Source organism: Dawidia cretensis, from assembly GCF_018598175.1.
GTDB classification, from domain to species: domain Bacteria; phylum Bacteroidota; class Bacteroidia; order Cytophagales; family Cyclobacteriaceae; genus Ohtaekwangia; species Ohtaekwangia cretensis.
Genome location: NZ_JAHESE010000010.1, coordinates 115,344 through 173,014 on the forward strand (window position 1 = coordinate 115,344; position 57,671 = coordinate 173,014).

Genomic DNA, 57,671 nt, shown 5'->3' on the forward strand with positions numbered 1-57,671 from the left:
CCCAATATTCCAAAGGGCAAAAAGATGCATCCCGCAATTTGTTGCTCTACCTCGATACCCACGACACACTTTACTTTAACCGTTTCCGCAAGGAGTTAAGTGTGAACATCGGCGACAGCATTGTGCGCGTGGGTCTCAGCACCGGCGCCGATGAGTCGATTGTGCGTGCAGGACTTACCGCAGGCCGCAATCACGTCGACGACCATAGCGACATGATCTGGCTTTTTAAGAACTTCGGAAATGTCTCGTTTATGAAGCGCGCCATTAAGTTATGGAAAGAAGCCGATTACATCATTTTACAAGAATACCGGCTCGCAGAAGAGGCGCACCTCAAGATTTTACAGGGACAACTGACGGCCGCCGACAAAGCAGAGTATGTAAGCAAGATCACCGAATTTACGACGGGGCTCACGATTCGCGAGCGCGAATTCTCGGGGGTCCTGGGCGCCGCCGCGCGTACGGTCAACTATTGGCTCTTTATTACCAATGTGGTCATGACCCTGTTAATCATCGGCAGTGCCAGCGGTTATGCCATGGTGATGATTCACCGACTGCGTGAAAACAACGCCGACCTCTCCCGCACCAACCATGAGCTGGACAAGTTTGTTTACAGCGCTTCACACGACTTGCGCGCACCGATCTCGTCGTTGAGCGGCCTGATCGAGATCGCAATGGCCGAAGGCGACGTAAACCAAATCAAGTCCTACCTCGCGCTCATGAAAACCACCCTGGGCAAACAGGACGAGTTTATCCGAGAGATCATCGACTTTTCGCGCAATAAGCGCACCACTGTCCACCGTAAAGAAGTAAACCTCGATACCCTGTTCGACCAGGTAATTGCCCGCCACCAATACATGCCTGGCGCGCACGATATTGCCATTCACAAGGAAATAACCGATCCGGTCCTCTGGATCGACGGCCTGCGACTGGAAATTGTCATGAACAATATCATTTCCAATGCCATCAAGTACCACGACAAATCCAAAGAAGAAAAATACATTCTTATTAAAAGCTATCGCAAGAATGGCGCGCGCGTGATCGAAATCGCCGACAACGGCCAGGGCATCCTGAAGGAATACCATGAAAAGATCTTCGATATGTTCTTCGTAACACCCAACAGCCAAAAGGGATCAGGACTGGGGCTGTACATCACGAAGGAAACCATTACCCGGTTAAAGGGCACTATACGGGTCGAGTCCGAATCACGGACCGGCAGCAACTTTATTATCAACATTCCTGCATGAAAACCGATTGCCAGTTCCTCATCATCGACGACAACGAGGTAGACCAACTTGTCACACAGCAGTTGCTAAAAAAAGATTTCGGCGCGGTGGAGGTTGCCCAGGCGGGGAACGGCATCGAAGCCATGCAATGGATACAGGACCTGAAGTCGGACCTGCCGAATAGCCTGGTAATTTTATTGGACGTACGCATGCCCCTGATGGACGGTTTCCAATTCCTCGACGCCTTTGAGTCACTGAACGAAGAGGTAAAGAAAATGACCAAGATCATTATGCTCTCCTCTACGCTTGATCCACGCGACATCGAACAAGCCGAAGCGCACAAGAACGTCATCCAGCTGTTTAGCAAACCTCTGCCTGTAAAACAGTTGCACGCGCTCATCTAGCCGACACCACCGGGCTATGCATTATCGGCCGGCGACGGTGTCGGCTTGTCCGCCTCCTCGCCCTGTCTGCTTATCCCGTAAGCAGAAGGCGTAACCCCAAACAATTTCTTAAAACACTCCCGAAAGTACGGAAGGTCGTTAAACCCAACCTCATAGGTAATCTGCGCAATGGTCAGCTCGCCCAGAGCGAGCAATTGCGCCGCCCGCTTCAGCCGGATGGTACGAATAAATTCATTGGCCGACTGGCCCGACACCGCTTTGAGCTTACGGTATAATTGCGTGCGACTCATCGCCACATCGCGCCCCAGGTCTTCTACACCATATGCCGGATTGCCCATGTTGCGTTCGATGCTTTCGAGCACTTGCTGTACAAACCGGGCATCGGTAGATGTATGCGTTACCTGCTTCGGCGACAGGCGGAGCGTAGACCGATCCTGGAAAGCTGCGTGCAACTGCTCCCGCCTGCGCAACATGTTACGCACCTTCAATTGTAACACCTGTGGATGGAAAGGCTTCGTAACATAATCGTCCGCACCGGTCTCAAGCCCTTCTACTTTAAAGAGCAGCGAGGTACGGGCCGTGAGCAATATGACGGGAATATGTGCCGTGCGGGCGGAAGTTTTCAGCGTGCGACAAAGGGTTATTCCGTCCATCACGGGCATCATCACGTCGCTGATAATAATATCGGGTATTTCGTCCTGGGCAATCGCCAACCCCTCCTGCCCATCGGCCGCCTCGCGAATGCTATATTCTGCCTGAAAAATCGAACGTATATAGTCGCGCACGCCAGCATTATCTTCGACAATCAATAGTTTTTGCACGTCTTCCGGATGCTCCGGTGGTTCCGTACAAACCGGTGCCGTATCGCCGACCGGCGGAACAGTATAAATAAACGCATCGGTCTCTTCTATACCGCTGGCGCGCTGCGACGCATCAAAGTGCGTACTCCCCTTGCGGAGCCGGATGATAAAACGCGTAAAGACGTGCTCCTCGCTCTCTACTGTAATAGTGCCCTGGTGCATATCTATCAGGCTTTTTGTCAGTGCGAGGCCTATACCGGTGCCGGCATGATGCCGGTCTTCATCATAGCTAAAAAAACTTTGAAAGATATGTTCGACATGCTCGCGGCGTATACCCTTTCCGCTGTCCTCCACAATTACAGCTACAGCATCTTCCAATTCTTGTACCCACAGCACAACCCGGCCACCCGCCGGTGTATTCTTGAATGCATTCGACAGCAGGTTAAACAAGATCTTCTCAAAATGATCCCGGTCAAACCATACGTGGACCACCGGTGACGATGCCTGCAAGGTGAAACTTAGTTGTAATTCCGCGGCCAATGCGTCAAATGACAATTTTACTTCTTGCACAAATTGCACCATGTTGCCTTCGCTTACCGCCAGCGACAGATTACCCGACTCGGCCTTACGAAAATCCAACAACTGGTTTACCAGGTGCAGCAGGCGCTGCCCGTTGTTTTGCACCACCAGCAGTTGGTCGCGCACCGGCTTGCCCACACCGGCGGAATCCAGCAGACTGTGCAATGGACCGAGGATCAGCGTCAGCGGTGTACGAAACTCGTGGGAGATATTAGTAAAGAACTGCAATTTGGCCTGGTTGAGCTTCTCCAGGTTCTCGCGTTGCAGCCGTTCTACTTTCAAGTCATGTCTGAAATTGGCGCGCATCAGGATCAACTTGCGGAAGAAGTGCAGGATCAACAAGCTGGCCAGCACATAACCCACGGCGGCCCAGGTTGTTTTCCACCAAGGCGGCAGAATGACCAGCGACGCCTCACTTTCTGCTTCACTCCAGACGCCGTCGCTGGTGGTGGCCTTTACTTTAAACTGGTAGTGACCGGGGTTCAGGTTGGTATAGTTAGCGTAACGGCGAGTGGCCTGTGTGTAATTCCAATCCTTGTCAAATCCTTCGAGCTTATAAGCATAGCGTGTCTTCTCGGGCGCCGCATACATCAGGGCCGTAAACTCGAACGAGATGGAGTTCTCAAAATGTTTGAGCGTTACCTCGGATGTCTCCGCAAGCGGTTTTTCCAACACCACACGTCCGCCAAACGCCGCCCCTACCGGCACAGGTTTGTTAAACACCTGAAAGTCGCTGATTACCACATTGGGCACGACAGGATTGGGCACGGCTGCTGCCGGATCAATAATATTAAACCCTTCCGATCCCCCGAAGAGCAATAGCCCCTTCGGGTCCTTATAACAAACATGGTTATAGAAAAAGCCCCCCTGTATACGGTCGTGGCTGTCGTAGCTCTTGACGAAGTGTGGGTTTCCGGGATCGATCACGGTCAGGCCATCCCAGTGGGCCAACCACAGCTTGCCGCTGTCATCTTCAAGTATGCTGACGAGCACATTATTACTCGGCCCCGCCTCGAAGGCGTGCGGCCGGAACGTTTCCGTGCGGCGGTCAAAAGTATTCAACCCACCCTCGGTGCCGATCCAAAGCCCGCCGGCATGGTCCTCATACATGGCATTGATAAAATTGTTAGTCAGCTCACTGTGCAGGCTATCGCCCCGGTAATAGTGGCGTACGTCCAGTCCCTGGGTTGTCCGGCGCACGCGGTAAAGACCATTGCCCCGGCTGCCAATCCAAAGCGCGCCCGCGTGGTCGGCGTGCATCACCACCATCGGCACCCGTTCCAACAATGGCGCTTGGTATTGCACTACCCGGCCTTCGGGCGTAATCATATTCAGGCCACCACTCCACGTGCCCAGCCAGATATTGCCCCGCACGTCTTCGGCAAAAGACATGACGTAGTCGTCACTGATGGGGGCCGCCGACCGCAGCCCATAATGTTTGAACTGTGTAATCTGCGGGTTATTTCCCACAACTTTCTCCGAAAATGTATAGACACCGTCTCCCGCCGTACTGACCCACACGTTGCCGCGCGAGTCGGTAAACAACACCTGTATAAAATCCGTAAAGTCGTTCGCCTCCCGGTGCCGGATGGTATAGCGCCGGAATGTACCATTGGTAAACCGGAACAAGCCCCCGCCGAGTGTCGAGATCCAATACCCACCGTCGCGTGCACTGCGCAGGCCCGTGATGATGCTGCGCGTCGGATCAAATGCCGAGGTCTTGTGTGCCGCAAAGCCTTTAGCGTAGCTGTCGTATTTGTTTAATCCTTTTTTTGTACCAACCCACAATACGCCGCCACGATCCAGGAAGAGCGACGTAACCGTATTGTGGCTCAGGTTCACCGTGCGATCATCACCTCCCAGGAAACGCATGAACCTGCCGGCTTCGGGATCAAAGAAGTTTAACCCCATTTCCGATCCGGCCAGTATATAGGGATGCTCGCCGTCCACCACCATAAAGGCACGAAAGAGATTATAACCCGACGATTTACCCTCTACGATGTAGTTCACCGTACCCGTCTCGTCCACACGCTTGATTCCTTTTTTGGTACTATACCAAATCACAGGTGGCCGGCCACGGTGCCGGGTTTCTTCAATGTGGTATATATGATGATGGAGGCTGGCGTCGGCGGGGTCGGCATCATTGTAGAGGTACCGTACAAACATATAATCCTTCCCGCCATTGGCTCGGGGTGGTATCATTCTGTTGAGACCGTATTCGGTGCCCACCCACAAGTCGCCGGTGGATGAAAGAAATATATCCGTAACGAACGGCTGGCTGAGGGTGGTTGTATCGTTCACATCCAATACAAACGCGCGGAAAGAGCCGGTAGCCTCGTTCAATAGATTCAGCCCGTACTCCGTCCCTACCCACAATTGCCCCTGGTCGTCTTCTTGCAATGCCCAGACGTTGTCATTGCTCAAACTGGCCGGGTTGCCGGGCTGATGCTGGAAGTGCGTAAACTTATCCGTGCCATGATCGTAGCGGAACAATCCACCGCGATGGGTACCGATCCAGATCGATCCTTTCCGGTCTTCATAGATCGTGGTGATTTTATTGCTTCTGATCTTATCCGGGGCGTTGTCGGAGTGAAAGACCGTGGCGGTATACCCGTCGTAGCGAATCAGTCCGGACCAGGTGCCGATCCATAAATATCCCGTACGATCTTGTAAGATACAGTTGATGGAGCTCTGAGAAAGCCCAAGCTTTTCAGGCAGTGCATGAAAGATGATATTCTTCTGCGGAAGCTCGGCAGGTTGGGCCGCCAGCCTGACCGTGCCTAACCCGGCTACGACCAGCAGATATGCCCACAGGAACCTCCATACAGACATGAACAGATGTTTTAAAGTTTATAAGACCGACCTTCCAAAATCGTCTTGCACCCGCACGATATCATCTTCGTCAGAAGGGTGCAAGGCATCCGTATGTTGCCATATCTCGGCAACCATGCCCCAGTTCTCCAGGCCCACCAGCCGGTGACGCTGGCCGCGATCTAACCGGATAACATCTCCGGGCATCATCGGCTGTACAAGGCCTTCATCGTCCGTCGGACTTATGGCCACACCGGCCTCGCCGGCGACAAGCTTCCAAATCTCCGCGCGTCGGTGGTGATATTGCCACGACAGACGCCGGCTGCCTTGTACAATCAGTATCTTCGGACTCAGCCGCCCGCCGATGCGGAGATCCGCTACGGAAATACCAAAAAAAAACTGTTGTGCAAATTGTTGCGCTTGCGTTTCGTCGATGACAAAAAAACCGCCCCAGGGCCGGGCCAGGTCGCGGGAGGTTACTAAAAGACCGTTGGCTTCCAGGTACTGTTGCACTTTTTCAAAGATCGCAAGCTTTGAGTCGGTAGGGTAAAAGGTTAAGGGCATGTCGATGGGTTTGGTAACTGAAATATCGTGAATCATACAGATATTTCCTTCACCCAGACACTTATTCTAACGTATAGCATACAGGGCGGAGGCTCCTTCCTACCTATATACCGCCTCCAAATCATTTTCAAACACGGTATACGGATCCTGGTAAAACACCTGAAAGTCGGCTGCCGCCGGATGTCCCGGATACGGCGCATAATGATGCTTGTCATTTCCATTGCGCCACACCATGATGTAAGCCATTTGAATAGAACGATCCGATTTCAATGGTTTCAGGATTATATCGGTATACCACGATGGATTTGTGACACCCTCTAACCCCGTTTCCGTGAATGCCGCAACTTTCTTTTTTTCCCGCGCGAGTGCCGATACTGCAGACAACCCCGTCCGTAAATCATCCGCCTGCTCCTCCGGTGACTTTTTATTCCAGGTGATGCCGACGTCCATATAATTGTCATAGCCCAAAATATCTACATAGTCATCGCCAGGGTATCCATATAGATAGGAAGAGCGTGCGTCCTTTAAATTCATGCGACTACGATCGGGGGAAAATGCGTAGAGAATGTGATGCAGCCCTTTGGTATTTTTAAGATAGTCTATCGTAAAGCGCCACAATTGAATATACTCTTCTTCGGTACACAAGCCTTTGCCCCACCAGAACCAGTTTCCATTATGTTCGTGAAACGGCCGGAAAATGATGGGGATCGGCGAATGGCCATGCCTACAGGCTGCGAGGAACGCCGCCACACGATCGAGACGCTGAACAAAGTCGGCGTGCTGTTTGCCCCCCGGCAGAATGGATTGTACCGCGCGCGTCGTGTCCCACGAGCCCCCACCGGTTACGGGATTGTCCACGTGCCAGGAGATAGTATTGATCCCACCGCGCGTGTAGACATCGCGTATCCAGCGGTGCATGGATTCGAAGGGGACACCGTCGATGTTGTTGCGTTGACCTTCTTTGCCGAGGTCCCAGCCGTGGACGGCGGGATAGGCGCCACAAACGTCCTTTATATCCGACCGGCCTTCTGTACCGGTCCAGCCAACGCCGTAGGCATCGGTTTCGTGGTGGCCGAAAAGGATGCCTTTGGTGGAGAGGGATTGCAGGTTGCGATATAGGGATGCCGTGCCAGCGGTAGCCTGGGGGTCGAGCGGGTGCTGGGCGAACGTCGGTATAGTGACAATGCTTGCGACGAGTATATATAATAGCGATCGAATCATGGTATCTAAATTTTATGATGAATCGGGAGCGTGCACGCTCCCGGTCTCACCGCACGCTGTTTTTAGGGTTTGGGAACGACGCGAACGTTGTCGAAGGCTATGTCGGCGTCGAGGGTGCCATCGCCGTGAAAAAGAAAGCGGATAAAATAGCCGTCGGGATTTGCCTTCGGGTCTTTTACGATCTCATTCAGCGGGATGGACACCGTGCGCCACGCGCCATGGGTGTCATAGTGTGGCCATAGATACGTGCTCGCGTCGTTGTCCTCGCCCAGGGTTATTTTGATTTGGTTGGAACTATAGGGCTTTAACGTGTTTACTTCAAACTTGAACAGGTAGTTGGCAGGGTTTTGCATGGCGTCGGCCGGGATATTTTTGGTAGTACTGCCATCGACGTTGTTAGGGCCGCCGACTACTTCCGTCCACGCCCACGAGCCGATCTCGCGCTTCACGTGAATATAATTGCCCGAGATATCCGGCGGCGTATCGCCCGACGCAACATAGTCTCCGCCCCACCATCCCCACCAGGGGTCGCTGCTGATCAGAAGCGTACGGTTGTCGCGGTAAGGAAATATAGCCGTACCGCCGCCATAGACGCCGGATACGACAATATCCGCCGGGCCGTCAGGTATACCGGGTGGCACGACGGTTACGACGGAATCATAGCTGGAATATAGCACATCGGCTACTACACCGCCGAACGTAACTTTCCCTGCTTCCGGTGTGACGGCGTATAAGTCGAAGTTCGCCCCCTTTACGACAACCGTCTCGCCGGCTAATGCGTATTCGTTCGCGGCCAGGCCGTATACAACAAGTGGGGGCACCGATACCTCCAGGGGCGCTGTTACCGAGCCACCGCCTGTAGTCAGTGTGATCCGGTTGCTTACCTCCTGCGGTACCACACGGGGTATTTGGAGCGTGATCTCGGCTGGCGTAATAAACGCCTGCCGCAGATCAACCTCCACATCGTTTATCAGCAGGCTTTGAACACCACAAAGGTCGTGGCCTTGAATGATAATGAAGTCGCCCATGTTGCCGCCCGCGATGGTCTCTGTGCGGTTCTGTGCCGTCGACACCCGTGTGATTTCCGGCGTGCCGCAGCCACTCTCGTCGTCGCTACACGACACAGACAACACTGTGCCCAGCAATACGACAAGGAAAAGTCTTATTGATGAATAGATGATTTTCATACTGTCATTTCTTTTTTTGATGAAAACATGCCCCCGCTTACCAGCCGGGATTCTGTCCGTTGTTTGGTCCGCCCAGGTTCTTATTGGCATTTAGCTCGCCCAGCGGTAATGGGAACAACAGGTGCTTCTCCTCACGGCGTTTAATGACGTTGTTTTCGTCAACATCCACGGCATTCATAACCTGTAAGTATATACCCCACCGCAGCAGGTCCCAGCGACGGCCACCTTCCAGCGCCAGCTCGCGGGCGCGTTCTTCCAGAACAAACGAGCGAAACTGCTGCTTCGTCATGGACAGCGCCGCCGTGGCGCTACTGCGCGTACGCACGCGGTCCAATGCACCGTAGGCCTCGGTCGTCGGGCCGTTCACTTCGTTCTCTGCTTCGGCATATACCAGCAGTACGTCGGCAAAGCGCAGGAAGGGATAGGCAAAGTCGCTATTCTCGGTGTTGCGGTCGCTTACACCTTCGAACTTGCGCAAGATGGCCCGCATGGCACCGGTATTGGTCAGCGCCTCGTCATCGGGCGTCCAGCCATAAGGCGGGTCAACCTCGTGCCGGCGGGCAGTATCTTTCAGCGGATACATGCGCCACGCGCCCCATTGATACCAGCGATGGTTCACACCTTCCGTAATACGCTGATCGTTGTCTTCAAAAAGCTCGTACCAGTGTATGCGCATGCCATACACGGCGCCTTGTAGCTCGTCGCCTGTTGTAGTTTTATAGGAGCCCGCAAATTCGTGCGACACAACATTACGAAATACAGCATCGTTGGCAATGGAATGCAGTGACCAGATATGCTCTACCTGGAAGCGATTTTCTTTCTTCCACACGTCGGCATACGTCGGAAACAGGTCATACTCTTCACTATCGATCAGCTCACGGGCCTTTACGCGCGCAGAATCGAAATATGCCAGTGCATCCATAGACTCGTGGCCCGCAACGACGTTCTTGGTAAACGTAACCGTCGCGGGTTCCGCTATTACTTCATCCGGGTCATTGGGGCCACCCACGGGTATAACGGCCGGGCCACCCTTCACGGTAACCTCCGCTCCTGTCAGAGCCCCCGAAGCCATCGTCAAATATACCTTGGCCAGCAAGGCCTGCGCGGCGCCGCGGGCCAACGTATTAGCCTCCGCATCGGCTTTGGAGAACATCAGGGACTCGGCGCGCTTTAAGTCGCTGACAATAAAATCGTAGGTTTCTTGTACGGACGCTCGCGGCTGTTGCGGCTCGGCGCCTTGCACCACCGTCTGCCGGAAGATGGGCACACCGCCATACCCTTGCACCAGGTTAAAATATGCCCACGCCCGCAGGAAGTATGCCTGCCCCATGTAGTGGTTCTGCTTTGCGCGATCGAAGCTCATGCCATCGATCGTACTGATCGCCGACGTAGCCCGCTCGGCTAGCAAATACGGTCCTTGCCACAGACGGTACATATCACCATACGACTGCCAGTTGCCGGTACCGAGCTCCTTCATGCCCCAATCGGGACCGGTTTCATAGTCACCGTCGAAGTTCGTCACGCGGTGCCAGATGCCCCACTGAAAGTATAGGTCGCCTCCGATGGTGCTCAGCGCACCGTCTATCATCATTTTAGCACTCGACTCGTTGTCTTCGATACTGTCCGGGCGCAAGATGGAGTATGCTTTCTCCTCCAAAAAATCACTGCATGCTACAAACTGTAAGAGCAGGCAGAGCACAAATATTTTCTTGAGTGATTTCATCGTTGTGTGCGTAGAAGTTATAAGGTTACCTTAAGTCCCAGCGAGTACGTACGGCTGCTGGGATACGATGCCAGGTCAACACCGCGGCGGGCGTCAGACCCAAACCCGTTTACATCCGGATCGTACCAGCTGTAATCGGTAATGGTAAAGAGGTTGGTGATGTTACCATACACGTAGATCGACTGAATATACTTGAACCGGGGCACCCAATTATACCCCAGCGAGATGTTCTTCATACGAACATACGAGCCGTCTTCAATCTCACGATCGGAGAAGCGCCAGATGCGGGCCTCCGACCAGTTAGGCTTGGGCTGGGTGGCCCGCTCGGGATTCTCCGCCGTCCAGCGGCCGTCATACATAAACTGGGGAATGTTCTGATATTTACCCATGCGCATGTTGGCCAGGTTGTAGTTTACGATGTCGTTGCCCATCACGCCCTGCAAAAAGACATTGAGTGTAAATCGTTTGTAGTTGAAGGTATTGGTCAGTCCGAAAGTATAGTCGGGGTTGGTGTTACCGATGATCGTGCGGTCACCATCACCAATGCCCGGCACACCGTCGAGATCTTTATACTTCTGCTCGCCGATTTTAGAACGCACCGTCTTCTCACGGCTCTCGACCGGCAGGCTGGCATAGTGAGGATCGGCCATCACCTCCGCCTCGTTGTCATAAAAGCCATCCGTCACACTGCCATACACCGCCCCAACAGGTTGACCGTTGCGGAAGATAAAGATGTTGTCGATGGCATACCCCAGGCGGGTAGCGAACTGGTCGTCCAGCAAATCCTGAATCTCATTGCGATTAAAAGCGATGTTACCGCTTATATCCCATTGCAGGTTGTTACGCGCAATGGCCTTGCCGGTAAGCGACAATTCCAATCCACGGTTCTCCACGGTACCGAAGTTGGCCTGAATGTTGGCAAAGCCCGTACTCATCGGTATTTGCAACTGCTGCAACAGGTCACGGGTCTTCTTTTGATAGACGTCCACTGTCAGACTCACACGCCCGTTCAGCAAGCCAATGTCCAAACCAGCGTCTACTTGCTTCGTTGTCTCCCATACGAGGTTTTCATTACCCGGCGTGCCGTCTACCAGCGCGCTGACGATGGCGCCGTTAAAAGCAGCTTGCCCGAGCGTGAGCTTGGTAATCGTAGAATAAGCGCCGATGGACTGGTTGCCCGTCTCGCCATAGCTCCCGCGCAGTTTCAGGTCGCTGAATATACCCAGCTGTTGAACAAATTGTTCTTCCGAAAGCTTCCACGCCACGGCAAACGACTTGAAGGTAGCCCACTTGTTGTTCTCCGTAAACTTGCTCGAACCATCGCGACGGAACGAAGCGGTCAACAGGTACTTGTCTTTATACGCATAATTCACACGCGCCAGCGTCGACAGCAACGTATTGCGGCCTTTGAAGTTACGCGGCTGCTGACGGTCCGAGCCCGCGTTCAGGTCGTTGTAGCCATTTACATCCAGCTTAAAGTTACGCACCTCCACCGACTCGTCTTCGTAGTTCTCGATCTCCGACGTCAGACCTGCCACGGCATTGATGGTGTGGTCGGTGGCAAACGTCTTGTCAAATATCATCAGCGACTCATACGTATTCTTGGCCCAGGTATTGGAGCTTGTCTGTGCCACGCCGCCGAACGCCTGGCCTTCCCAGGTATACTTGCCGTAAAACGCCTTGCGGTCCCACGACGAGAAGTTATACCCAATGTTCTGGCGGAACTTCAGAAACGGCAGCAACTTCAGCTCGATATAGTTAGCATTAAAGAACGTCATGTTCCGGAAGTCGTTCTTTGTCGAGTTGATCGATAGCCACGGGTTTGGTGCAAGCCAGCTGATGGTGCTATACCCCGACGCCCCATTAGAATATATTGGCTGCGAAGGCGGAAACACCAGCGACGACCAGATCAAACCACGGTCGTCCGCATTGGTCTTGGCCATATTATAATCGCCCAGACCAAACTGCAAGCTGGTACCAATGGTCAACCAGTCCTTCAGGTTACGGTTGACGTTGGCCCGCACCGCCAGGCGGTCATAGCCCGAGCCCAGGATGGTACCCTCCTGCTTGAAGTAATTACCGGAAATCATATAATTACCCTTCTCGGTACCACCCGACGCCGACAAAGTATAGTCCGCCGTGGAACCGTTCTGGAAGATCATATCCTGCCAGTTCGTCCCACCACCGAGGTAGCCATCAAGAAAATCTTGTGGCGTAGGTTGGTACGTAGAGTCACCCGCGGAGTTCACATTCCACTCGCCGTTAAAGTCGGGTACATATTGCACACCTTCATACGCGCTATAGTTACGATTGCCTTCCAGCTGGTAATTCGCATAATCATACCCATTCAGCATGTCAATCTGCTTGACCACTTGCGAAATACCATAGTTCACGTTGAACTCGATCTTATCTTCGCCCGCGCGTCCTTTCTTCGTCGTAATGAGCACCACGCCATTGGCGCCACGGGAGCCATAAATGGCGGTAGCCGAAGCATCCTTCAACACCTGGATAGACTCAATATCCTGTGGGTTGATAAAACCCATGGGGTTGAGCATCTGCTGCTCGCCGCGCTCGGTGTTACTGGTAGGCGAATTGCCCGTGGTAAACGGAATACCATCGATGACGTACAGCGGCTCCGTGCTACTGGAAAACGAGTTGGCCCCGCGCACCTGAATACTGATGCCCGCCCCGGGGGCGCCATCGCTCTGGTTTACCTGTACCCCGGCAATGCGGCCTTGCAACGCCTGGGTAATATTCGAGATGCCGGTGAGGTTGAGATCTTTTGCCGTCACACCACCTACGGCGCCGGTCAGGTCACTCTTTCGCACTTCGCCGTAACCAATCACCACAACCTCGTTGAGCGTCGAGACATCTTCGGCCAGGGTAACGTTCACGGTTGTCTGATTGTTTACCGCTACATCTTGCGTGGTGTAGCCGATGAACCGGATTTGTAGAATAGCGTCGGGCGCTACGTCGATACGGTAGGCGCCGTCGGCGTTGGTAATGGTGCCGGTGTTGGTATCTTTCACCAACACGTTGGCACCCGGAATGGCATTGCCGGCGGGGTCTTTCACCACGCCGCTGACAGTGGCGAGCTGCGCGTGGGCCAGGGGCCCCAGGAGCAACAGCCACACGAGCAGCCCGATGAGGCGCCTGCAAGGATTTGGTAGAGGTTTACACGTCATACTGTTTAGGTTTAGTTTGATTGAGGTACTTAGTCCAGGAATATCTTCACCATCAGCAGAAAGAAGATCAGTAGGAATGCCCCGACGCTCACTTCGAGAAAAAACAGCCAGGCAGCCCTGCGGTAATCTTTTTGAGCGGCCAGGCGGCGCGTTTGCTTGAAGCGGGTAACCCAGGAAAACATTCTTTACGCAATCGATTTAGGCAGGAAAGTTTCGATTTTAGCGCAGAAACCAGGGTTGGCAAATGTTCCAAAAACGGGGGACAAACGTTTCCGATACAGAATTAAGCGCGTTTATAGCAACCCGACTTTGCCGGTTACCCAAGGTTGCGGTACGATTTTTTTCTACCTTTAGGCATGCAAATCACAAAAAACAAGGTTGCCGCGATCCACTATACGCTTCGCGACAACGCAGGTACGGTCATCGACACCAGCGACGGACGTGAACCTTTGTATTATATCCACGGCATCGGAAACCTGATTCCGGGCATGGAAGAAGGCTTAGAAGGAAAAAAGAAGGGTGATAAGCTCGAGCTGAAGATCTCACCAGATAAAGGATACGGTCATAAAGACCCGTCGATGGTACAGGAAGTACCCAAGTCGGCGTTCGGCGATCAGCCCGTGCGTGCCGGCATGAAGTTCTCTACCGGCCAGGGCGGCGTGGTAACGGTAACAGAAGTAGGCCAGGATTCCGTTACGGTGGATGCCAACCATGAGCTGGCAGGTGTCGAGCTAAACTTCGACGTAGAAGTAATCGATGTGCGCGAAGCTTCTTCCGAAGAGCTGGCACATGGCCACGTACACGGCGAAGGTGGCCATCATCACTAATCAACCCCAACGATCATAAAAAAAGCCCGGTGTCATCACCGGGCTTTTTCTTTATTTATAGTACGTTACTTCGACTCTGAAGCGCGCATCGATCGCGCCCAGCCGGTCGTACGCCGACTTGGATATTTTGATGATGAGCTTGTCGGTCATCGCCGTATCGGGCAGCTTGCCCATCACACGCACAAACACCTCGCGGTTGTTCATTTCGTTTTTGATCTTGAGGATCGTGCCCACTGGCGCCGTGCGGTGCAACGCCAGATATTTACGATTACCTTCGGTACCTTCGATCAGCTCCGCCAGCCCCGACTCCATTACTTCGTCACTGTTCTTCACGCCTTCATACACGCGAATTGTTGTGGTCTTGGGTTCAACAGGTTGTTGTTTTACAGCCACGGGCTCCGTCTTCTCGCGCGGCGTTTCCGTTACCACCGGCGGATCATGTTTTACCGGTGTAGGAGTTGGCGTAGTAGGAGTCGTGTTGGTCGTAGGCGTGGTGCGCGGCTCTTCGGCCGGCGTGGTTTGTCCCGACGGTTGTTTGACTGCCAGCGTTTGACCAATGCTGATCTCGTTGTTGGCAAGATGGTTCCAATCCTTCAGCTGTTGTACGCTGATACCATGCTTCGTGGCAATCGAAAAAAGTGTCTCTTTTGCCTGCACCGTATGCACACCTTTACCCGATGTTGTGGGTGCTACCGTAGTCGCATTTTCCGACGGGGTGGTGCCCGTCGTCGTATTGCGACGTTTGACAACAAGCTCCTGTCCGAGCGAAAGCGTGTTATCGGTCAGGTTGTTCCATTGCTTCAGCTCATCTACTGTCACGCCGTAGGCTTTCGAAATCGAAAACATCGTCTCGCGCGCCGCCACCACGTGAATGAAGCCACCACGACCAGCAACAGGTGTAGCGGTCGTCGTCGTACGATTTGTCGTCGGCTTCGTGTAGGGCACTTTTAATATCTGACCCGTGCCCAGCCCGGAAGCTGCATCGGGGTTGTATTGCACAATGGCATCGACGGTAGTGCCGTATCGTTTTGAAATGCCATACAGCGTTTCTTTTTCTTCTACCCGGTGTACGACAAAGATTTTGCCGTTCACAGTCTCGATACCCAGTGAATCATAAGCCTGCGGCTGAAAAAATAAAGCACCCGCGTAGATCAATACATTTATCATAAAAAATAGCTTATAAGCTCATGTTTATTCTTCACGAAAAATAAGCATCCCGAGAGGATGAAAAAAGTATCCTGACCGATTCCTTTCAGGTGCTCACCTGTTTTTTCCTGCAGTAACAATTCACCCGTATCGCTCCACACCGTAAGGTGACTGACAAGGCCTTGCTCCTGCGTATAATATGCTATAAAAATCTTGCCATTATACTCCACGTATTCCAACGACAGAACGACCGATAAATTTAACTTTTCACGTAAAAATTTTGCTACCGTCCGAAAATACTCCGTGCCATCGCCATATTGTTGCGGCCGCAGCACAACATCGGGTGCAGTGGGTACAACCGCAGACGGGGCCGGTATCTCCTTGCCGGAATGCAACGCCAGCACGAGCGGTTTAGAGCCCACACCCGACGAAAATCCATAGAGGCAATCGTCCTGTCGCCTGGCGAGCGTAAAATCATTGTGCCACCACTGCAACTGCAGGTCGGCCAGTGTATAGGCCAGCATGCCTTTGCGGTCGGGATTATTAGTATCGATGTAGAGCGTCATCAGCACCATACCATCGGCGGCATCGGCCAGCGCTACCCACCACGGCTCTTCCAGGACCTTGCCGTGCCACAAGAAGCGGTCATCCTCGTAGTGCAGCGCAGAAAATGTCACCTGCTTGCGCGCGTGGTCGCGCACTTCCAAAAGAAGCACGTTCTCGTCGGGCAACACCACCGTGTTCCAAACAACGCCGTCGAATACATGAGAAAACTTCCGCTGCAGCATGCTCCCCAACTCTGTCTTAATTTGGCTATTTTTATGCAAGGTATTGAAGATTGAAAGATTGGAAAATTCTAACCCTAAAAGATTGGTAGCCCGTATTGCCGGGCTTGTCGCTTGCCTCGCCCTGCTGGTGTCCGGCACCGTCAGCGCCCAGGAAAAGCATGTGCTGGTGCTCAGCATCCGCGATGAGATCGACACACGCATGGCGCGTTATGTAGAGCTCGCCCTGCGGGAAGCGGAAGACACAAAGGCCGACATCGTCCTGGTCGACATGGACACCTACGGCGGCATGCTGACCGACGCCAAAGATATTGTCGACAAGCTCATGCAGATAAAAAAGCCTGTATGGGTATTTATCAACACAGATGCCGCCTCGGCCGGCGCGCTGATCTCCATCGCCTGCGATAGCATTTACATGGCCCCCGGCGCCAGCATCGGCGCGGCCACGGTCGTCACGGGCAACGGCGAGCGCGCACCCGACAAATATCAATCCTATATGCGCTCGATCATGCGCTCCACCGCCCAGGAGAACGGCCGCAATCCCACCATCGCCGAAGCCATGGTAGACGAGAACGTCGAGCTCGACAGCATCAAGAAGCCCGGCCAGGTCATTACCTTCTCCACCGACGAAGCCATACGCCATGGCTACTGCGAAGGAAAAGTAACCTCCATCGACTCCCTGCTGCGCCAGAACCATATTACCCACTATACCCTGCATCGCTTCGAGCTCTCGGGGGTTGACAGTACTGTAGACTTTTTCATGAACCCGTTCATCAGCGGGCTACTGATCCTTTTCATCCTCGGAGGTATATATTTCGAGCTGCAAGCGCCTGGCCTGGGATTGGCCGGATTGCTGGCCCTGATCGCACTGGTGCTATACCTGGTGCCCTATTACCTCAACGGCCTGGCGGAAAACTGGGAGATCCTCACCTTGCTGGCGGGCATTGCCCTGATCGGCGTCGAATTGTTTTTGATACCCGGCTTTGGCGTAGCAGGCATTGCCGGCATCACCCTTACACTCGGCTCCCTGGTATTGATCATGATCAACAACGATGCGTTTGATTTTTCCTTTGTCCCTGCCAACGACATGCTGCTGGCGCTTATCGCCGCCCTCGGCGGCATGGTGGGCAGTATGGTACTGTTGTTTGCGGGCAGCGCGCGCATCATGAACAGCCGCGCCTTCCAGCGCGTGGCCCTGACCGACACGCAAGACAGTACACAAGGTTACACCGCCAACTTTAATCAAACATCCATGACCGGTAAACAAGGCGTCGCCCACACCGTACTGCGCCCGAGTGGCAAAGTAACCATTGACGGTCAGGTATACGATGCCTTTACACGCGGCGAATACATCGAGCCCGGAGAAGCCATTGAAGTGATCGACAACGAAACCACCACGCTAAAAGTCAGAAAACGACAACCATGAATATACTCGGCATTATACCCGCCCGGTACGCCTCCTCCAGATTTCCGGGTAAACCCTTAGTAGACATTGCAGGAAAATCGATGATCCGCCGCGTATACGAGCAGGCCAATAAATCAAAGAGCCTGTCAGCCGTTGTGGTAGCGACCGACAATGCAGAAATCTTCGACCACGTAAAATCCTTTGGCGGCCAGGTCAGCATGACCCGCGAAGACCACGCCAGTGGCACCGACCGCTGCTACGAAACCCTCTTGCAACAACCCGGTACATTTGACTACGTCATCAACATCCAGGGCGACGAGCCCTTTATACAACCGACACAAATCGACCTCCTCGCCTCACGCCTCGATGGACAGACCGAGATTGCCACACTGGTAAAAGCCATTCACGAGCAAGAGACTTTGTTTAACCCCAACGTGGTAAAAGCCGTTGTGAGCGCGCGCCGCGAAGCATTATACTTCAGCCGGGCCACCTTGCCGCACATTCGTCTGACACCCGAAGAGCAGTGGCTTCAACGCCACACGTTCTATAAACACATCGGCATGTATGCCTACCGTGCCGACATCCTGAAACAAATCACGCAGCTGCCCATCTCGACACTCGAGAAAGCGGAGTCACTCGAACAACTACGCTGGCTGGAAAACGGTTACCGCATTGCCATAGCCGAAACAACCGAAGAGACCATTGGTGTCGACACCCCCGAAGACATTGCACGCGCACAGACCCTGTTAACCAAAGCCTAAACCTTATAGCTATATATGACCTGCAAGAATTGCCAAGCGCCCGCGCCGGGCGCATACTGTGCCGCCTGTGGCCAGCAAACGCATATACACCGCGTCACCATGGGACACCTCGGCCACGAAGTGACCCACGCACTTACCCATGCGGATAAAGGCTTCCTCTTGCTGATGAAAGAGCTTATTACCCGCCCGGGCATTGTCGCCCGCGAGTACTTGGATGGCAAACGCAAAAAGTATTTTAACCCGTTTACATTCCTGGTTATCACGTCCGCGCTCTATGCGTTTATCAGTTATAAATCCGGTTATTCCACTGCCATGGTCGCCCCGGATTCGCCAGCGTCAAACCGCAGCCCGTATTACCAGGAGGTGATAGACATCGCCGCCCAGAACGGTAAGTTGCTCATGCTTATTCTCATCGTACCCCTGTTCGCATTTTTGTCGTGGCTGTGCTCGCTCCGCTCACGTTTTAACCTGGCAGAGAACTTCGTACTGCAAGCCTTCGTCGTAGGGCAGCTCAACGTCGTGCTTGTATTGATCTCCATACCGGCCTTTCTGATTGCACCGGCCACCATTCACTGGAATATATTTGTACGCGAAGTGCTCTTCGTGCTATACCTCACGGTGACCTATCACCAATTCTTTCAAAACAAATGGATCTTTGCAATCCTGAAAGCGATCGTGATATACTTCCTGTCCATTACACTCTACTGGGTCATGATCATTGCCTTCGTGGCCCTTCGCCACGTAGTCATGCATTAACCTGATCGGAATGCCATAAAAAAAGGTCGCCCCAATGGAGCGACCTTTTTTATATACATTCGTGACGATCTTAACCGATCGATACGCGCTTGAACTCTGCTACTGTCAGACCTTTGGTGATGCTGTCCAGGTATTGGGCAACAGTCTTCGAGTTGTCTTTTACGAAGATCTGGTGCAGCAGGGTAGTGTCTTTGTAGAACTTCTGCAGCTTGCCTTGTGCGATCTTCTCAACCATGTTTTCAGGTTTGCCTTCGGCCAGGATTTGCGCCTTGGCAATTTCAAGCTCTTTCGCGATGAGCGTAGGATCAACGCTCTTCTCGTCAACCGCTACCGGGTTCATCGCAGCGATCTGCATGCCCACGTCTTTACCTGCTTCTACTACATCTTTGCCGTTAACGCCTTTCAGCGATACGAGCACGCCCAGCTTCGAGCCAGCGTGGATGTATGGAACAATCGCTTCACCCGTCATGCGGATGTACTCGCTTATTTCAATCTTCTCACCGATCTTACCGACCAGCTCTACGATCTTGTCGTTGATGGTCAGGTCACCGGCTTTCTGGCTAAGGAGAGCTTCTTTATCAGCAGGCTTGTTGGTGAAAGCAGTCTCTACGATCAGCTTACCCAGGCTCAGAAACTCTTCGTTCTTTCCTACGAAGTCAGTTTCGCAGTTCAGAGCGATGAGGACAGCCTCTTTGTTGTCGTCGCTAACTTTTACAAATACAGAGCCTTCTTTGGCATCCCGGTCAGAACGGGAAGCAGAAACTTTCTGGCCTTTCTTTCTTAATATCTCGATCGCTTTGTCAAAATCTCCTTCGGCTTCGGCAAGGGCCTTTTTGCAATCCATCATACCGGCGCCCGTCATTTGACGGAGCTTGTTTACATCTTGTGCTGAAATCGCTGACATATGTTTTTATTTACGAATTTGAATGATCTCTAAAAAACTAAACATCGGCGTAGGGCCGATGTTCAGTGCATTATCAGTATAAGAATTGTTGATGAAGACGTGTACCTGATAGTACAGGTTGAATCGACAATTGATTACTTCGATTCTTCTACGGTTTCGTCAACCTTTCTTTTCTCTTCTTCTTCTTTCCGCAGCGCTGCATCGTCCTTGTCTCTCTTACGCTCTTGCAAAGCTTCTTCGATTGACCTACCAATGTTTCTGGTCAGGATCGAGATTGACTTGAATGCGTCGTCGTTCGCAGGAATCGGGAAATCAACACCACCCGGATCAGAGTTGGTATCCACCAGGGCAAATACCGGAATGTTGAGTTTTTGCGCTTCGGTTACAGCGATGTGCTCGCGTTTTACGTCGATCACAAAAAGAGCTGCCGGCAGTCTGTTCAGGTCGGCAATACCGCCCAACAGTTTTTCCAGCTTCGCCTTTTCGCGGGTAACCATGAGGCGTTCGCGTTTCGCCAGGTTGGCGAAAGCTTCGTCCTTCATCAACTTTTCGATTTGCGAAAGTTTCTTAAGCGACTTGCGGATCGTTGCGAAGTTCGTCAGCATACCACCCAGCCAGCGTTCTGTCACGAACGGCATGTTGAGGCGCTTTGCTTCTTCGGTTACGATGTCCTTAGCTTGCTTTTTTGTCGCTACGAACATGATCTTACGACCAGAGCGTACGATATTCTTCAGGGCGAATGTTGCTTCGTCCAGGCGAGCCAGGGTTTTGTTCAGGTCGATGATGTGGATACCGTTGTTCTCCATGAAGATGTACTCGGCCATCTTCGGGTTCCACTTGCGGGTAAGGTGACCAAAATGTACACCTGCGTCCAGCAATTCCTGATATGTTAATTTGTCAGCCATTCTCTTATTATTAACGCTTGCTAAACTGGAACTTTCTTCTCGCTTTTCTTCTACCTGGCTTCTTCCGTTCCACCATTCTGGAGTCACGTGTCAGGAGGCCTTCTTTTCTCAAAGTAGGCTTGTTCTCAGCGTTGAATTCCACCAACGCACGGGCGATACCCAAACGAACCGCTTCGGCCTGGCCTTTAATGCCACCACCTTCTACGTTGATCGTTACGTCGTACTGGCCTTCGGCCTTCACGGCAGCAAGGGGTTGCTTTACGGTAGTCTGGTGAATTTCTGAAATGAAGTATTCTTTCAGCTCACGTGCATTTATCTTGATATCTCCTTTGCCGGGCTGTACATATACCCGGGCGATGGAGGTCTTTCTTCTGCCGATTGTATTAATGATCTGCATTGTATCAGAACTTTATTTCTTTGGGTTGTTGTGCTACGTGCGGATGTTCAGTGCCGGCATAAACGTGCAGGCTTCTGTACAGTTCACGACCGAGTCTGTTTTTGGGAAGCATGCCGCGTACAGCGTGCTCGATCAGACGCTCAGGGTGCTTTTCACGAATCATGGTAGGCGTGTGCTCACGCTGACCACCCGGATAGCCGGAGTGTGTGAAGAGCACGCGAGCGGTCCATTTCTTGCCCGTCATGCGCACTTTCTCAGCGTTGATAACAATAACGTTATCACCGCAATCCACGTTTGGTGTGTAGCTCGGCTTATGCTTGCCGCGGATAATGCGCGCCACTTCACTGGCCACACGACCCAACACCTGCGCATTGGCATCAACCACTACCCAGCTTTTTTCAACTGTAGCCTTGTTGGCGTTCAGTGTCTTATAGCTATTATGATCCATTGTATTGTTAAAAATTCAAGTAAATACACTACCCCTTTCAAAAAGGGACACAAAAGTAAATCGCCCTTATCGTAAATGCAAGTAAGAATTCAAAATTGCCTAAAAATGCTTTTTACAGCTCAATTTTAAGGTTTTTGAAGCTTGAAAATGCTCGAAAAGACCTGGAAACGCCTGCCCAGACAGTCGGCAAACACGTGGCGAAGATCAGAAACATCAAATTTTCCCCCATTTCGCACACTTACACCGCAAAGGTAGAAATTCGAAGAGTCTGCGCAAAAGATGTGGTGGATATCAGGCGTCGCATCGAGTGAAAGACATGAGCCCGGTTCGGCTTTGATTTGGATCTATTTTGAAATAGGTTTTTTATAGTCCTATAAGGGCTATTAGAATTCTATTTCAATGCTATCTCAATACTATTTCAATACTATTATATATCCGAAGTAACCCCACCGACAAATCCCTACTTATTTTCTCCTAATTGCTTGATCAACACCCGCATATCCTTCGGATACGGTGCCTCCACCGTCTTCTCCTCCCCTGCCAGATTCTTAAACGTCAACGAAAAAGCGTGTAGCGCCATGCGTTTGATGATCGGCTGCTCTTCAGTCTGCTTTTTCAGGTTAAAACCACGTTTTAACGTCGACAGGAAAAATGGCTTCCCGCCATATTGCTCATCACCCGTGATGGAGGCGTTGAGCGTGGACAGGTGAATGCGAATCTGGTGCATCCGGCCCGTGATGGGGCGGCATTCCACCAGCGTGTGCAGGCGGTACGGTTCCAGCGTCGTGAAATACGTCTGCGCGGCCTTGCCCTCGCGTCTGCTGATCTTCACAATGCCGTCGTCCTGCTTCAGGATGGGCAGATCGACCAGGGTATCCTGGAAGCCGTGGTTGCCGTCCACGACGGCGTGATATCGTTTCACTACCTCCCGTTTTTCAAACTGCAGGCTCATGTGGCGGTACGCTTCGGGGTTCTTGGCGATGGCCAGCACACCAGAGGTATCCTTGTCCAGGCGATGGCACACCTGCGCGTCGTCGGTGTAGTCACGGGCCAGCGCCAGGAGGTTTACCTTCTCGCGGCGGTCCTCGAGCGTGGACAGGAAGGGCGGTTTATTGACAAGTACATAATCCTGGTCCTCAAAGAGGATCATGTCTTCGAATGTCTGCTTGGAATGCTTCAAAAGCGTGTTAATGGTCGTTCTTGTGATGATCGTTCTTGTCGCCTGAATCTGCCGAGTCCGGCTTAATACGCGGCAATTTAAAACTAAAAGTAGAACCTTTAGCAGGAACGCTGACGACATCGGCCCGGGTATTGTGGCCGTCCAGGATATGTTTCACAATGGCCAGGCCCAGGCCCGTGCCGCCTTTCTCGCGGCTGCGGCTCTTATCGACACGGTAGAAACGTTCGAAAATACGCGCCTGGTGCTCGGTCGGAATGCCTTCGCCAAAGTCGCGTACATGGGTCACCACATTTTTTTTGCTGACATCGAAGCTCACGACCACATCGGAGTCGTCGAAAGAATGTTTGATGGCGTTAGAGATCAGGTTTGTCATTACCTGGCTGATGCGCTGCCAGTCGGCGTAGACAATGGCCTTGTGCTCGGCACCCTCCAGGCGCAGGCGGATGCTGCGCTTTTCGCCTTTCTCCTCAAACTGCTCGAAAACCTCCTCGGTGAGCTTATACATATCGATACTTTCGAAGTGCATTTTGATCTGCCCCGTCTCGATGTGCGACAGGGTGAGCAGATCTTGTACCAGTATATCCAGCCCGTCCAGGCTTTTGGCGGCCTTCTTGAGGAACTTGGTGCGTACCGTCTTATCGTTTACGGCGCCATCGAGCAGCGTGTGCACAAAGCCCTGTGCCGCAAAGATGGGCGTTTTTAATTCGTGTGATACATCGGCGATAAACTCGCGCCGGAAGGCCTCGATTTTTTTCAGCTCGTCAATCTCTTTTTGCTTTAGCTCGGCAAACGAGAAGATATCTTCGTTGATGGTCTTGAGCGGGTTGAGCGACGACGGCTTTTGTTTGTCGAGCTTGGACAGCTCCTTTTTCTTCAGCTTGGTAACGAGCTTGTATACCTTGTTGATCTCGCGGAAAATGAGAAACTCCAGCACGACGAAGATCAGCAGGTACGACACGGAAAAGCTGATCACAAACGCCACCAACAGGGCGCTGACGTCAATGCTGCGGAACAGCGACAGGAAAAGAGTAGTGATGAACGCAATACAAAACGCTAGCAAAAGGGCCAGACCACGCGAGCTGTAAACCATGCCCCAAGATAGTCGTTATCCGTTACTGCGGGATTAATTCAAGCTGAATTTATACCCCACACCTTTCACGGTCGTGATGTAATCGTCGCCGATTTTTTCACGCACCTTGCGGATGTGCACGTCTACCGTACGCGCCAGGACGTATACATCCGAGCCCCAGATGTTCTGCAGCAAATCTTCGCGGCTGAACACTTTATTGGGGTTCTGTGCCAGGAAATACAACAGCTCGAACTCTTTCTTGGGAAGGTTGACTTCCTTATCGTTGATCTTGATGGTATAGCTGGTGCGGTCGATCGTCAGGTCACCGATGGTGATGAGGCTGGACGGTGATGTTTTCTTCGAATCGCGGCGGAAGAGGGCGCTGATGCGGCTCATCAGCGCACGGGGCTTGATGGGCTTGGTGATGTAATCATCGGCACCCACGTCAAAGGCGGCCACTTCTGAATACTCTTCAGAACGGGCTGTCAGGAATACCACGAAAGTCTTTTGAAGCTCGGGAATGTCGCGCAGCAGGCGGCAGGTTTCCACGCCGTCCATTTTGGGCATCATAATGTCCAGCAGGACCAAATCGGGAACGAATCGTTTGGCAATGTCCACTGCTTTTGAACCGTCAGAAGCCGTTTTGACATCGTACCCACCCTTCTCTAAATTGTATTTCAGAAGCTCCAGGATGGGTTCTTCATCGTCCACGACAAGCACTTTGTGCATTTGCTTGTTTCCCATAGTTCAACTTTTTAAATCAAAAGTAGGTAGAAAAACACCTATTAAAAACGCCGGCCTGTTTCTTAACGATTCCTTAAGCCCTGGTAACAATTACGTAACATACTAACGGGTCTATCCTGCGTAACAATCGTGTGAAACACACATCTCAACGTACGTCCATCTTTCGGTGACAGGGTTTACAGGAACGGATACACCTCACTGAGGTGCGCAATGTACGCGCGCAAGTTGCCGCCAAAGTCTTTTTTCCACTCCTGCATAAAGTCCGTTTGCTTCGCCTGGTACTGCCGGAAGTTCATGAAGTAGGCATTGTTGGGCAGCTTATTTTTAAAGCGCTGCGCGGGATTTTTATTGAGCCGGAGAGAGAGTGTATCCAGGTTGGTAATGATGCGGCGAATAGCATCTTCTTTGATGCGTAGCTTCGCTGCTTTCGGTGCTTGCGGATCGAGCGCACTGTACACACTGTCGAGCGTTGCTGCGCCGCGCAGCATGTGGTCTACGTATTGTAAGTAGTCACGGTCTTCGTCGATATACTCCGTATACTGCAGCGAGGTAGCGCCGTACTTATGAATCAGAAATTGCTCCGCCCCGCGGTCGCCAATAAACGTCGCAAGGTTCTCGTTGAAGTCGATACTGTCTTTGACAAAGATGGTGGCATGCGACATCTCGTGAATGATGAGATTGGCGAGATCGCCTTCACTGCGACTTAACATCTTACTGAGAATAGGATCGGTGAACCATCCCAGCGTAGACCAGCCCCCGGGGTTTCGCACAATCACATCATACCCTTCCTCTTCCAACGCACGCTTGAGCGCAAACGCGCGCTTTTCGTTAAAGAATCCTTTGTACGGCACAGAACCCACGACCGGAAACTTCCATTCCTTAGGTGCGAGCTTAAATGCTTCGCTGGCCAGCACCACCCACATCACCTCCTTGCCTTTCTGGTCGTATAATGTCTTATAGTTCTCGGTGTCTTTTAATCCGAGCGAGTCGACGGCATACCGGCGCACCTCATCAATGAGCCGCAGCCGCGTCTTGAGTGAATCGGGGAAGTTGGGGTCCTGCATGAACTCCTCCACCGGGCGGGCATTCCAGATAATGTTAAGCTGGCCATACCCCTGGCGCAGCCCGTACAAGACGAGGTCGCCATAGATCACCAGCAATACCACGATGACCAGGCCGAGGCCTGCCAGGATGCGTTTTAGGATTTTGCGCGTCTGTGCCATTAAAAGGTTAAAACGTCCAAGATATACAACCGTTTTCCAAAAAACACAGTCTTACCCAATCCAGAAATTTTGATTTTCTATTTTAAATAGTATTTTTGAATCGAATTTTAACTAATATTAATAGTTGATAATTCATACGAGGAGTCAGAAAGGCCGGGTTAAATAATAAGCCGGTCAGGCGAAGCCGACATATTAACAATGTCGTACTTTCGTCTACGCTGAGCCCTCTACTTACCCCTAATGGAATAAATAACAGAAACATGAGTGATACAAAAAGTGACGCAAAAGAGAAACTGAAGGCTCTTCAGTTAACGCTCGACAAACTTGATAAGACCTACGGAAAAGGTACGGTCATGAAACTTAGCGATGAGAAGGTGGTGGACATCGCGGCGATCTCAACGGGTTCGCTGGGTCTTGACATCGCCCTGGGTATTGGCGGTATTCCCCGCGGCCGGGTCATTGAAATCTACGGTCCTGAATCGTCGGGTAAAACCACGCTTACCCTGCATTGCATTGCAGAAGCGCAAAAAAAAGGTGGTCTGGCGGCCTTTATCGACGCGGAACACGCGTTTGATAGGGCTTATGCCGAAAAACTGGGCATTGATACAGAAAACCTGTTGATCTCTCAGCCTGACAACGGTGAGCAGGCACTGGAAATTGCCGACCACCTGATCCGCTCGGGCGCGATCGACATCATCGTTATCGACTCCGTGGCTGCCCTCGTGCCGAAAGGCGAATTGGAAGGCGAAATGGGCGAAAGTAAAATGGGCTTGCAAGCCCGCCTCATGTCGCAAGCGCTGCGGAAGCTGACAGGTACCATCAGCAAAACTGGTTGCTGCTGTATCTTCATCAACCAGCTGCGTGAAAAGATCGGTGTGATGTTCGGCAACCCCGAAACCACCACCGGTGGTAATGCCTTGAAGTTCTACGCGTCGGTGCGTCTCGACATCCGTCGTATCGGCCAGATCAAAGAAGCTGCCGACGACATTACCGGTAACCGCGTAAAAGTGAAAGTGGTGAAAAACAAAGTAGCCCCTCCGTTCAAAGTTGTCGAGTTCGACATCATGTACGGCCGCGGCATTTCGAAGTCCGGTGAAATCATCGACCTGGGCGTAGAGCTCAACGTCATCCAGAAATCCGGCTCATGGTTCTCTTACAGTGGCAACAAACTCGGCCAGGGCCGCGATGCCGTAAAACAGCTCATCGAAGACAATCCGGAGCTGCTGGACGAGCTCGAAGCCAAAATCAAAGAAAAGATCGCCGGCGAAACAGCAGGCAAAGAGACCAAAGACGGCAAGAAAGTTTTGGAAGCGGCTTCCAAAGAAGAAGACGAATAGGCTTTATCCATACATCCCATAAAAACAGCGCGGTCAAAAGCCGCGCTGTTTTTATTTCTTGAGCTATTCACCATCGCACGACCTACGCCGCTCGAATAGCAACAACAGGATCCAACCTCGCCGCCATAGCCGCCGGCACAATTCCCGACACCAATCCAATTACTGTCGACACCACCAATCCCAACACCGTATTCTCCACCGACAACACTACCTGCAAGCTTCCCATCGGAATGAGCGTAATCAAAAACACCAGGAACAATCCCATCATACCCCCAATCAAGCTTAGAAAGATCGCCTCGAATAGAAACTGGAAAAGAATAAAGTAATTCTTCGCGCCAAGCGACTTCTGCAATCCAATAATCGGCGTACGTTCCTTTACCGACACAAACATGATGTTGGCAATACCAAAACCGCCAACCAGCATGGAGAAGCCACCAATCATCCAACCGGCAAAGCCCACAACATCAAAGAGGCTACCGATAATATTTGCCAGAGCCTCCGGCCGGTTAATCGCAAAGTCGTCTTTCTCTACCGGTCGCAGCCCGCGCCGTACGCGCATGACGCCACGTACCTCGTTCTCCAACTCCACCAATCCAAAGTCTGAATCGTAGCCCCGCAGGCCAATGCCCGATTCGAGCTCATTCCAACGTCCGGTGCCGGTCTGGTAAAATTTGCGGAAGGCATTGTACGGGATGATGTTGACGTAGTCATTGCTCGGCGTACCGAGGAAGCTCTGCCCCTCCTTCTTCACCACGCCAATGACCACAAACTTCCGGTTCCGTACCTTGACGATCTCGCCGGTAGGGTCCTCCTGAAAGGGGAACAATACACGCGCCACCTCGTTGCCAATGACCACCACATTGCGGCCTGCATTCAGCTCGTCGACCGTGAAGTAGCGGCCTTTATCGATGTTTACATTAAAGATATTGTCGTAACCTTCGCTGGCACCGACCAACCGTACCTCGCCGATGCTGTTGCTTTTGTGTTTGACGGTCATGCTGCCGTGCTCGGCAAAAATGGCCAGGCTGCTGGCGTGTTTCAGGTTTTCCTGCAAGAATTTAAACTCATTAGTAGAGGGAGTAGGCCGGCGGAGGAAATCCCACCAGCGGTATTCTTCGCCTTCATTTTCGGGCAGCCACGGCCATTTGTCCAGGTAAATCACGTTGCTCCCCACAAATTTGAAGCTGTCTTTAATGTTGTTCTCCAGGGAATCGACCAAGGTCAACACCGCGATAATGGCAAAGATGCCCACCGTTACCCCCAGCAGGGACAGGACGGTACGCAGGATATTGGAGCGCAGCGCCTTCCAGGCAAACCTGAAACTCTCGAAAATCTGGCCTAAAGTCTTCATTTTAAACTACTAACGTAACGCTTTTGGAATGGTTTGTCGGCCGGGATGGTACCGGAATTACTCTCTATAGACCAAAAAAACACATTTTTGTTACAGTACTGAAAAAAACAGGTCGTTTTGTCGCAAAAGCCAATTGTTACCTTATTTTTGCAACCTCTTAAAAATTTACCCTTTATTGGGCGTCTTTTGCTTATACAAATATGAAGTTATCGGAATTTAAGTTCGAACTCCCCAACAACCTTATAGCCCTAGACCCAGCCGAAAACCGTGACGAGTCGCGGTTAATGGTCGTGCATAAAGACTCTGGCAAGATCGAACATAAGGTATTCAAGGACGTTGTTGAATATTTTGGCGATGGCGATGTAATGGTAGGCAATGACACCATGGTGTTCCCGGCGCGTCTGTATGGCCGCAAAGAAAAGACCGGTGCCAAGATCGAAGTGTTTCTGCTCCGCGAGCTGAACGCCGACATGCACCTGTGGGACGTACTGGTAGATCCTGCCCGCAAAATCCGCGTAGGCAACAAGCTCTACTTTGGTAACGGCGACCTGGTAGCCGAAGTTATTGACAACACCACTTCCCGTGGACGTACCATCCGCTTCCTGTTCGACGGCGACTCGGCTGCCTTCGACAAAGTAGTAGAAACCCTGGGCGAAACTCCGCTGCCGAAGTATATCAAAAGAAAGATCAAGCCCGAAGACAAAGAGCGCTTTCAGACCATCTTTGCAAAAAACAAAGGTGCTGTCTCCGCCCCTACCGCCGGCATGCACTTTACACGCCAGCTGCTGAAGCGTCTGCAACTGAAAGGTGTGGACATGGCCTACATCACACTGCACATCGGCCTCGGCACCTTCCGTCCGGTGGACGTAGAAGATTTGACCAAACACAAGATGGACTCTGAAAACTTTATCGTCGGCCCGGAAGCCGTCAATATCGTAAACAAAGCCCTCGACAATAAAAACAGGGTGTGCGCCATCGGCACCACCACCATGCGTGCGCTGGAGTCGGCTGTATCGGCCACGAACCGCCTAAAGGCACGTGAGGGCTGGACGGATAAGTTCATCTTCCCGCCGTATGACTTCAAGATCTGCAACGCCATGATCACCAACTTCCACATGCCGGAGTCTACCCTCCTGATGATGGCCTCTGCGTTTGGTGGCTATGACGTGATCACGGAAGCCTACAAAGTGGCAAGAAAAGAAAAGTATAAATTCCTGACATACGGTGACGCTATGCTGATCATCTAAGCAGCGTCTTCTAAAGAACATACAAGCGGTCCCGGCAATGTCGGGACCGTTTTGTTTTTATATCACGGTACGACTACAACAACAACGCGGCTACTTCGCGCCAGTTGTTGACACGCGGCGACCAGGGCTCGTGGACGTTGTGCGGCGACGTAAACAAAATGCCCTGCCCTTCAAACCCTTTAAAGTTGCGTATGTGGTCGTCAATGAGGTAATCCGCGTTGATGATGCTTTTGCTGCCGCAGAACACGATATTATTCCACGGTATAAACGGAAAATGCTCGTTCATCCATTCGAGCTTGTGTACAAGCGATGTCTTAAATTCCATCGCAGCGCTGGCAATGAAAATCTCATATTTCTTCGATAACGCAAGGATCACCTCCTGGCTATCGGGCATCACCAGCAGGTCTTTAAAGAACCCGTCGGTATGCGCATACTTCATGACGTGTGTGCGCTGATCGGCCGGCACGACATCGCGCAGATACTTTCCGCGACAGAGGTCCGGGTCAAGCCTGCAATTAAAATCCCGCTCATACCACTCAAAAAAACGGTGATACGCGTCGGCGATCACCTCATCCATGTCAATGGCTATTCGTTGCATTACTGATCGATATACTACTTGTGTCCCTAAAGCTATTCAAATAAATGACGTCCATCAATGCCTTCTTTTATGCACATTTGCACCATGTCTGTTCAACCCGAATATGCGCTGATCGTGGCCGGTGGCAAAGGCACACGCATGAAGGCCAGCCTGCCCAAGCAGTTTCTGGAAATAAAAGGACGCCCGGTATTGATGCATACCATCGATGCGTTTTACCGCTATTCCAGGACAATACAGGTGATCCTGGTCTTACCCGAAGAAGACCGCCCAACGTGGGAGGCACTGTGCCAACAGCATGCCTTTACCCACCCGTTGCAAATCGTCACGGGAGGCGCTTCGCGGTTTCAATCGGTACAGAACGGCCTGCGCCAGATTCAGGGCACCGGTCTGGTGGCTATACACGACGGCGTGCGTCCGTTGATCCGTGAGGACATTATTGCCGCGTCTTTCCGGTTGGCGGCGCTTCAGGGTAGCGCGGTGGCGGCGGTACGCCTGAAAGATTCTATTCGGGTAACGGATCAGCACCATACGCGTGCAGTGGATCGCGCGCTTTACCGGCTGATTCAAACGCCGCAGACGTTTCGGATAGACCTTATTCAACAGGCCTATGCGTTGCCGGAAGATGCCATGCTGACGGACGATGCCAGTGTTGCCGAGCGGGCGGGGCATACGATCTCGCTATTTGAAGGGAGCTATGATAATTTGAAGATTACGACACCGGAGGATTTGATTGTGGCGGAAGCGTTACTCAACGCCCGACAATAATGGAATTTTGCTGGCGCAAGTCTTAGCCCCGCCGCGGGGCGGAGACTTGTGCCTGTCTAATGTCAGTCTTCAGACTGACGAGGCCTTCAGCGTTGGCTGGGTCGACGTCAGTCTGAAGACTGACATTAAACAGGCACAAGAGACGCGCTTCGCGCTAACTCTTGCGCCAGCAACGGGCGCTATCCCTGCATTCCCGCTCACACTGTTTTACCCAATTTCTCCCTTCTCGGCTTTCTTCTTCAGCTTGTCATTCGCAAAGATTGCTACCTCCACACGACGGTTCTGCTGGCGGCCATATTCGCTGCCGTTATCACCCACAGGCTGATCCGGACCATAGCCCACCGTCGTGATACGCACGCCCGTTACGCCCTGCGTTTTCAAATATGTCGATACAGACGCCGCGCGTTTTTCAGAGAGCGTTTGATTGTAGTCGTGCTTACCGGTGGAGTCGGTGTGGCCTTCGACGAGGATGTTGGTATCCGAGTACTTGTTCAGCACTTTTCCCAAATCCTGCAAGTTTGTTTTAGAGGAGGCGGTCAGGTTGGAGGAGTTGACGGCAAACTGAATGCCTTGGTGGAAGGTGATCTTGATCCCCTCGCCTACACGCTCCACGGTGGCACCTTCCAGATCTTTTTGCAGCTCGGCTGCCTGGCGGTCCATGTAGCGGCCAATAAAATAACCGGCGGTACCCCCGACCGCTGCGCCGATGATGGCCCCTGCGGCGGTATTACCGGCAATTTTCCCGATCACAGCACCGGCGGCTGCGCCGCCTGCCGTGCCAATGATGGCGCCCTTAGTAGCTTTGTTTGTGTTCTGGCAAGAGGCCAGCAGGATGCAAACGGTGAGCAGAAAAGTAATGATGCTTCTGCCTTGGAAAAAATGTACCATAGATATACTCGTAAATAGTTTAGATGGCTTTAATCGTGGAAGACACACGTTAAGTAAACACGGTTGTCCTGATAATGCGGCCGGGTAACGGTATAATCCGATGAATGGAGTAACGCAAACAGAAAAAGGCTACCCAAGGGGCAGCCTCTTTTGATTACAGAAAATACCCGGCGAGCGGGGTCTGCTAATATTCGTCTTCGTTAAAAAAGAAATCTTCCTTCGTAGGATAGTCGGGCCATATCTCTTCGATGCTCTCATACGGCTGTCCGTCGTCTTCGAGTTCCTGGAGATTTTCTACTACCTCCAGTGGCGCACCGGAACGGATGGAGTAGTCGATGAGCTCATCTTTTGTCGCCGGCCAGGGCGCATCTTCCAGGTAAGAGGCAAGTTCCAGAGTCCAGTACATATGCTTAAATCCTCCTTTTAATTTTTCGCAAAAATAAAATTAATTACTAAAGAGTCAACAGTGATCGCAGATCTATCGCTTTTTGACTTCATAGGTGGTATACCGTCGGGGTAACCCCTTGATAGCCAAGGAACGTTAATTCCCTGAAAGATTCAAAGAACGGCAGAAAATCTGGGCACTGTAAAGTAAAAAAACCATATTTGCGGCCAATACAACGCAGTTAGGTCGATACCCCCTGCCCGGGCCCTTTCCGGCAACAGGTTACTACTTGAACTACGCAACTCCACAATTTATTTTAATCATGGCTGACGAAAAGATTATTTTCTCGATGGCTGGCGTAAATAAGATTTATCCGCCCAGCAAACAAGTCCTGAAAAACATTTATCTATCCTTTTTTTACGGCGCCAAAATCGGCGTACTGGGTTTGAACGGTTCTGGAAAATCTTCGCTCCTGCGCATCATCGCCGGAATCGACAAAGAATTTCAGGGAGAAGTGGTGTCAGACCTTAGCTTCAGCGTCGGCTTACTGGACCAGGACCCACAGCTCGACAAAACAAAAACCGTAAGAGAGATCGTCGAAGAAGGCGCGAAAGAGGTGGTAGCGTTGCTGAAAGAATTTGAAGCCATCAACGAAAAATTCGGCGACCCCGCCGTGATGGAAAATCCGGATGCGATGGATAAGCTCATCACCAAGCAGGGTGAGATCCAGGAGAAACTCGACGCCGCCAATGCCTGGGAACTTGACAACAAGCTGGAGCGCGCCATGGACGCCCTACGTTGCCCGCCCGGCGACGCGAACGTGGAGCACCTGTCGGGTGGTGAAAAACGGCGGGTAGCCCTCTGCCGCCTGCTGCTGCAAGAGCCTGATGTACTGCTGCTGGACGAACCCACCAACCACCTTGACGCTGAGTCGGTATACTGGCTCGAGCAACACTTGAAACAATACAAGGGTACGGTCATTGCCGTGACCCACGATCGTTACTTCCTCGATAACGTAGCCGGTTGGATCCTGGAGCTGGATCGCGGCGAAGGCATTCCCTGGAAAGGCAACTACTCGTCGTGGTTGGATCAGAAACAGAAGCGCCTGGTACAGGAAGAGAAGAGCGAGTCCAAGCGCCAAAAGGCCCTGGAGCGTGAGCTTGAGTGGGTACGCATGAACCCCAAAGGACGCCAGGCCAAAGGCAAAGCCCGCTTGAGCGCCTACGAGAAATTGTTGAGCCAGGAGACCAGAGAACGCGAAGAAAAATTGGAGCTCTTCATTCCGCCCGGACCCCGCCTGGGCAACAAGGTGATCGAAGCCAACGGCGTGGCCAAAGGCTACGGCGACAAGCTGCTCTACGAGAACCTCACCTTCTCTCTGCCGCCGGCCGGCATCGTGGGAATTATCGGTCCCAACGGTGCGGGTAAAACCACGCTCTTCAAAATGATCATCGGCAAAGAGCAGCCCAACGAGGGCAACTTCACCGTGGGCGAGACGGTAAAGATCGCCTACGTGGACCAGGAGCACGACGACCTTAAACCGGAAGACACCGTATGGCAGGCCATCACCGGTGGCAACGAGTTGATCGAGCTGGGTGGCAAGACCCAAAACTCGCGCGCGTATGTTGGCAAGTTCAACTTCAATGGTACGGACCAGCAGAAGAAAATTAAAGAGCTTTCCGGTGGTATGCGTAACCGCGTGCACCTGGCCATTGCCCTGCGCCAGGGTGGCAACTTGTTGCTCCTCGATGAGCCGACCAACGACCTGGACGTAAACACCCTGCGTTCACTCGAAGAGGCCCTGGACAACTTTGCCGGCTGCGCGGTTATCATCTCTCACGATCGCTGGTTCCTGGATCGCGTCTGTACGCACATTCTGGCCTTTGAAGGTGACTCACAAGTGGTATGGTTTGAAGGTGGCTTCAGCGAATACGAAGAGAATAAACGTAAACGCCTCGGTGATGAGCAACCGCACCGCATCAAGTATAAAAAGCTGGTGAAATAATATTCTGTAAAAAAGGCCGCCGACACGCGGCTTTTTTTATACTACCGCACTTACCTTAGTCTTCAAATTATACATCGCGTATGAGGGTATTGTACACCATCCTGCTGCTGACACTTTCCAACGCCTTCATGACCTTCGCCTGGTATGGGCACCTCAAATTCAAGGAGATGAAATGGAGCCAGAATCTGCCCCTGATCACGATCATCCTGATCAGCTGGGGCATTGCCCTGTTTGAATACCTGCTGCAAGTGCCGGCGAACCGGCTGGGCTTTAAAGAATACGGCGGTCCCTTTTCGCTAATAGAACTGAAGGTGATCCAGGAAGTAATCACGCTGACCGTCTTTATGCTCTTCTCCCTGGTCTTTTTCAAAAACGAGACCTTTCGGGTAAATCACCTGATCGGCTTTGTATTCCTGATCCTGGCCGTGTATTTTGTATTCAAGAAATAACCATGTATAGATGAGCCGTTACTTACACGCCAAAGTCGTTTGGGTCACCGGGGCCTCCTCGGGCATCGGCGAGGCCCTTGTCTACGCACTCGCCGCGAAGGGTGCGCGACTCATTCTCTCCGCCCGGCGAAAAGAAGAGCTTGAACGTGTAAAGGGTAACTGCCCATCGGCCGTCCAGGCGCAGATACACATTCTGCCGCTGGACCTGACTAAACCCGAAACACTGCGGCTTTCCACTGACGCCGCCGTACAGGTCTTTGGCCATGTAGACATCCTCATCAACAACGGCGGCATCAGTCAGCGGGGACTTGCAAAAGAAACTACACTGGACGTAGACCGGCGGCTCATGGAAGTAAATTACTTCGGTGCTTTAGCGCTCACCAAAAACATCCTGCCTCATTTTATAAAGCGGGGCACCGGCCATTTTGTAACAGTATCAAGCGTGGTAGGCACTTTCGGTACACCCTATCGCTCGGGCTATGCAGCCTCCAAGCATGCGCTGCACGGCTTCTTTGACTCGCTGCGTGCTGAGCTGTGGAAAGATACACGTGACAAAATCACCGTCACAATGATTTGCCCCGGTTTTATTCATACACCCATTACACTATCGGCTGTCACAGGTGATGGGAGCCCGCTGGGAAAACAAGACGATGCTACGTATCGCGGTAAACCGCCGGAGTGGTGCGCCCAGCGCATTGTGCGGGCCATCGAAAAGAAAAAGAATGAAGTATATATCGGCGGTATTGAAACCTTCGGTGTTCCATTCAAGCGGTGGTTCCCGAATTGGTTTGCCCGCTACATTCGCACGGCTAGCGTACGTTGACAATGTCCAGGCCGCGCATTGTATTTTTATGCTATCATGGTAAGGGCCACCTGAACCCTTGCTTTCCATTAGCGGAAATACTCGCAGCCGACTACGACGTAGTGTTTGCCGGCGTAGCATTCTTCGAATCATACGTCAGGGCCTCGGGCTTTTCATACTACCCTTTACAAACCGTTCCCTTCGGCCTTGGCCTCGAGGCATGGGTCAATACCGTACAACAGCGCACACCACACTACCTCCACACGCTACGCGACCGGTGGAACGACCGGCTGTATACGGAACGCGCACGCGAGCTCACAACACTGTTAGATGACCTGCGACCAACGTTGATATTGATGGACGACCGGCAGTCCAGCGACTTCCTGGTATTATACCCGCACCTGGAGGCACGGGGCATTAAATTCGGCATCGTGCATGCCATGCCCCCGGCGGCGTTGATACCCGGTGTGCCACCCATCAACACCACGGCTTTCCCTGGCGACGCAGCCGGTATACGCCGCGCCCATATAAAGGTAAAGCTCCAACGCCTGAAACGCCTCTGGAAGCAAAAGCTGCTATACCTGGGTATGGATGACAGCAGCATCTTGCGCCGTCGTGTACGCCGCAACAACATTCCCCGGCATTTCTTCTCTGGTAGGACAATCTACTATGGCATCGCCCTGCAAAACATACACGAATTGATCCTTCTGCCGAAAGAGCTCAACTTCCCGGGTATACCGACTTCACCCATGCAGCACTACATCGGCGCCCTACACCGAGCCGCCCTGGCACCGGCAGAAGCCAGTGAGCGATACATACAGGTTCGTGAGCACCTGCAGCAAGAGATTGCCGCTGGAAAGGTCTGCATCTATTGTTCGATCGGCACCGTGCAACCCGAACATGCCGGCCATACCGAGGAATTCATCAAACGTCTGATCGCTTCTATACACGACAAGCCTGTCGTACTGCTGTTGTCACTTGCTTCATTGGCAACAAATTTTGCTACGGACTACGCGGCAAACGAACACGTCTATATTTTCGACACCGTCCCCCAACTGGATGTACTTTCCTATGCCGGTCTGTTTATTACTCACGGGGGCATTAATTCGATCAAAGAATCGATCGATGCGGGGGTGCCGATGCTGGTATATCCGGTTGATTCAATTCTCGACCCACCGGGCAATGCGGTGCGAGTAGCGTACCACGGGCTGGGCCTGCGCGGCAACATGGTTGACGACACGGTAGCGGACATTGCGCACAATATACAGACCGCGTTGACCGATGCGCAATACCGGCAGAAGATACAGGCCCTACAAGACACATGCCGGGCGTATACACCTGAACAATTTCTTCAGGTGATACGCCAATGCACGGTTCCTGTTTAAAAAAAAACTATACTTATTTGCTGACCGGTTCGCGGTGCCCCACCCAGGTGAAGCGACGCGTCACGTATTCGGAATTGGTAAAGGATGCATTACCGGCCGGGTTTCCCCCCGTCACGTGAAAGTCGGAGAAGGCTGCATGCTGATTCATATAAATGCCACCCGTCAGGTTAAACGACACCGGTGTGGCCGCCAGCGACATGGCATCGGCAATCTTTTCTTTCACAGCAGGGTCGGTTGTATACGCGCCGCACGAGATCGCGCCGTGGTGCAGAGCCATTTCCTGCGCCAGTGCAATGCTGGCATCGGTGTCTTTGGTTTTGATCAACAGTGCAATCGGCCCGAAGAGCTCCTTGCCAAAGATATCTTTCTGCGCAGCATCGACGGCAATCAATACCGGGGTAGCCACACGCGCTTGCTTGAATTGTGGGTTCTCAAACACACGCGACGCCAGCAACACCTGTCCGGGTATTTTCGCGGCATCGGCCACACGCTCACAGGTCTTTTTATTTTGAATGGCACCTAATACAAACGGGCCGGCTTTGGGGTTATCTACCAGGCCGTTGATCTGTTCGGCCAGCTTCTTACCAAAGTCTTCAACCGAGAGTGTGCCGGCAGGCGTTTTGATACCTGCCGCCGGTATATAAAAATTTTGAGGCGCAGTACACATCTGTCCGCTATAGAGGCATAATGAGAAAGCCAGGTTCGCCGCGACCTTGTCGGCATCTTCTACCGAGTCGAGTATCACGGAGTTGACACCCGTCTTTTCAGTAAACACAGTCTTGCCCGGCAACGACTCCAGGTAGCTGCCAAAGATACCATTGCCCGTAAAGTCGATCAGTTTTACCGCAGGATGCTCGGCGAGCTCTTTGGTGATCGTAGCATCCACGGTATCAACCGCCAGCTGGCACGTGGCAGGAGCATAGCCCTGTTCTTGCAACACGCGCTGAATCTCGGCTACGACGATAGCGATAGGCAGAATCGCGCCGGGGTGCGGCTTCACGATGACGGCGTTGCCTGTGACCAGGCTGCCATATATACCCGTAACAGAGTTCCAGGTGGGGAACGTCGAGCAACCGATCACCACGGAGACACCTTTCGGCACGGCACGCCACTCTTTGTTGAGCTGCACATTAAACTTACCCATCGGCTTATCCCACAAGACGCTGGAGGGGAAACGATCCAGCTCTTCATATCCAGCCGCGATCGCTTCCAAAGCACGATCAGCCGCGTGTGGGCCTGATGCCTGAAAGGCCATCATATATCCCTGCCCCGTAGTGTGCATGGTGGCATAAGCTATTTCAAAGAAACGGGTTTTGACTCGTTCGAGTGACTCCAACAATATTCCCGTGCGGGTTTCGATCGAGGCTTTGCGCCAGGCGTGAAAAGCTTTTTGTGCTTCGTCTATCAAGGCAGGTACCGTAAAGGTAGGGTACGAAATACCCAACGGTTGTTGCAGGTAGGGCGACTCTTCCTGGCCTACCCACCCGGAAGGGTTCGGTTGTTGCAACGATTCGAACTTCTTGCCCAGCATGTCCTTGAACTTTTGTTGGCCATCGGCATCGGCGGTCTCGCCATAGACAGCGGGGGCAGGATGTTCGGGAAAGTTAGCGAAGAATACACGACTATGAAGGGCCGCCACCGCACGGTCGAGCGTGGCCTTATGTTTGTCAAAAAAGTCCATACAGTTAACAAAGGGGTTTGGTTATTCTAGCACGACTAAGTTAACGATTGTTTGGAATATCCAACGCGGTTTCCAAGCCCCTTCCAGGCTGTATGGCCGATGATTATTTCTGGGCGCCGAAGACTTTTTTCAACAGCTCCGTCGTGCGCGCCACAGGATCCAGACGGATCTTTTTTTCCTCCTCCGCAATTAACAAAAATAAACCGTCCATGGCCTTGTTGGTAGCATAGTCGGTCAGGTCGGGATTGACCTTTTCCACCAGCGGAATCTTGTTATAGCGGGTGACAATGTCGCCGTAGTATTTGGTGGCATTTACTTTATTCAGTGAGTTTTGGATGACAGGCTTGAACTTGTCGTAGAGTAACGACGAGGTCGTGCGCTTCAGGTATTCAGTTGCGGCGTTGTCCGATCCGCGCAGGATGCCCCACGCATCCTGAATGGTCATTTGTTTGATGGCCGCTATGAAAATAGGCTTGGCTTCTTTCGCAGCATCCTCCGCCCCACGATTCAGGGTCATGACAAATTTATCTACCTCGCCGCCCAATCCGATCTGGCGAAGTTTGTCTTCTACCTTCTTTACCTCGGGTGGGAAGGGAATCTTGATCTTGGGATTCTTAAAATATCCATCCAGTTGCGACGCCATGTCCGAACCATTGGAAATCCCCTTGACCAGTGCTTCTTTTAAACCGTTGGCTACTTCAGTCGACGTCAGCGGTGCGTCTTTGCCGATTGCTTTATTGACCTCCCCCATGGTTTGGTTGAGCTGTGCCGTCGTACAAGCGGTTAATACAAGCGAAATCAGTAATACCGGGAGGAATTTCATAAGGATATGTTTCGCCGGAAAGGTAAAAAAACAGCGTGAGAGTGAGTGTGAGCGCGAAGAAAAAAAAGCGCATCTGGCGAAAATCCGAAGATTTCCGCCAGATGCGCACTTCGTGGCGACAGTTCTTTATTTATTAAACAGATACACAATGCCCACACTTATCCCCGCGCGATACGGTTTGATGGTAAAAGGCGCGTTCAGTTTTTCGTCAACGTGGAACGCGTGCGTATAGCCCGGCTGGAAGTAGAGCCGCATGTGGTCGTTTAATCCTGCCTCCATGCGGTACAGCAACTGGTACTGCAGGTACTTCGAGCCTTTGTTGGTATAGGCGCTGCCTTCACCCGCCGTGCTCTGGAAGCCTTGCTGGTATAACAACCCGACTCCCAGCTTATGCTCCAGCAAATGTGTTTTCACGCGATAGAACACACCGGCCGACACACCAGCATTGCGTAGTGTATATTTCACCTCCTGCTGACTGGTGACCGGTGTGAACACATACCCATCGTCAGGGTTTCCGGCCACGCTCCCGGACGCTCCATGCGCCAGTGTGTAGCGTATATGTTGCTGCTGCTGGTAGTATGACAACCCGCCATATACTTCCAGCCGCGGTGCAACGCGGTATTGGAAGCCTGCCTCCAACGAGAAGCCCACACGGTCGGATGCAAAAACACCAGACTCTTCCAGTTCGGTGATAGTGACATCGTCGTTCGTCGACGGTGTTATCTTGTGATACGCCAGGGAAGGTCCGGCCTGGAAGAAAACCATCGGAATGTGAAGTTGTGCCTTCTTCTTCTCAGCCTCTTTTTTCGTACTGGCATTAACGACAACCTTCTTTTCTTTCTTGTCGATATCTACTTGCGCAACGGTGTCGACCGCAGATAATCCTGCCGGGGATACCATTCGATTCTTCGCAAGGGTTTCATCGCCTGAGGCCGTTGTGTCTTGTGCTATGACCTTTGTGGCAGGTGTTTCTGCTGAAACCGTCTCATCGAAGCGGGTATACGTCTTTGCCTTCTGCGACACAGTCCGTGCACGAGCGCTCTTCTCCTTACGGGATATGCTCTGCTCTTGTTGTGACGTCGCTGCTTCCTTCGGCACAGTCAATGCTGTTGTATTGTCAGAAGAAGTCGCATGCTCTTTGTCGCTATATACTTCCTCCTGTTCGGCATTTGCCACGAAGCCGCTCCAGGTTGTAGCCGGCTGATCGCCTGCCATCAGCGCTACCAGCAATGCAAATCCCGTGAGGCCCACCTGTGCGGATGATGCCCGCCGCTCCAGCCATGCGAGAACACGCGGCCGCGGGGTGTTGTTAAGCGCCCCTGCGATCTTATCCCACGAGTCATCGGCCGGCTCTTCGGCATAGTGGTCGAGCCGGTCTTTGATCTCGTTCCAAAAGTTGTTTTCAGGCAAGTTTTTCATAACGTTTTACTCCTAGCGTTGTAAGTCGTTGTTTCAAAAGAAATTTAGCGTGATGCAGTTGCGAGCGTGACGTGCCCTCGGTAATGCCGAGCAATCCCGCGATCTCGGTGTGACTGTATCCCTCCACCACAAACAAGTTAAACACCAACCGGCACCCTTCCGGCAGTCCATTGATAACCGAGACGAGGTGTTCGTCGGTGAGATTATCCAACATCGTTTCATAGTCGGCGTTGGCAACCTCCGGGGTATTCCCGGTTTCAGGAAAGATGACCGAGCGCTTGCGTTTATGGTAGTGGTCGATGGCCGTTCGTACGGCCACAGACTTCATCCATCCTTCTAACTTCTCGGCGGCCGAGACCTGGTGTATGTTAGTAAAGATCTTGATGAACGCCTCCTGTAACATGTCCTGTGCCTCCTCGCGATCCGCAGCGTAACGCCGGCACAGGCCCATGAGCCTCGCCTTGTAAAGCATGTACAGGGACTGCTGCGCCCTGCCATCCTTTCGCTTACACTGTTCAAATAGTTCCGATCCGATCATAGTAGAACGAGGAAAAGCCTCCTGGTCGACAGGAGGCTCTCTCGTGGAGATTCGTTAGTTAAAGTATATTCTTATTTTGGCCGTTCGACAGGTATCGCCACGACACCCTCTGTACACCAGGCTATCCCGCATGCCGTGATACGGTTGTTCCGTTGGAATATAGTCCACGGATCCGTTGTCGTACGCCGACGCATATCCGTGCGTTGGTGGCTGCGCAATGTCCAGCATGTACCTCGAAGAAGAGTCGCACAAAGCGTCATTCTTGAAAGGCCTGAACGTCACGGAATCGGACTCCAATGAATCCAGTAATAGTGTATAGTAATCGTCTATCAACGTAAACTGACAAGGTGTCACCGGCGGTCCTGCCGGACCGGACGTTGCCGTGATGAATATGACGCCATAGCCCACGCGTGTTGTATCGATGGTGTCGTACACCTTGTAAATGATCATATCGTTCTTGGGGGGATTGCTGGTCGGCGCATAGGAGATCGAATTATAGGGAGTATTTAACATGGCCGTGCCGTAGTGCGGTGGCAGCGAATTGTTGGGTTGATAGATCTCGATGCGGTAACGCGCCGTGTCGCCGCACAAAACATCATTGGCCAGGGGATATATGTATACTGTCGAGTCGCCCCAGACCTGTGCAGAGTCACTACGCGTGTAGACACCGCATGGCAGATTGGTCGTATCGTCTTCAATAACGATGCCCACCGTATCTTCTAACAACAGGGTGTTGTCATCGGCATATACCGAAACCCGGAAGAAGTCGCGGCCTTGGGTAAAATCGACATTGGCCTGGTATTGCAGGAGGCCGGTGCGCAGCTCGCGCAGGGTACCGCGTGCGGGCTCGCCGGTAATGTCGAGCCGGATCGGACGTTCCGTCTTCACGCGGGCATAGAGGTCGATGAAGGCTGTGCCCTGGGGCAGCATCTTAACATCGGAGTCGTCGATGACAACGCCCTTGCCACCACCGATCGGGTCGTCATCTTCCAGCACATCGCAGGCGCTGAACGATGCCGCGAGTAAAAGCGTTAGTGAAAGTGGCCACAGGCGTTTCACGTTGAAAGGGTTATTCATAAGCAGCAGTTTGTTTTATGGGTAAGACTGGCTTCCTTTGTGGAACGTTGGACCGTGGTGTAAAATATTTTAGATTCTTTATATGAAGACTGTTTTAGCGGAATTATTAACGATCGGTGATGAAATCTTGTATGGCCAGATCGTTGATACCAACGCCCAGTGGATGGCAACCGCGCTGTCGCAAGCCGGCATCAAGGTTATCCGCAAGACTACGGTGGGGGACCAGGAAGACGAAATCCTGACGGCATTTGCGGAAGCGGAAAAACGGGCAGACATCGTATTGATCACAGGCGGCTTAGGCCCTACAAGCGATGACATGACCAAGCCCTGCCTGGCAAAATATTTCGGGTGCGAGCTCGCGATCCACCCCGAGGCGCTGGCCGAAGTAACCGAGTTCTTTAAAAGCCGCGGCCGCGAGCTAACAGAAGTCAACCGCCAACAGGCTGCCCTACCGGTATGTTGCGAAAAGGTCACCAACGCCGTGGGTACTGCCCCCGGTATGTGGTTTTCCCGTCAGGGCAAAGTGTTTGTCTCTATGCCTGGCGTGCCCCACGAAATGAAGCGCATGATGACCGACCTGGTCGTCCCCAAATTAAAAGCCACCTTCCCTACCCCGACCATTCACCACCATGTGATCCGCACAGTGGGCATTGGCGAATCGTTTTTGGCGGAAAAGATTGCCGACTGGGAACGCTCCCTGCCACTGCATATCAAACTGGCCTACCTGCCCAGCCTGGGCGAGGTGAAGCTGCGGCTCACGGGCATCGGCAGCTCGCGGGAATTGCTCCAGGCCGAAACAGATCAATTAGTAGAAGTCTTAAAAACGCGCGTCGGCCAGTTTATTTATGGCTATGGCGAATCACCCCTGGAAGTGGTCCTGGGCCGAACGCTGCAAGCCAGTAACCTCACCCTGGCCGTAGCCGAAAGCTGCACGGGTGGCTACCTGTCGCACCTCATCACGAGCGTGGCCGGCAGCTCTGCTTATTTCCTGGGCAGCATCATACCCTACGCCTACGATATAAAAATGCGGCAGCTGGGCGTGCGCCCCGAGACATTGGAACGCTATGGGGCAGTAAGCGAAGAAACGATCCGCGAGATGGCCAACCTGGTGCGGGCAAAGTTTAATACAGACATCGGTGTGGCTACCAGCGGCATCGCGGGTCCTGGTGGGGCTACACCCGAGAAGCCGGTCGGCACCGTGTGGATTGCTTATTCCGACAAATACCAGACTGTAACGCGCAAGCTACAGCTCTCAACGGAACGCGACCTGAACATCCGCCTGGCGTCGATCGCATCATTGAACCTGATTCGTCAGAGCTTGCCGAAGTAACGGCAACACTACCAGCATTACACTTTTTCTTTGAGCAGTTGCTGCAGCAACGGAGTCACCGTAGCCGAGTCGAGACCCGGTACGATGACAGGATCGTATAACAACCAGATCAGCTCGCGGTCAATGGGTGCGTATTCCGTACCGGTCGTCCACGCCTGTTGAAAGATACTATCGTCGTATCGGTCAGCGTCGCGCGCCAACCCCAGTGATTGCGTCAACTCTTCGCGCAGTATATGGCGTTGTGCCTTCTTATCGGCATTGCGCACCATGTCTACAAACATGACGGCGCGGTATAGCTCGTTTGTGCTGTTGTCGGGAAAGCTAAAGAACAATCCCCAGTTGTCGTCGATATACTGCGCTGCAGGTGGATACCAGGCCTCGAAAACATCGGGCGCACCAAAGAATATATAGGCATTGCAGCTTGCGGAGTCGGTCGTGGTGGTGATCTGAAAACCATCGTGCGCCAGGTCGTTGATCTCGGTGATCACATCGTCGAGCTCGCTTCGCAACACCTGGTCCGGTGTACCGCCGACGTAGAGCTTCATTTCCCGCAACCACTTCCGTGTAACCGGTGGCTCATTGTCAAACTCGCCGCCGAGGGCCACTTCGGTAAAATAGCGGACAACCTCTTGTTCGTGTGGTGTAGGTGCATCGGGGTCATTGGGCTCTTCATCATCGGACGAGCAGGCGAACAAACATGCGGCTGCATACGCCCAGACTAAAAAGACAAGACCTCTTTTCATACTTCAATGTTACTAATTTCCATGGGGCGACTGGTCTACAGGTACATTTTTTTTATTTGGGCGGGGGCCACAAGGTATTATTCGTCAAAAAGATACCGTCACCAAAGAAACGTTTGAAATATAAAAACAGGTTTATCCAGACGAAAAAATAGTAACTTGCCCTTCCAAAATCGATTGAAACATGGCGCAGGTTCAACTTATCATGCCCAAGATGGGTGAAAGTATATTCGAGGCGACGATCCTGAACTGGATCAAGAAGCCAGGCGACAAGATCGAGCAAGACGAATCGGTGCTCGAAGTTGCGACCGACAAGGTCGACACCGAAGTACCTTCTACCCACGCCGGTATATTAACGGAAATTCTGGCAAAGGAAGGCGAGATCGTAAAGGTCGGCGTTCCCATTGCTATCATTACCACCGACGTAGCGGCGGGTGCTGCTGCACCGCAACCGACTACCAGCACACCGGCTAAATCGAATGGTGCAACCGAGCATTCCTTACAGGAAGCCGCAGTGGCACATAGCAACGGCGCACCGCAAGCGTTGAGCTTTAAAGACAGCAAACGCTTTTACTCACCGCTGGTGAAAAACATCGCCCGCGAAGAGAACATCACCGTGGCCGAGCTCGAAACGATCTCCGGCAGCGGCAATGAAGGACGCGTAACCAAAAAAGATGTGCTGGAATATGTACAAACCCGCAAAGTAGGCGGCACTACAGTACAACCGGTAAAACATGCCGTGCCTGCCGGCAGTACACCCACGCCAAAAGTACAGGCCTCTATCAACGCCGGCGACGAGATCATCGAGATGGACCGCATGCGCAAGATGATTGCCGAGCGCATGGTGGACTCGAAACGCATTGCGCCGCACGTAACCTCCTTCGTCGAAGCCGACGTGACCAACGTGGTACAATGGCGCGGCAAAGTGAAGAGCGATTTCCAGAAACGCGAAGGCGACGTATTGACGTTCACACCGATCTTTATTGAAGCGGTAGTGCTGGCAATCAAAGACTACCCTATGATCAACATACAGGTAGACGGCGACCGTATCGTCAAGAAGAAAGATATCAACATCGGAATGGCCGTAGCCCTGCCCAGCGGTAACCTGATCGTACCCGTTATCAAAAACGCTGACCAGTTCAGTCTGGGTGGCCTGACCAAGATCGTAAACGACCTGGCACGCCGGGCACGCGACGGCAAACTCAAACCCGATGAACTGGCCGGTGGTACCTTTACCATCTCCAACGTCGGCTCCTTTGGAAACGTCATGGGTACACCCATCATCGTGCAACCGCAGGTCGGTATCATTGCCCTGGGGGCAATCGTAAAGAAGCCTGCCGTGTTGGAGCTGCCATCGGGTGACGTGATTGCGATTCGTCACAAGATGTTCCTCTCCCACTCGTACGACCACCGTGTAGTAGACGGTGCCCTGGGTGGAATGATGGTACGCCGGGTAGCCGACTACCTCGAGAAATTTGACATAAACCGCAGTATTTAATACACGGATAGCTTAATTAGACCCGGGAGGTTTTTGAAATCACCCGGGTTTCTTACTTTTAGGCATGTCCAAAATTATCTCATTCATCAGCCGGAAGGGCGGTACGGGCAAGACTACCAATGCCATTCACCTGGCCACCACCCTTCACCAACTTGGCAAAAAGGTGCTGCTGGTGGAAACCGATACCAACTATACCCTGAACACCCTACGCAAAATGGAAGTGTTCCAGGCCAAGGATGGTAAAACCATGTTCGAGATTCTGGGCTCAGAAGATCACCAGGTGGCACAAGAGCTGGAAAAACTGAAAGACAGCAAGAAGTTCGACTATATCATTGTGGACAGCGCCGGTAAAACCACCGACGAAGGTATCAAAAAGCTTTGCCTGGTCAGCAACGCCGTGGTCGTGCCCACCAGCCTGACACAAAACGACCTGCTGGTGACCTATCAAACCGTTACCGACCTGGCCCCCGCCCGCGAGCTGAACAGCGGACTGAAAATCATCATCCTGCCCAATCGCATTCACAGCTCAACCAATATTTTTACCGTACGGGATAACCTCAAAAAACTGGATGCCATCATCCTGCCCGTAGTCGTACCGCAGAAGAATCTTTTCGTAAATTTCAGTACGGTCGACGCGGAGAAAGAGTATCAGCCTGTGGCGCAAGCCATTCTTAATTATCTCGCATGAGCAAGAAGAAGAATACACTCAGAGATCTTGACGAATTCCTGAAGCAACAAGCCGCCACCCTGGTGACCCCGAGCCCCTTGAGTCGTCAGCTCCCCGCGGAGACACCAGCGCCCGTGGCCCCCGCACCGGTTGTTACCGAAGCTCCCATTGCTCCACCACCCCCCATAGCCGTCGCCCCCCAGGCCCAGCCTGTAGTGCAGGAGGTCACAGCGGACAGCATTGACCAGGCATTGCAGACACTTTACCGTCGGGAAGGCGGCCCGGCCTTCCGCCGGAAGCTCTACGACATCATTCTGCGCGCGGCAGAAACCTCCGGCCAGACCCTGCCCGAAGACAAGATGCTCATCAACACCGTACTCTACCTCAAGAGCGGTGACCAGTGGAAGGAAACGATCCGTACCTACTGGCGCAATAAATAATTCTACCGTATCGGCATACCCGGCTCCACAGGATGTGGGCACGGGTATTTCATTTGTCGGCTAAAAGTCTGAATATTACCTTATGAAATTCGGAACGAAAGCTGTGCACGCCGGTGTGACGCCGGACCCATCTACCGGGGCGATCATGACCCCCATTTACCAAACATCCACATACGTACAGGAGTCGCCTGCCAAACACAAGGGCTTTGCCTATGCGCGCGGCACCAACCCCACACGCAACGCGCTGCAAGAAAGCATCGCTGCGTTAGAGAACGGTAAGTATGGCATCTGCTTTTCTTCGGGCATGGGCGCCACCGATGCCGTGATCAAATTGCTGAATCCCGGCGACGAAGTGATTACCAGCAACGACCTGTATGGCGGTTCGTACCGGATGTTCAAACGGGTCTTTGAAAAGTACGGCATCAAGTTCCATTTCATCGACCTGACCCAGGCTGATAACATCCGGTCGGTCATCAACGACCGCACGCGGTTGCTGTGGGTAGAGACCCCAACCAACCCACTGATGAACATCGTCGACATCTCAGCGTGCGTCGCCATCGCGCGGGAGCATAAGCTGATCGTGGCCGTCGACAACACCTTTGCTTCTCCTTACCTGCAGAACCCGCTTGACCTGGGCGCCGACATCGTCATGCACTCAGTGACCAAATACCTCAGCGGCCACTCCGACGTAGTGATGGGTGCGCTGGTGATGAACGACGAAAAACTTTACCAGGAGCTTTTCTTTCTCATGAACTCCTGCGGCGCGGTGCCCGGCCCGCAAGACTCGTTCCTCGTGCTGCGCGGTATCAAGACCTTGCACCTGCGCATGGAGCGCCACTGCCTGAACGGCCGCAAGATTGCCGAGTACCTGAAGGCTCATCCCAAGATTGGAAAGATATACTGGCCTGGATTTACCGACCACCCCAATCATGCCATTGCCAAAAAACAAATGCGTGACTTCGGCGGCATGCTGTCATTCACCCTGCAAGACGACAGCCTTGACAAGGCCATCAAGCTGATGGAAAGCGTTCAGCTCTTTTCGCTGGCCGAGTCGCTTGGCGGTGTGGAGTCGCTGATCAACCACCCGGCGTCGATGACACACGCCAGCATTCCCCCGGCCGAACGCGTCAAGAGTGGCCTGGTGGACTCGTTGATCCGTCTGAGCATTGGTGTGGAAGATGCCGAAGACCTGATCGCCGACCTGGACCAGGCGCTCGCGCAAGTATAAGGGCCGTATTTTTTACTATCTTGCCCGTATTATAAACTAAGTCCGCTACGCGTGAAGAGACTTCCTTTGCTTATCACCATCGGCCTCGTGGTGGTTCTTGTCGGAGGGTATTACCTATACGACAGGTTTCTTGTCAAACGAACAATAACACCGTGGGCGCTGGTGCCCGAGGCTACCATCTTTGTATATGAGACCAACGACTGTGCCGACTGCGTACGCAAAATGCAGGAGACGTCGTTGTGGTCGGTCTTTCGCGAAGCGGCTTTCTATGGCAAGCCCACAGACTCGCTGCGCACACTGTTTGACTTTATCGACACCCAGCCCCGCGGCCAGCTGATCTCAGCCCACCAAACCCGCAAGGATGACTTCGACTTTGTTTTTTACGTGCCCCTCAATCAGCTGAAGAGTAAGAATGCCATGCTCGACGCATGGGACAAGCTAACCAAAGACCACCGCGAGTTTAACGGGATACAGATACACGAGATCACCTCCAGGCAACAGACCTTCTCGTGGACGCAGATCGACGACGTCTGGATCGGTAGCTTTACGCCATTTCTCCTGGAGGATGTGATCCGCGCCTATACCGCGGGCAACAACACCCTTCGCAGTAAGATCGCTTCTCTTTACCAGATGCCCCGTTCGAACAACGACGCCGGCAATCTCTTTATCAACATCCGGAACTTTGGCGTATGGCTCAACTCCTTCGCTACGGGCAGCCCCTCCATCGTTAATCAAATCGGCCAGGCTTCCCTGCTCGACATCAAGACCGACGAGCAAAGCTTTACCCTGAACGGCTTTAGCCTCGACAGCGCCAGCCAGGGCTATATCCTGTCAGTGTTCAACAACCAGGTGCCGGTGCCGTTCAACCTCAAGAACTTTGTTTCTAACCGTTCGGTAATGGTGTCCAGCTTTGGCATCAGCGACGGCGTGCGCATGGGTGAAGCGTTGAAGATGTACGCGCAAAGCAAGAACCCGGGACTGCAAGATTCCATCAAACAGGTAAATACCGCGGCGGGACTTTCGCTCGGCCAGCTATACCAGCACCTGGGCAACGAGGTAGGCGTGTGTTTTCTCGAATCGAAAGACCGCAGCCTGTCGAAGATCGTCCTGATCGAAACCAAAGACCCCAAGCCCTGGATCTCAACGTTCAACACCATTGCCCAAAAGACCAGCATGGATACGATCTTCTTCGAGCGCTTCTCCGACTACGAGATTCGCGAGATGCCTGTACCATCTTTTCCCGAGAAGCTTTTCTGGCCACTCGTGACCGGCCTGAAGACCAGCTTCTATACCGCCGTGGGCAATACCATTATCCTGAGCGAGAATGTGGATGACCTCAAACAATTCCTGGACGACATTGACAAGGAAGAAACGTGGGGCAAATCCGTGGCACAAAACAAATTCCTGGAAGGGACACTGCTGGAGTCCAACGTAAACCTGTATATCAATACCCCCATGGTGTGGAACATCCTGTCCGATGTGCTGCACCCGCGCTGGCAAAAGTTTGTGCAAGAAAATCGGGCCGCGCTGGAAAGCATTGGCATGGGTGCCGTACAGATGAGCCACCTTAATAATAGCTATTATACCAACATTACATGGACGTACGGCAAACCGAAAACTTCGGCAGCCGCTAAAGCTGATCGCACGGACAAAACCATCACCTCGTTCCAACAAGGCATTCACAAGATCTTTGTCGTACGAAATCACAATACCAAAGAGGAAGAAGTACTCGTGCAGGATTCTTCACGTGCACTGAGCCTCGTATCAGCCGACGGAAAGGCGCTTTGGAAGATCGACCTCGACCAGTTTATTGCCGGCGATGTAACGCAGGTGGATTTTTATAAGAACAGCAAGCTGCAATTCTTTTTTGCCACGCCGGGGCAACTGCACGTTGTCGACCGGTTGGGCAATTACGTGAAGCCGTTCCCGGTGGCGATCGGCGAAAAGGATATTGAGTTCACATCGGTGATTGACTATGACCACAGCAAGAAGTACCGTTTCCTGGTGGCCGGCAAATCCGGCAAGTTGTGGATGTACGATAAAGACGGTAGCAACCTCGATGGCTGGAAGCCGAAGAATGTAGAGAGCAGCCTGTCTACCGCACCGCAGCACCACCGCATACGCGGTAAAGATTATATCGTCGCGATCCGGAAGGATGGTATCGCATACCTGATGAACCGTCGGGGTGAAAACCTACACGGCTTCCCGCTTGACCTCGATGCACGCCCGGTAGGCGACTACGCGCTGGAAGTAGGCAATAGTTTAGCAACAACCTATTTTGTTATCGTATCACGCGACGGCTTCCGGATCAAGTTCGACATGGACGGCAATGTGCAGAGCCGTGAGACATTGATCAAAACGGCGGTGGACGCCCGCTTCAGCCTCGTGCGCGACCTGAGTGAAAAGTCTTACCTCGTGGTGCGCCAGGAGGCGCGTCAACTGACCGTGTTTGATGAGAACCTAAAAGAAATTGTCGGCAGCGACTTCGTTGGTAATAATCCGGCCGAGGTGCGCTTCTATAATTTCGGCGGCGGCCGGAGCTACGTCACCCTCACCGACCTGTCGCAGGATCTGTCGTTTGTGTACGACATGCAAGGCAACCTGATCACCTCCCTGCCACTGGAAAGCAGCACCCTGGTGTTGCGCCCGGCGTCGGGCGACAAACCCAAGGCCTACTACTCATTGGGACGAGGTCTCACGCTCATGCCTTTGTAGGCAGTGTCTGAATAAATTCTTCAATCGCAGTATATACTGTTTGTAGTGCTTCTTCCGTCATCACGTACGGAGGAAGCACATACAAGATATTTCCCAACGGACGGAGCAAGATGTTCCGTTCGATAAAATAGGGAAATATTTTCTTGCGCAAACTATGCTCATATCCGGTACCTTCTTCGGTACGTAACTCTATCCGCAGAATGGTACCCAACGACCGGGCTTCCAACACCGCCGGATGGTTGCCCATCTGTGCTGCAAAAGCTTCCTGCTGGCGGCTGATGCGGTCCATGCGATACCGGCAATCAGGGTCCGTTAACAAATCAAAGCTGGCATTCGCGGCAGCGCACGTGATGGGATTGGCCGTATAGGAATGACCGTGAAATAAGGTCTTCCGAAAATCTTCTGTTTGGAAAGCTTGTGCAATCTTGTCGGTGCAGCTGGTAACGCCGAGCGCTATCGTTCCGCCCGTGATACCTTTGGAGACAGTCACAATGTCGGGTTGATACACACAATACTCGGATGCAAACAGTTTGCCGGTGCGACCAAAACCGGTAAAGACTTCGTCGGCAATACACAACACGTCGTGTGCCTGGGCTTCTTCGAGTAAGGCATTCAACACCGCAGGTGTATAGATGCGCATGCCGGCAGCCCCTTGTACGAGGGGCTCGTATATAAATGCCGCAACATCGCCCTGTGCGACGTACCTTCGGAATTGGTCGATTACGTCGGCTTCATTGGCTGCGGTGGGAAAGTCAATGAATACCGTCTCAAATAAATAGGATTGAAAAGGATCCGTAAAGATGCTTCGGTCACTGACCGACATGGAGCCAAAGGTGTCGCCGTGGTATGCTCCTTGTATGGCGATTACTTTCTTCTTCTGTGTGATGCCGCGGTTATACCAGTATTGAATAGCCATTTTGATGCCCACCTCGACGGCCGTGCTGCCATTGTCAGAAAAGAAGATGCGCGATTGACCTTGCGGCAATATCGTCAGCAGATTCTTAGCCAGTCGAATCGCTGGCGCATGCGTAAAGCCTGCAAAAATAACATGCTCCAGCGTGGAGGCCTGCTCGGCCAGCGCGCGTGCGATATAGGGATTGGCGTGGCCGTGGATATTCACCCACCACGATGATACGGCATCGATAATCTTGCGGCCATCAGCGGTATGTAAATATACTCCTTCGCCACCGGTGATCAGGATGGGGTCCGCGGCGCCGGTAAGCGGTGTATAGGGGTGCCAGATGACTTCTTTATCCCAGGCAAGCAGCTCGTCAGGCGTGCCAGTGTTGTTGTAGTTCTTTTGCATAGTCTATAATCGTCTGACGGCTCATCCGCTCTTGCCACGGCAAGCGCAGCAATACCGGCAGCCCGGTGTGAAGCTCAATGATCCGTTCACTCTCGGCGTTGGAAGGCCCGTTGAAAATAATGCCTTTGATGGGCAGGTTGCGTTTGCGAAGTGCTTCTACGGTCAGCAGCGTGTGATTAATGCTGCCCAGGTATAGGTCAGCGACCAGCACGACCTGTGCATTAAACCGCGCGACGAGATCAATCACAAAGTCGTGATCGTTCAGCGGCACGAGGCAACCACCAGCACCTTCGATGATAAGGTCACGCCTAGTAACCGGAGGCGTTAAAGTTTGCAGATCGATGGTGATGCCGTCGATGCGTGCGGCAGCATGGGGCGAGGCCGGTGTGTGTAGCAAGTAGCCTTCGGGAAAGAATACGTGATGCTGAGGATCCAGCAACTTCGCGACAGCCTCGGTATCGCGGGGATGCCCTGCCTGTATGGGCTTCCAGTAATCGGCCTGCAAGGCTTCACAGAGAATGGTCGAAACCAACGTTTTGCCACTGTCGGTATCAATGGCCGTAACGAAGTAATTCATATCGCAAAACTACGCCATAATTGCAAAGGATCAAGGGCCCGCCGCTGGCAACACGCGTAAACAGCGGGCCAGGAGGTCGATCTCTTCGCGCGTGTTAAATGTATGCAGGCATATCCGCATGCGCTCTGCACCCGCCGGCACAGTAGGCGACAAAATGGGACGCACATCAAGTCCTGCAGCTTGCCACTCCCGGGCCACTTGTCGCACGTATGCGTTGCCGGGATACAATGCCGTTTGGATGGCACTGTTGTTCCCGCTGACATGCGGCAGGTCTTGCACTTGCTGCACGAAGTATCCGATCGTATCGCGCAACGCCTGTTGCAGCGGGGCGCCGTGTTCTTGCATATATGCAAAAGCACAGTCGATTGCCGCGATGCTGTGCGGCGGCAACGCCGTGGTATAAATAAACGGCCGCGCAAAGTTCACCAGATATTCTACAACGCTATGGGTACCTACCACGCAGGCGCCGTGGATGCCCATCGCCTTGCCGAAGGTATAAATACGTACGGCAATCTTATCGTGCATGCCCAGGGCCACGGCCAGGCCACTTCCTCCCTCGCCCATCACACCAGTACTGTGCGCTTCGTCGAGTATAATAAAAGCGCCATAACGTTCCGCCAAAGCAACCAGTGGCTCCAGCGGACAGGTATCACCATCCATCGAGTAGATAGACTCGACAACAATAAACACCTGGCCGGTCGCGCGTTGCAACCTCTCCTCCAGATCTTGCAGATCGTTGTGACGAAAGTTGTGGTGTTTTGCCAGGCTTAAACGCATGCCGTCTTTAATGCTGGCGTGCACAAGCTCGTCGCACAGGATGGTGTCACCCCGTTGCGGCATGGCCGATAATACCGATACGTTGGCTGCATAACCGGATTGAAAGATCAGTGCGGCATCGCCGAAAAAGATCCGGGCCAGTGTTGCTTCCACCGCTTCTGTATAGGGGGCATTTCCCGACAGCAACCGCGAGCCGGTAGCGCCGTTTAGCGGTGACGGAATTTGATTAAGTTTCTGTTCGATCGCGGCAAAAAGCGCTGGCGATCGTGCCAGGCCTATATAATCGTTGGATGTAAAATCTATGGGCGCAACCGCCTGTCGCAGAGCACGCAGTAATCCTGCTTCTTCACGTACCACCAGACGGTTACGCAATACGGCGTCAAAATCCTTCATTACGAATTATGACTGTTTGCCTCGCGTCTTTTCCATGACGTCCCACATTTCGTCAGGTATCATTTCCAGGTGACTAAACTCGCCGCCGTTGCGCAGCCACTCACCGCCGTCAATGGTAATGACTTCGCCATTGACATAGGCAGAATAGTCGGACATGAGGTATGCGGCCAGGTTGGCCAGCTCCTGATGTTCGCCTACACGTTTCAGCGGCACGCGTTGGGCGGGGTCGAATTTCTTGACCAGCTCCCCGGGCAACAGGCGGCTCCAGGCTCCCTCGGTCGGGAACGGCCCGGGGGCGATGGCGTTGCTACGTATTTTATACTTCGCCCACTCTACCGCCAGCGATCGCGTCAGTGCCAGCACACCCGCTTTACCACAGGCAGAGGGTACGACGTAGCCCGACCCGGTCCATGCATACGTGGTAACGATATTCAGAAATACACCCGGCTGTTTATTGGCAATCCAATGTTTGCCGGCTGCCAGGGTAGTATAATAGGTACCTTTTAAAACGATATCGACAACAATGTCAAACGCACGGTGTGAAAGGCGTTCCGTGGGGCTGATAAAATTACCGGCCGCATTGTTTAATACGCCGTCTACTTTACCAAAGGTATCGACGGTTGTTTTGAGCATCTGCTCGATCTCTTCATACTTGCGCACATCGCACCCTACCGCCAGCACCTTGCCACCAGTCTCTTGCATGAGTTCCCCGGCTGTTTTATCGAGTACTTCTTTTTTACGACTGGTGATCACAAGGTTTGCGCCCAGTGTCAGAAAATATTTGCCCATGGCCTTGCCCAGACCTGTACCGCCGCCGGTGATAATGATGGTTTTATCTTTCAGGCTGCCGGGTGCCAACATTCCTTGCATATGATCCATTGTTTTTAGATGATTGAAAGTAAGGAAGTTTATGAATAATAAAAAAGGGCCGCGTGTACGACCCTTTTTTACGATAAGATTCTATTCCCGGATTAGTTGTTGTCGAAGTCGTTCGTGATGGCATCGATCTCATCAATAACGGGTTGCAGGGCGGTTTCAACCTTCTCCTTCGAGCCGTCAGCATACTTGAGATACGCCACGGCAGCACCGTTTTCATCTTCAAATACTACATCCGCCAACTTTTGATCGCCGTCATAAAGCGCAAGTTTTACAAAGTCGTTCAGGTCAACTTCACCCTGGTTGTTATTAGCACCTTCGGCATTGATGGTACCCTGCAGTTTCAGGTTGCGCAACTGCACATACCCGTCGATGCTTTTTACACTTTCTTCAGACTTGGAAGCATCTTTATAGTTTACGGTGATGCTGGTTGCCACAACTGTTTCTTGATTACGCAGCAGGGATATGCTTAACGAGTTGGAGGTATTACCCTTGGTGTCGAATGCAACCGACAGTTTGAAAGGTGTTACCGTCAGCTCGATGTCTGCCGTTAGGGGGAAGCCTTGCTCATCCCACGCTACTTCGAGGTGTATGGATAAAGCCTTGGCGTCGTCTACATACAGGGCGGCAGTAAGCACTTCCGGCTCATAGTATGTCTCGTCCCATTCTTCGTCATACAGCGCTACTTCGCTATACGCCGTCAGCTCGAGGCGAGCGTTATTGGTAGTCGAACCTTCGGTGGGAAACTCGATCGAGATGATAGAAGCCTCATCGATCATTTCGAATTGCTGGAGGTCGCTATTCCACGCATACTTGCCTAAGTTGGCTCCGTAGTTAAACGGCTCGTCTGCGGCCGTGCGGCCGGCGGCACTGCCTTTCGTAAATACACTTCTGAAATCTTTACCTTTTTCGCGGAAGAAAGAACGCAGCTTTTTGTGATCTGCCGGTACACGACCGAACGGATCGTCGGCATTGGCCAGGTCGAAGAAGTCCTGTGTGGCCTTCAGGCCTTCAATGTCCTGCAGATCTTGCAGATCACTTTTCGCGGTGGAGTTGAACGATGCGATTTTGTTTTTGGCTTCGTCTTTTGAAACCTGGCTACCCGTGCCCCCATCGTCATCGCTGCTACACGATGCGAGGCCAAGTATACCGGCCAATGCAAATACGGAGAGGAGTTTTTTGTTGTTGATCATATGTATTTTGGATTGTGTTCTTTTTACGTCGTGAAAGTGAATGGTTTTAATTTTCTTCTGTGCTATAGACACAGACATGTAACGGAACGTTGGAACGGAGGTTGCCTACATAATCATGCAGTAGCATATAACATTTGTTCTATATGTTCAAGCAACGATGTGCGATCATCTATACTTCTTATGTGGTATAATATGCAGGCTCTACACTGTGGGTACCCGTCACGCTTGCACCCCTGACCGACAAGGCTATTATTTTACCCGTTGAACGACGTAACCCTTCTGGTAACCAGGGGTTTTGAAAAATTCCGGGGGTGCGCTTTTTTTATTACCTTAGACCGCATTTTTTGAACACTTAAACACCTATGAGGACTATTTTTTTATCGTTTTTACTGATCACGATCGTTTCATCCTGTGTAGTTTCTAAAAAGAAGTACGACGCGCTGCTGGCCCAGAAGATTCGGACCGAGGCCGATCTGGCCGACCGGTCAGGCCAGCTGGAGAAAGCCAACGGCACCCTTGACAGTCTCTCTGCCCAGCTTAAACAACTGAAAGATGACACGCTGCTGATCCGCGGCCAGAAACGGAGCACCGCCAGGAAGCTAGCCGAGCTCGAAAAAGAGCACGCACAGCTTAACACGTATTACAAGAACCTGATGAACAGCAGCGGCAAACAGACCCGCGACCTGGCGCAGCAACAAGAGCAGCTGCTGGCCATCCAGCAAAACCTGGAGAAAACCCGCGCACAGAACGACTCGCTAAGCAGAGGCCTGGCGGAACGTGAAAAGAAGGTACAAGAGCTGGAGCAAGTGCTCGCCAACAAGGATAACCTGGTGCAACAACTGCGCACCAAGATCAGCAATGCCCTACTGAACTTTAAGGAAAACGACATCACCGTAAAAGTGAAGAACGGGCAGGTATATGTATCGCTGGCCGA

52 protein-coding genes (2 of these 52 cut by a window edge) are annotated in these 57,671 nt (G+C 52.5%); 20 read left to right on the forward strand and 32 right to left on the reverse strand.

Annotated features, from left to right (window positions below; genetic code table 11):
* Both KK062_RS12475 and KK062_RS12480 read left to right on the forward strand, forming a co-directional pair.
* Positions 1–1,244 carry the 3' portion of a sensor histidine kinase gene (locus KK062_RS12475; protein ID WP_254084631.1) on the forward strand. It extends 145 nt beyond the left edge of the window, so the window shows 1,244 of its 1,389 coding nt (coding positions 146–1,389); its start codon lies beyond the left edge, outside the window; it ends in the stop codon at positions 1,242–1,244.
* A complete protein-coding gene (locus KK062_RS12480) occupies positions 1,241–1,627 on the forward strand; it encodes a response regulator (RefSeq protein ID WP_254084632.1) in 387 nt (128 codons plus the stop codon). The genes KK062_RS12475 and KK062_RS12480 overlap by 4 nt, the downstream gene beginning before the upstream one ends.
* 14 nt (positions 1,628–1,641) lie before the next feature.
* Here the strand turns inward: KK062_RS12480 and KK062_RS12485 are convergent, their stop codons facing one another.
* The 7 genes from KK062_RS12485 to KK062_RS12515 form a co-directional block, all read right to left on the reverse strand.
* Positions 1,642–5,838, reverse strand: coding sequence for a hybrid sensor histidine kinase/response regulator transcription factor (locus KK062_RS12485; RefSeq protein ID WP_254084633.1), 4,197 nt, complete (start codon positions 5,836–5,838; stop codon positions 1,642–1,644).
* An 18-nt stretch (positions 5,839–5,856) separates the two neighbouring features.
* Positions 5,857–6,381 carry a cupin domain-containing protein gene (locus tag KK062_RS12490; RefSeq protein WP_254084634.1) on the reverse strand — a complete coding sequence of 175 codons (525 nt, stop codon included), beginning with the start codon at positions 6,379–6,381 and terminating at the stop codon, positions 5,857–5,859.
* 99 nt (positions 6,382–6,480) lie between these two features.
* The gene (locus KK062_RS12495) at positions 6,481–7,602 is read right to left on the reverse strand and encodes a glycoside hydrolase family 26 protein (protein WP_254084635.1); all 1,122 of its coding nucleotides are present in this window, start codon (positions 7,600–7,602) and stop codon (positions 6,481–6,483) included.
* A gap of 62 nt (positions 7,603–7,664) precedes the next feature.
* Positions 7,665–8,789 carry a glycan-binding surface protein gene (locus KK062_RS12500; RefSeq protein WP_254084636.1) on the reverse strand — a complete coding sequence of 375 codons (1,125 nt, stop codon included), beginning with the start codon at positions 8,787–8,789 and terminating at the stop codon, positions 7,665–7,667.
* A gap of 37 nt (positions 8,790–8,826) precedes the next feature.
* A complete protein-coding gene (locus tag KK062_RS12505; protein WP_254084637.1) occupies positions 8,827–10,512 on the reverse strand; it encodes a RagB/SusD family nutrient uptake outer membrane protein in 1,686 nt (561 codons plus the stop codon).
* A 17-nt stretch (positions 10,513–10,529) separates the two neighbouring features.
* A complete protein-coding gene (locus KK062_RS12510) occupies positions 10,530–13,697 on the reverse strand; it encodes a SusC/RagA family TonB-linked outer membrane protein (protein ID WP_254084638.1) in 3,168 nt (1,055 codons plus the stop codon).
* Positions 13,698–13,726: 29 nt separating this feature from the next.
* Entirely contained in the window at positions 13,727–13,879 is a 153-nt protein-coding gene (locus tag KK062_RS12515; protein WP_254084639.1) for a hypothetical protein, read from the reverse strand.
* A gap of 174 nt (positions 13,880–14,053) precedes the next feature.
* Here KK062_RS12515 and KK062_RS12520 point away from each other — a divergent pair, with 174 nt between their 5' ends.
* Entirely contained in the window at positions 14,054–14,524 is a 471-nt protein-coding gene (locus tag KK062_RS12520) for an FKBP-type peptidyl-prolyl cis-trans isomerase (protein WP_254084640.1), read from the forward strand.
* A gap of 51 nt (positions 14,525–14,575) precedes the next feature.
* Here KK062_RS12520 and KK062_RS12525 read toward each other — a convergent pair whose 3' ends face one another.
* Positions 14,576–15,691, reverse strand: a complete 1,116-nt coding sequence (locus KK062_RS12525) for a LysM peptidoglycan-binding domain-containing protein (RefSeq protein ID WP_254084641.1) — start codon at positions 15,689–15,691, stop codon at positions 14,576–14,578.
* Complete coding sequence (locus KK062_RS12530; RefSeq protein ID WP_254084642.1) at positions 15,688–16,458, reverse strand: DUF4905 domain-containing protein; 771 nt, start codon at positions 16,456–16,458, stop codon at positions 15,688–15,690. Before KK062_RS12530 ends, KK062_RS12525 begins: the two co-directional genes overlap by 4 nt.
* Before the next feature lie 82 nt (positions 16,459–16,540).
* On the opposite strand from KK062_RS12530, the gene KK062_RS12535 reads away from it, so the two are divergent.
* From KK062_RS12535 to KK062_RS12545, 3 genes are read left to right on the forward strand one after another with little or no spacing between them, the layout of a single operon-like run.
* On the forward strand, positions 16,541–17,881 hold the full coding sequence (locus KK062_RS12535) for an NfeD family protein (protein WP_254084643.1): 1,341 nt from the start codon (positions 16,541–16,543) through the stop codon (positions 17,879–17,881).
* On the forward strand, positions 17,878–18,621 hold the full coding sequence (gene kdsB, locus KK062_RS12540; protein ID WP_254084644.1) for a 3-deoxy-manno-octulosonate cytidylyltransferase: 744 nt from the start codon (positions 17,878–17,880) through the stop codon (positions 18,619–18,621). Before KK062_RS12535 ends, kdsB begins: the two co-directional genes overlap by 4 nt.
* 15 nt (positions 18,622–18,636) lie before the next feature.
* Positions 18,637–19,377, forward strand: coding sequence for a DUF3667 domain-containing protein (locus KK062_RS12545; protein ID WP_254084645.1), 741 nt, complete (start codon positions 18,637–18,639; stop codon positions 19,375–19,377).
* A gap of 70 nt (positions 19,378–19,447) precedes the next feature.
* Here KK062_RS12545 and tsf read toward each other — a convergent pair whose 3' ends face one another.
* The 8 genes from tsf to KK062_RS12585 all read right to left on the reverse strand — a co-directional run bounded on the left by tsf (position 19,448) and on the right by KK062_RS12585 (position 26,247).
* Positions 19,448–20,281, reverse strand: coding sequence for a translation elongation factor Ts (tsf, locus tag KK062_RS12550; protein WP_254084646.1), 834 nt, complete (start codon positions 20,279–20,281; stop codon positions 19,448–19,450).
* Positions 20,282–20,415: 134 nt separating this feature from the next.
* A complete protein-coding gene (rpsB, locus tag KK062_RS12555; RefSeq protein WP_254084647.1) occupies positions 20,416–21,186 on the reverse strand; it encodes a 30S ribosomal protein S2 in 771 nt (256 codons plus the stop codon).
* A 10-nt stretch (positions 21,187–21,196) separates the two neighbouring features.
* On the reverse strand, positions 21,197–21,583 hold the full coding sequence (gene rpsI, locus KK062_RS12560; protein WP_254084648.1) for a 30S ribosomal protein S9: 387 nt from the start codon (positions 21,581–21,583) through the stop codon (positions 21,197–21,199).
* 4 nt (positions 21,584–21,587) lie between these two features.
* The gene (gene rplM / locus KK062_RS12565) at positions 21,588–22,031 is read right to left on the reverse strand and encodes a 50S ribosomal protein L13 (protein ID WP_254084649.1); all 444 of its coding nucleotides are present in this window, start codon (positions 22,029–22,031) and stop codon (positions 21,588–21,590) included.
* 460 nt (positions 22,032–22,491) lie between these two features.
* Positions 22,492–23,181, reverse strand: a complete 690-nt coding sequence (locus KK062_RS12570; protein ID WP_254084685.1) for an RluA family pseudouridine synthase — start codon at positions 23,179–23,181, stop codon at positions 22,492–22,494.
* A gap of 37 nt (positions 23,182–23,218) precedes the next feature.
* The gene (locus KK062_RS12575; RefSeq protein WP_254084650.1) at positions 23,219–24,301 is read right to left on the reverse strand and encodes a sensor histidine kinase; all 1,083 of its coding nucleotides are present in this window, start codon (positions 24,299–24,301) and stop codon (positions 23,219–23,221) included.
* Between the two features lie 33 nt (positions 24,302–24,334).
* The gene (locus KK062_RS12580; protein ID WP_254084651.1) at positions 24,335–25,024 is read right to left on the reverse strand and encodes a response regulator; all 690 of its coding nucleotides are present in this window, start codon (positions 25,022–25,024) and stop codon (positions 24,335–24,337) included.
* Positions 25,025–25,200: 176 nt separating this feature from the next.
* On the reverse strand, positions 25,201–26,247 hold the full coding sequence (locus KK062_RS12585) for an aminopeptidase (RefSeq protein WP_254084652.1): 1,047 nt from the start codon (positions 26,245–26,247) through the stop codon (positions 25,201–25,203).
* A gap of 260 nt (positions 26,248–26,507) precedes the next feature.
* Between KK062_RS12585 and recA the strand changes: the two genes are divergently transcribed.
* Positions 26,508–27,584 carry a recombinase RecA gene (gene recA, locus KK062_RS12590; RefSeq protein WP_254084653.1) on the forward strand — a complete coding sequence of 359 codons (1,077 nt, stop codon included), beginning with the start codon at positions 26,508–26,510 and terminating at the stop codon, positions 27,582–27,584.
* Between the two features lie 82 nt (positions 27,585–27,666).
* On the opposite strand, the gene KK062_RS12595 is transcribed toward recA, so the two are convergent.
* A complete protein-coding gene (locus tag KK062_RS12595; RefSeq protein WP_254084654.1) occupies positions 27,667–28,935 on the reverse strand; it encodes an ABC transporter permease in 1,269 nt (422 codons plus the stop codon).
* Positions 28,936–29,135: 200 nt separating this feature from the next.
* Between KK062_RS12595 and queA the strand changes: the two genes are divergently transcribed.
* Entirely contained in the window at positions 29,136–30,182 is a 1,047-nt protein-coding gene (queA, locus tag KK062_RS12600) for a tRNA preQ1(34) S-adenosylmethionine ribosyltransferase-isomerase QueA (protein WP_254084655.1), read from the forward strand.
* A 73-nt stretch (positions 30,183–30,255) separates the two neighbouring features.
* Here queA and KK062_RS12605 read toward each other — a convergent pair whose 3' ends face one another.
* Positions 30,256–30,780, reverse strand: a complete 525-nt coding sequence (locus KK062_RS12605; protein ID WP_254084656.1) for a 5' nucleotidase, NT5C type — start codon at positions 30,778–30,780, stop codon at positions 30,256–30,258.
* Between the two features lie 84 nt (positions 30,781–30,864).
* Here KK062_RS12605 and KK062_RS12610 point away from each other — a divergent pair, with 84 nt between their 5' ends.
* Positions 30,865–31,545: a 2-C-methyl-D-erythritol 4-phosphate cytidylyltransferase gene (locus KK062_RS12610; protein WP_254084657.1), complete on the forward strand. Its 681-nt coding sequence runs from the start codon at positions 30,865–30,867 to the stop codon at positions 31,543–31,545.
* 207 nt (positions 31,546–31,752) lie between these two features.
* Here KK062_RS12610 and KK062_RS12615 read toward each other — a convergent pair whose 3' ends face one another.
* Entirely contained in the window at positions 31,753–32,433 is a 681-nt protein-coding gene (locus KK062_RS12615; protein WP_254084658.1) for a YiaD family glycine zipper/OmpA-like lipoprotein, read from the reverse strand.
* 184 nt (positions 32,434–32,617) lie between these two features.
* Positions 32,618–32,839, reverse strand: a complete 222-nt coding sequence (locus tag KK062_RS12620) for a DUF2795 domain-containing protein (protein ID WP_039751840.1) — start codon at positions 32,837–32,839, stop codon at positions 32,618–32,620.
* Positions 32,840–33,140: 301 nt separating this feature from the next.
* On the opposite strand from KK062_RS12620, the gene ettA reads away from it, so the two are divergent.
* The 4 genes from ettA (at position 33,141) to KK062_RS30935 (ending at position 37,459) form a co-directional block, all read left to right on the forward strand.
* Positions 33,141–34,823 (forward strand): energy-dependent translational throttle protein EttA, encoded by a 1,683-nt coding sequence (gene ettA, locus KK062_RS12625; RefSeq protein ID WP_254084659.1) that lies wholly within the window; start codon positions 33,141–33,143, stop codon positions 34,821–34,823.
* Between the two features lie 80 nt (positions 34,824–34,903).
* A complete protein-coding gene (locus KK062_RS12630; protein WP_254084660.1) occupies positions 34,904–35,272 on the forward strand; it encodes a DMT family protein in 369 nt (122 codons plus the stop codon).
* A gap of 10 nt (positions 35,273–35,282) precedes the next feature.
* Entirely contained in the window at positions 35,283–36,095 is an 813-nt protein-coding gene (locus KK062_RS12635) for an SDR family oxidoreductase (RefSeq protein WP_254084661.1), read from the forward strand.
* 2 nt (positions 36,096–36,097) lie between these two features.
* Positions 36,098–37,459 carry a glycosyltransferase gene (locus KK062_RS30935; protein ID WP_317195773.1) on the forward strand — a complete coding sequence of 454 codons (1,362 nt, stop codon included), beginning with the start codon at positions 36,098–36,100 and terminating at the stop codon, positions 37,457–37,459.
* Between the two features lie 13 nt (positions 37,460–37,472).
* On the opposite strand, the gene paaN is transcribed toward KK062_RS30935, so the two are convergent.
* The 5 genes from paaN to KK062_RS12665 form a co-directional block, all read right to left on the reverse strand.
* Entirely contained in the window at positions 37,473–39,140 is a 1,668-nt protein-coding gene (gene paaN, locus KK062_RS12645) for a phenylacetic acid degradation protein PaaN (RefSeq protein WP_254084662.1), read from the reverse strand.
* A 103-nt stretch (positions 39,141–39,243) separates the two neighbouring features.
* Positions 39,244–39,963, reverse strand: coding sequence for a DUF4197 domain-containing protein (locus tag KK062_RS12650; protein ID WP_254084663.1), 720 nt, complete (start codon positions 39,961–39,963; stop codon positions 39,244–39,246).
* Between the two features lie 126 nt (positions 39,964–40,089).
* Positions 40,090–41,382 carry a hypothetical protein gene (locus tag KK062_RS12655; protein WP_254084664.1) on the reverse strand — a complete coding sequence of 431 codons (1,293 nt, stop codon included), beginning with the start codon at positions 41,380–41,382 and terminating at the stop codon, positions 40,090–40,092.
* A complete protein-coding gene (locus tag KK062_RS12660) occupies positions 41,366–41,920 on the reverse strand; it encodes an RNA polymerase sigma factor (protein WP_254084665.1) in 555 nt (184 codons plus the stop codon). The genes KK062_RS12655 and KK062_RS12660 overlap by 17 nt, the downstream gene beginning before the upstream one ends.
* A 54-nt stretch (positions 41,921–41,974) precedes the next feature.
* Positions 41,975–42,997, reverse strand: coding sequence for a hypothetical protein (locus KK062_RS12665; RefSeq protein WP_254084666.1), 1,023 nt, complete (start codon positions 42,995–42,997; stop codon positions 41,975–41,977).
* Between the two features lie 82 nt (positions 42,998–43,079).
* On the opposite strand from KK062_RS12665, the gene KK062_RS12670 reads away from it, so the two are divergent.
* Positions 43,080–44,327, forward strand: a complete 1,248-nt coding sequence (locus tag KK062_RS12670; protein WP_254084667.1) for a competence/damage-inducible protein A — start codon at positions 43,080–43,082, stop codon at positions 44,325–44,327.
* 17 nt (positions 44,328–44,344) lie between these two features.
* Here the strand turns inward: KK062_RS12670 and KK062_RS12675 are convergent, their stop codons facing one another.
* The gene (locus KK062_RS12675) at positions 44,345–45,070 is read right to left on the reverse strand and encodes a DUF2927 domain-containing protein (RefSeq protein ID WP_254084668.1); all 726 of its coding nucleotides are present in this window, start codon (positions 45,068–45,070) and stop codon (positions 44,345–44,347) included.
* Positions 45,071–45,251: 181 nt separating this feature from the next.
* On the opposite strand from KK062_RS12675, the gene KK062_RS12680 reads away from it, so the two are divergent.
* The 5 genes from KK062_RS12680 to KK062_RS12700 all read left to right on the forward strand — a co-directional run bounded on the left by KK062_RS12680 (position 45,252) and on the right by KK062_RS12700 (position 51,615).
* Positions 45,252–46,565 (forward strand): dihydrolipoamide acetyltransferase family protein, encoded by a 1,314-nt coding sequence (locus tag KK062_RS12680; RefSeq protein WP_254084669.1) that lies wholly within the window; start codon positions 45,252–45,254, stop codon positions 46,563–46,565.
* A gap of 64 nt (positions 46,566–46,629) precedes the next feature.
* Entirely contained in the window at positions 46,630–47,253 is a 624-nt protein-coding gene (locus tag KK062_RS12685) for an AAA family ATPase (RefSeq protein WP_254084670.1), read from the forward strand.
* Positions 47,250–47,672 (forward strand): hypothetical protein, encoded by a 423-nt coding sequence (locus KK062_RS12690; protein ID WP_254084671.1) that lies wholly within the window; start codon positions 47,250–47,252, stop codon positions 47,670–47,672. The genes KK062_RS12685 and KK062_RS12690 overlap by 4 nt, the downstream gene beginning before the upstream one ends.
* An 82-nt stretch (positions 47,673–47,754) precedes the next feature.
* Positions 47,755–48,900: a cystathionine gamma-synthase gene (locus KK062_RS12695; RefSeq protein ID WP_254084672.1), complete on the forward strand. Its 1,146-nt coding sequence runs from the start codon at positions 47,755–47,757 to the stop codon at positions 48,898–48,900.
* Between the two features lie 51 nt (positions 48,901–48,951).
* Positions 48,952–51,615, forward strand: coding sequence for a hypothetical protein (locus KK062_RS12700; RefSeq protein ID WP_254084673.1), 2,664 nt, complete (start codon positions 48,952–48,954; stop codon positions 51,613–51,615).
* Here KK062_RS12700 and bioA read toward each other — a convergent pair.
* From bioA to KK062_RS12725, 5 genes are all read right to left on the reverse strand, one after another.
* Entirely contained in the window at positions 51,602–52,921 is a 1,320-nt protein-coding gene (gene bioA / locus KK062_RS12705; protein WP_254084674.1) for an adenosylmethionine--8-amino-7-oxononanoate transaminase, read from the reverse strand. The two genes, KK062_RS12700 and bioA, sit on opposite strands and share 14 nt — an antisense overlap.
* A complete protein-coding gene (bioD, locus tag KK062_RS12710; RefSeq protein WP_254084675.1) occupies positions 52,887–53,498 on the reverse strand; it encodes a dethiobiotin synthase in 612 nt (203 codons plus the stop codon). Before bioD ends, bioA begins: the two co-directional genes overlap by 35 nt.
* 30 nt (positions 53,499–53,528) lie before the next feature.
* A complete protein-coding gene (locus KK062_RS12715) occupies positions 53,529–54,668 on the reverse strand; it encodes an aminotransferase class I/II-fold pyridoxal phosphate-dependent enzyme (RefSeq protein WP_254084676.1) in 1,140 nt (379 codons plus the stop codon).
* A gap of 6 nt (positions 54,669–54,674) precedes the next feature.
* On the reverse strand, positions 54,675–55,547 hold the full coding sequence (locus KK062_RS12720) for an SDR family oxidoreductase (protein WP_254084677.1): 873 nt from the start codon (positions 55,545–55,547) through the stop codon (positions 54,675–54,677).
* Positions 55,548–55,639: 92 nt separating this feature from the next.
* Complete coding sequence (locus KK062_RS12725; RefSeq protein ID WP_254084678.1) at positions 55,640–56,737, reverse strand: glycosyltransferase family protein; 1,098 nt, start codon at positions 56,735–56,737, stop codon at positions 55,640–55,642.
* A gap of 362 nt (positions 56,738–57,099) precedes the next feature.
* Here KK062_RS12725 and KK062_RS12730 point away from each other — a divergent pair, with 362 nt between their 5' ends.
* Positions 57,100–57,671 carry the 5' portion of an OmpA family protein gene (locus tag KK062_RS12730; protein ID WP_254084679.1) on the forward strand. The gene runs 376 nt beyond the window's last position, so only the first 572 of its 948 coding nucleotides appear in the window; the start codon lies at positions 57,100–57,102; its stop codon lies beyond the right edge, outside the window.

Coding starts and splice junctions, on each gene's coding strand:
- KK062_RS12480 (WP_254084632.1), top strand. CDS start 1,241: ATGAAAACCGATTGCCAGTTCCTCATCATCGACGACAACGAGGTAGAC.
- KK062_RS12485 (WP_254084633.1), bottom strand. CDS start 5,838: ATGTCTGTATGGAGGTTCCTGTGGGCATATCTGCTGGTCGTAGCCGGG.
- KK062_RS12490 (WP_254084634.1), bottom strand. CDS start 6,381: ATGCCCTTAACCTTTTACCCTACCGACTCAAAGCTTGCGATCTTTGAA.
- KK062_RS12495 (WP_254084635.1), bottom strand. CDS start 7,602: ATGATTCGATCGCTATTATATATACTCGTCGCAAGCATTGTCACTATA.
- KK062_RS12500 (WP_254084636.1), bottom strand. CDS start 8,789: ATGAAAATCATCTATTCATCAATAAGACTTTTCCTTGTCGTATTGCTG.
- KK062_RS12505 (WP_254084637.1), bottom strand. CDS start 10,512: ATGAAATCACTCAAGAAAATATTTGTGCTCTGCCTGCTCTTACAGTTT.
- KK062_RS12510 (WP_254084638.1), bottom strand. CDS start 13,697: ATGACGTGTAAACCTCTACCAAATCCTTGCAGGCGCCTCATCGGGCTG.
- KK062_RS12515 (WP_254084639.1), bottom strand. CDS start 13,879: ATGTTTTCCTGGGTTACCCGCTTCAAGCAAACGCGCCGCCTGGCCGCT.
- KK062_RS12520 (WP_254084640.1), top strand. CDS start 14,054: ATGCAAATCACAAAAAACAAGGTTGCCGCGATCCACTATACGCTTCGC.
- KK062_RS12525 (WP_254084641.1), bottom strand. CDS start 15,691: ATGATAAATGTATTGATCTACGCGGGTGCTTTATTTTTTCAGCCGCAG.
- KK062_RS12530 (WP_254084642.1), bottom strand. CDS start 16,458: ATGCTGCAGCGGAAGTTTTCTCATGTATTCGACGGCGTTGTTTGGAAC.
- kdsB (WP_254084644.1), top strand. CDS start 17,878: ATGAATATACTCGGCATTATACCCGCCCGGTACGCCTCCTCCAGATTT.
- KK062_RS12545 (WP_254084645.1), top strand. CDS start 18,637: ATGACCTGCAAGAATTGCCAAGCGCCCGCGCCGGGCGCATACTGTGCC.
- tsf (WP_254084646.1), bottom strand. CDS start 20,281: ATGTCAGCGATTTCAGCACAAGATGTAAACAAGCTCCGTCAAATGACG.
- rpsB (WP_254084647.1), bottom strand. CDS start 21,186: ATGGCTGACAAATTAACATATCAGGAATTGCTGGACGCAGGTGTACAT.
- rpsI (WP_254084648.1), bottom strand. CDS start 21,583: ATGCAGATCATTAATACAATCGGCAGAAGAAAGACCTCCATCGCCCGG.
- rplM (WP_254084649.1), bottom strand. CDS start 22,031: ATGGATCATAATAGCTATAAGACACTGAACGCCAACAAGGCTACAGTT.
- KK062_RS12570 (WP_254084685.1), bottom strand. CDS start 23,181: ATGATCCTCTTTGAGGACCAGGATTATGTACTTGTCAATAAACCGCCC.
- KK062_RS12575 (WP_254084650.1), bottom strand. CDS start 24,301: ATGGTTTACAGCTCGCGTGGTCTGGCCCTTTTGCTAGCGTTTTGTATT.
- KK062_RS12580 (WP_254084651.1), bottom strand. CDS start 25,024: ATGGGAAACAAGCAAATGCACAAAGTGCTTGTCGTGGACGATGAAGAA.
- KK062_RS12585 (WP_254084652.1), bottom strand. CDS start 26,247: ATGGCACAGACGCGCAAAATCCTAAAACGCATCCTGGCAGGCCTCGGC.
- recA (WP_254084653.1), top strand. CDS start 26,508: ATGAGTGATACAAAAAGTGACGCAAAAGAGAAACTGAAGGCTCTTCAG.
- KK062_RS12595 (WP_254084654.1), bottom strand. CDS start 28,935: ATGAAGACTTTAGGCCAGATTTTCGAGAGTTTCAGGTTTGCCTGGAAG.
- queA (WP_254084655.1), top strand. CDS start 29,136: ATGAAGTTATCGGAATTTAAGTTCGAACTCCCCAACAACCTTATAGCC.
- KK062_RS12605 (WP_254084656.1), bottom strand. CDS start 30,780: ATGCAACGAATAGCCATTGACATGGATGAGGTGATCGCCGACGCGTAT.
- KK062_RS12610 (WP_254084657.1), top strand. CDS start 30,865: ATGTCTGTTCAACCCGAATATGCGCTGATCGTGGCCGGTGGCAAAGGC.
- KK062_RS12615 (WP_254084658.1), bottom strand. CDS start 32,433: ATGGTACATTTTTTCCAAGGCAGAAGCATCATTACTTTTCTGCTCACC.
- KK062_RS12620 (WP_039751840.1), bottom strand. CDS start 32,839: ATGTACTGGACTCTGGAACTTGCCTCTTACCTGGAAGATGCGCCCTGG.
- ettA (WP_254084659.1), top strand. CDS start 33,141: ATGGCTGACGAAAAGATTATTTTCTCGATGGCTGGCGTAAATAAGATT.
- KK062_RS12630 (WP_254084660.1), top strand. CDS start 34,904: ATGAGGGTATTGTACACCATCCTGCTGCTGACACTTTCCAACGCCTTC.
- KK062_RS12635 (WP_254084661.1), top strand. CDS start 35,283: ATGAGCCGTTACTTACACGCCAAAGTCGTTTGGGTCACCGGGGCCTCC.
- KK062_RS30935 (WP_317195773.1), top strand. CDS start 36,098: ATGTCCAGGCCGCGCATTGTATTTTTATGCTATCATGGTAAGGGCCAC.
- paaN (WP_254084662.1), bottom strand. CDS start 39,140: ATGGACTTTTTTGACAAACATAAGGCCACGCTCGACCGTGCGGTGGCG.
- KK062_RS12650 (WP_254084663.1), bottom strand. CDS start 39,963: ATGAAATTCCTCCCGGTATTACTGATTTCGCTTGTATTAACCGCTTGT.
- KK062_RS12655 (WP_254084664.1), bottom strand. CDS start 41,382: ATGAAAAACTTGCCTGAAAACAACTTTTGGAACGAGATCAAAGACCGG.
- KK062_RS12660 (WP_254084665.1), bottom strand. CDS start 41,920: ATGATCGGATCGGAACTATTTGAACAGTGTAAGCGAAAGGATGGCAGG.
- KK062_RS12665 (WP_254084666.1), bottom strand. CDS start 42,997: ATGAATAACCCTTTCAACGTGAAACGCCTGTGGCCACTTTCACTAACG.
- KK062_RS12670 (WP_254084667.1), top strand. CDS start 43,080: ATGAAGACTGTTTTAGCGGAATTATTAACGATCGGTGATGAAATCTTG.
- KK062_RS12675 (WP_254084668.1), bottom strand. CDS start 45,070: ATGAAAAGAGGTCTTGTCTTTTTAGTCTGGGCGTATGCAGCCGCATGT.
- KK062_RS12680 (WP_254084669.1), top strand. CDS start 45,252: ATGGCGCAGGTTCAACTTATCATGCCCAAGATGGGTGAAAGTATATTC.
- KK062_RS12685 (WP_254084670.1), top strand. CDS start 46,630: ATGTCCAAAATTATCTCATTCATCAGCCGGAAGGGCGGTACGGGCAAG.
- KK062_RS12690 (WP_254084671.1), top strand. CDS start 47,250: ATGAGCAAGAAGAAGAATACACTCAGAGATCTTGACGAATTCCTGAAG.
- KK062_RS12695 (WP_254084672.1), top strand. CDS start 47,755: ATGAAATTCGGAACGAAAGCTGTGCACGCCGGTGTGACGCCGGACCCA.
- bioA (WP_254084674.1), bottom strand. CDS start 52,921: ATGCAAAAGAACTACAACAACACTGGCACGCCTGACGAGCTGCTTGCC.
- bioD (WP_254084675.1), bottom strand. CDS start 53,498: ATGAATTACTTCGTTACGGCCATTGATACCGACAGTGGCAAAACGTTG.
- KK062_RS12715 (WP_254084676.1), bottom strand. CDS start 54,668: ATGAAGGATTTTGACGCCGTATTGCGTAACCGTCTGGTGGTACGTGAA.
- KK062_RS12720 (WP_254084677.1), bottom strand. CDS start 55,547: ATGGATCATATGCAAGGAATGTTGGCACCCGGCAGCCTGAAAGATAAA.
- KK062_RS12725 (WP_254084678.1), bottom strand. CDS start 56,737: ATGATCAACAACAAAAAACTCCTCTCCGTATTTGCATTGGCCGGTATA.